Raw genomic sequence first — 51,860 nt, forward strand, 5'->3', positions numbered from 1 at the left:
ACTTCTATTAGATTGTCCAATTGAATGGCGAGGTTGGCACTGAGTATGAATACTCATCGCAAAGGTGGGATGCTCCCCATCTAGTTCAGGGTAGTGGGATTGATGGTCATCCCACCCAGTCGTTAAACAATCAACGATAAAATCACTGGTCTCAGCAGATTGTCCCAAGTAAATCGACAACTGGTTGGTATCGGTATTAAGAATGCCAAAGGGGACTAAAACGGCTTGCCACGCTGTATCGTGGTCATCGGCAGCCTTCGGCTCCAAGGTTCGTGCTTTCCCATTTCGGGAGAGGTTGCCAATCTTGACTTTGGCTTTGCTATCAATGGAGAGTCGCAACGATTTGGGGTTGTCATCCGAGGTCTGATTCTCTCGGAACACATTCTCGAAAATCGCATCGGTTTGAGCAATCTTTTTCAAGGGTTTGGTCTTCTGTGTTTTTTTAGGCGATATCCCATGCGATTAAGAATCGCACCGATGGTTTGACGCGTGGGTAATTGCGGCTCGGCGTACCCCTTCTCGCTCATTAAGGCTGCTCGCACGGCTCTAGCACTGATGCGAGTAACAAGAACGTGGATTGAAACTTTGGGTCTGCCTGAGCCTGTCCATCCCCTAAGCTGCGGATATCTGCTTCTAAATCAGACAGCACCCTTTCACTTTTGTGTCGTCCTCGTGCCCGATAATTATCGACACAAATCATCCCGGTTCGTCTTTCATGCAAGCCTAGTTGAACCCCATCGCGATTCCATCCCAAAACCGTTTCTGCTTTTCGGGCTGACCCATCCAAGTAATCTTCGGCGACCTTTGCCATGAAGTCTCGTTTGCGGTGACTTGTCAGTTTCTGAGCGGCATCTTTGAGAGTGACTTTGACCGATTCGCTGAACATCATTCCTAAAGTTTCCTATTCTAGAGGTTGGATTAGGAGCAGGGTAATTCCCCATCTCCTACCTTCTAGAATGCCTGGGACTTTATTTCTCAGCAAGTCCCTAAAAGCGATCGCGTTTCAACTCAAGTCGCATTCAATGCGATGAATTCTAATCGCTGGATGTTGCCGTTGTCGATAAAGGATTGTTCTCCTACGCCGACTAACTCTACGATGACTGCTCGATCGCCAACATTCCAGTCACCCTGACGCGCTTCAACTTCAACGATCACTGCTGTGTCTACTTCTCTGACTCGATAGGTTGTGGTTGCCCAAGCACCCGATCGAAACTCAAAACTCTCCCCGTCATCTTCATACAAGGTGAATTCTCCATCGCCTGACCAAACTTTTAGGCGCAGTTGCTTGATCGGGTGTTCATCTACAAATTGCATTACAGGCTGCATCGGAATGATTGACCCAGCTTTGATATAGAGCGGCATTCGTTCGAGTGGGGCGTGGGCGAGAATAGAAGTGTTGCCTTGGTAGCGATCGCCGCTCCACCAGTCATACCAAACGCCTTCGGGTAGATAAACTGCCCGATACTCTACTCCAGGACGGCAGATCGGAGCCGCCATAATCGACGCGCCCAACATTACCTGATCGTGTAGTGCATAGGTTTTAGGATCGTTGTGATAGTCATAAAGCAACGGACGTAATATTGCTGCGCCAGTCGTAGTAGATTGCCAAAATAGCGTGTAGAGATAGGGCAACAGTTGATAGCGCAATTCGATGTATTGTCGGCAAATTTGCTCAACGCGATCGCCAAACATCCACGGCTCATGAAGGTTTGATTTCAGTGCCGAATGAGCGCGCATAAAGGGATACAGCATTCCAATCTGCATCCATCGAGCGAACAACTCTGGTGTTGCGTTTCCAGCAAACCCGCCGATGTCTGCCCCCACAAAAGCGACCCCCGACAAACTCGTATTGCAGAGCATTGGCAGCGACATTTCTAAATGCTCCCAAAGGGATTGGTTGTCGCCCATCCACACCGCAGACCAGCGCTGAATTCCGGCAAAGCCCGATCGGGTCAACACAAACGATCGTTGGTTGGGGCGCAGTTGTTCTAAGCCCTGATAGGCCGATCGTGACATCGTTAATCCATACAGGTTATGCGTTTCGGCGTGTGTTCCCCCTTCTGCGATCGGGCCTTGAGGCGCATCTAACGGAAAGAAGATTTTCTTGCCTTCGTCACCAAACGGACGCTCGTCTAAAGTCGGCTCATTCATGTCGTTCCAGATGCCAGCAATGCCCGCATCGGTCAGCACTTTTTGATAGTTGCCCCACCACTCGCGCACTTCTGGACGCAAGAAATCGGGAAACACAGACTTATCTGCCCAAACATAGCCATAGACCAATTTGCCGTCAGCACCACGAACAAAATACTCGTTTCCTAACCCTTCGTGATAGACCGAATAGTCACCATCGGGTTCGTATTTAACGCCTGGATCGACGATCGTCACCGCTTTAAATCCTGCCTGCTTCAAATCGCCGATCAGTTTAGCAGGATCAGGAAATCGCTTCGGACTCCAAGTAAACACCCGATAGCCGTGCATATAGTCAATATCCAAGTGAATTACATCACAAGGAATTTGACGATCGCGAAACTCTTGGGCAATTTTCTGTACTACTTCTTCTGATTCATAACTCCAGCGACATTGGTGATAGCCCAACGCCCATTTTGGCGGCAGGGGCATCCGTCCAGTCAGTTGAGTGTAGGTGTCGAGAATGTCGGCAGGAGTTGTTCCATAAATAATGTAATAGTCCAGTTCAGGACTGTTGGTTTGCATCTGCCATACATCTGATTTTGTAGCTCCTAAATCAAACTGACTCCAATAAGTTGAGTTGAGAAAAATGCCATAAACCAAACCAGTCCGCAGCGTTATAAAAAACGGAATCGCTTGATACATTTCATCATTGATTGACGAATAATCTAATGCGTCAATCGTCCAATTAGTTTTAATTTCGTAGCGTTTGTCTAAAAGCCCCGATCGCTCTCCAAACCCATAAAAGTGATCGTCTGTGTGAATCGTTTTCCAAGCCGCAACTTGCCCGGTTCTCCAGCCCATTTCAGCATCGTGAGCAAATGGTTGACCCTGCAAGTCATAGCAGGTAATTTGGCAAGGATGTCGCTGAATTTTGACGCAGATTTGATCGGTTTGAATGACGATCGCGTCATCGGTTTGCTGCACCTCGAATTGAGGGATCTCCCACTGATCATCGTCACGGGTGACTGCCCACGATCGCCGGGGCAAAAACTCTCCCTGGGGCGCTAACCGAACTCGAATCAACTTAGGAGAGAGAATGCTGAGTCTAAGTTGAGCCTCTCCGCAGTCAAGGTGAAGGTGGCGATTCTCAAGATTGAAGCGTTGTAAATCTCCTAAAATTGACCAGGGCTGATCGGTAGTCGGCAGTTTTCCAAAGACTTGTGGCATGAAGAATAGTTCTAATGATTTAACAGCATTGCGAACGGACGGATGATTTGGGTAGGAGCAATCCCCCCGTGGTTGCCCTCCGTCAGGGGTAGGCACGGGGGCGCTACCCCTACAGCCATTTCATCTTCTCATTGTGCAACGCTAAATTAACCTTTTAACAGCGATTCTGCGCCATCAATCCAGACCTCTGTGCCCGTGATGTGACTCGATGCATCAGACGCTAAAAATGCTACCAGTAAACGCACCTTGAGCCGCTTTTGTGCAGGAATATGCTGTCGCGCCACTGTTGCTAAAAATTCGAGTGCCGTTAACCGAAGCTGTTACAATAATTGCTCCGCCCTGTTACTTAAGATAAGGCACCGCATACTTCACAGTTAAGAATGTGCCTTTAAGATTCGTGTTGATGGTTTTATCCCATTCTTCGGGTGTGAGTTCTTCGATCGGTGCCCAAACTCCATTAATTCCAGCATTGGCGAATACAATATCGATCGTGCCAAACTGTTGTGCAATTTTATCGATCGCTGACTGCACTTGCTCAGGTTGAGAGACATCGGCGATCGTCGCAATTCCCTCCTTGAGCGCTTGCTTCTTGAGTGACATCACCTGCATAGGCGATCGCAGTTCCGCCCGACTGACGAATGGCGTTTGCAACTTCTTCGATCGGATCGCTGGGCAATCCATTGACTATAACTTTCGCGCCTTCTTTAGCAAACTTGTGGGCGATCGCTTCGCCGATTCCGGTTCCGGCCCCAGTGACGATCACTACTTTATTTTCTAATCTTCGAGTCATTATTCTTTTGTAGATTAAGGTTTCTCTCAAACTGTCATCGAGCAAAGTAATAGATACCTCCATCTGAAGTTAGGTTATAGAGTCACCCCTTAGCGAGGCGAAGACCGTTGACTCTCTTGATAACTTTCAGAAGGTAAATTATGAGGTTTTTATGACATACACCACATCAAACACTGAAAACGAGTCAGTCAGCGCCTTTCAGAGCTTAGACACAGACCAGCAGCTAGCTTTGTTCTGGTTTATTTATACTGAAATGGGTGACTCAATTACTCCGGCTGCTCCGGGAGCCAGCACCGTTTCTCCGGATATTGCTGAGGGGCTTTTTAATCAAGTCAAAGACTTATCTCACGAGCAACAGTTAGAAGTGCAACGGGATCTGATTAATCGCAAAAACACGCAATATACGCGCATGTATGGGGCATTTGGCGACACCACCAAACTGCTATTTTGGTATCGTCTCGCTCAAGGCATGGAGAACAGCACGATCGTGCCGATGCCTGCGGGTTATGAGCTTTCTTCTGAAGCAAACGATTTGCTTAACCAGATCAAAGGGTTAGCTTTTGATCAACAAATTACGCTATTCCGCGATATTGTTTCCCCAATGGGAGTAGACCCCACAGCAGTTGAACACGACCCCGAAACAGGTTTGTAAACACTAATAGACCTCCTGCACGAATTCGGGAACGCCCCCTAAATCCCCCAATTCTGGGGGACTTTGAACTCCGGTTCCCCCAGAATTGGGGGTTAGGGGGCGAGATCGCAGGGTGGTTTACGTCGAGAATTTTATTCATGCAGGAGGTCTAATGAAGCGATCGTTCCTTGCAGGGAGCGATCGCTTTCCATTCTTTATTTTCAAAGCTATATGCTTGTGTTCGAGATCAAGTACGATGCAAGTAATTATAGCAGTAAGCCAACTGCGATGAAGTGTGAAGAAGATGAGCGATCCAGAGTTTGCGAGTTGGTTCACAAAGCTAAGAGAGGATATTGACGTGATGGCAAATATGCCAAAAGTTGAGGCGGAGAGGCTTGTGGTACTTCACAGCAAGCTGATCGATTTAATCGATTTCCTTGACCCTCATTGCGTTAGAGTGCCACCCATGTATCGCACTAGGATTGAACAGCCCTAACCACTATGCTCAACAATTGTGTTTGAATCAGCGAGGGTAAAAAATCTTTAGATAGAATACGACGTAGATCTATATCTTCAATTTGCTGTTTAATGCAATGCGAAAACTTCAACCTTGGGTGCTGCTGTCTTTGGTAATCTGCCTTCTTGTGGGAATTCTGGCTCAGAGTGGAAAGGCTGAATTTGCGGCTAACTCAGAGTTATGCGACCCGCCGATCGCCCCGTCCCCTATTTCGCAACCTGCTCAGTCTTCTGATGTTGCAGCGACGATCGAGCAAGTTGAGCAACGTTGGAAAAAGCAGTATGAAGACTACTTTCAAGGAAAACTGACCAGTGAGATTCTTCCGGCAGCACAGATTGCGCGATCGCTGGCACAAATTAATCAACAAACGAAGCATCATGCGGCCCTGATCTATGCAATTCCGCAGCCCGATCGCTTAGACGTAATTCTCGTTTTAGAGACTGGAAAGCTGATTCAGAAAAAAGTGCCCGCCGCTAATCAAGCGCGATTGCTGGAAACGATTCAGGCATTTCGGATGGGCATTCTGCGTCCCGATTCAGAACCCGATGAATATCTTCAGCCAGGACAACAGCTATATCAATGGCTGATTGGCTCCATTGCCCCAGAGTTAGGGAATACCGATCTCCTGATTTTTTGCTTAGGAAGCGGGCTGCGGAGCCTCCCGATCGCGGCGCTGCACGACGGAAAACAGTTTTTGATTGAGAAATATCAATTGGCAATCATTCCCGCTTTTAATTTGCTCGATCGCGCAGCTCGCAACTCTTCTCAAACTCAAGTGTTGGCAATGGGAGCCTCAACGTTTAACAATCAGCCTGCCTTGCCCGGTGTGCCGCTCGAACTCGCGGCCATCACTCAACCGCCCTGGAATGGCAAACAACTGCTCAATCAAGACTTTACGCTCAAAAATCTCCGTCAACAGAGAGCCAGCTTTCCCTATAGCATTGTGCATTTTGCGACTCACGCTGAGTTTGCCGCCGGAACGATCGATCGCTCTTATATTCAGTTTTGGAATCAACAGCTTCGCCTCGATCAGCTTCAAGAATTAGGATTGCAGCAGCCGCCCGTGCAACTCCTGGTTTTGAGTGCTTGTCGAACTGCCTTAGGCGATCGCAACGCCGAGCTAGGATTTGCAGGATTAGCGGTGCAAGCAGGCAGCAAAGCGGCGATCGCGTCCTTATGGTCAGTCAGCGATCTCAGCACTCCACTCTTGATGCAGGCATTTTATCGTCAGCTCAAAACTGCGACCATCAAGGCGGAAGCGCTCAGATTTGCCCAGCTTGAGATGCTGCATAATCGGCTGCACCCCAAAGATTTACCGACTCAAGCGATCGCATCTAGTACAAACTTATCTCACCCCTATCACTGGGCAGCCTTTACCCTAGTAGGAAATCCGTGGTGAGGTTTTGATCATGCACGCTCGTCACAGCATCACCGATCTGTTTTCGACATTTCTTCAGTTTGAATCGAATGTAGCGACTTGCTGGAGTGTGGATGCAAAACTTCAGCGCAGTATCAAGCAGCAGATTCAAAACCGACCAGAGGCGGAACCTGCCTTTTGGGAAAGATTTTGGCATCAATGCGCTCAGGCAGAAGCCGAAGAGCCACGATCGCTGGCGATCGGGCATCTCTCTGCTTATCTACAAGAAGCTTGCTATTGGAGCGTTCAAAAAGTCATTCAGTCTCAAAGAGCCAGTCAGATTGCAGATTTTTTTCAGATTGCGATCGCGTCCGTTCCCAAAATTCTCAAAGCTTGTGAAGTCAGTGGTCGAGCAACCCTAAAAACCTACGCGAGTACTGCTTTTGGAAATGTGGTTCGCGATTGGCTCAGACAACGGCGCGAAATTGATCTGTGCAACGAGTGGGGACTGTTGCTCAAACTTAGCCGCAAGCGATTAATCGAAGTGTTGCAGCAAGAAGGACTGAGCCGCATGAGAATTGATCAGCTTGTGTTGGCATGGCAATGCTTTGAGGCAAGTTATAAACCTGCGAAAACGCCTGGTTTGCGGCGATCGACTGCGCCTGACTCGGAAACCTGGCAAGTGATGGTCGATCGCTATAATCATGCCCGATCGCCAGAATGGACGATGACGACTGCGGTTGAGTTAGAGCGCTGGCTGTTGTACTGTGCGAGTCGAGTGCGAAATAGTCTGTATCCCTCAGTGGCCTCGCTGAATGCACCCAGGGGCGATCGCGAATCGAGTGAGTTGCAGGATAATTTGGTCAATGACAGCAATTCACTGTTAGAAACGCTGATTGTTGAAGAAGAAAATCAGCAGCGTCAGACCCAACACAGTGAGATTGCTCAAGTGTTGGTGGATGGCATTGCCTCGCTGGATGCCACAACGCAAAAACTATTAGCGCTTTATTATCAGCAGCAGTTGACCCAACAACAAATTGCCAAACAACTTGAGATACAGCAATATACCGTTTCTCGCAAATTGACGAAAACGCGAGAAACATTATTGCTGAAATTAGTGCGTTGGAGTCAGGACTTACATATTTCTGTTAGTTCCAACGTGATAAATGTCATGGGGGCTGAGTTGGATGAATGGCTTCAGCACTATTACGCTAACCACGACTCCAGCGATCGCCCGTCAAATCAAGCTTCGGAGCAATGACTATGACCTTTCTAGACTGTCTGACTGAACTGAGTTTAGAGATTCCACCGTCTGTCCATGATGCTGCATGGCAGCCGCTTCAAGGGCAAGCGAGTTGGAGCGCTTATCTCAATCAAGTGTGTTTGCAGACCGTGTTGCCCTGGATACAAACAGAATATATTCCTCATGCTCAAAGCGGGTTGTCGGGTTCGCAACTGGCTTCGGCTTGGCAACTGGTGAATGGCACCTCGATCGTCTGGAATAACTGTCGAGCGATTCTGATTCCCACTCGCTCGATCGACACTTCTGAGCTGCGAGTGCCCCAAGAATGGATGGATATTCCAAGTTGGGTTGGAGACTATTATTTTGCAGTTCAGATTAATCCAGATGACGCAACATTGCGGATCTGGGGATATACAACCCACGAACAAATTAAAACATTGGGGACGTATGATGCAGACGATCGTACTTACTCGCTAGATGCCGCCTATCTAATTCGAGATATCGGCGTGTTTTGGGTGGCACAGCAGGCAGAATTGAATGAAGTCACTCGCTCAACGGTTGCGCCGCTCAATCCGATTTCTGCAACTCAAGCGGAAGCGCTCTTGCAACAATTAGCGCATCCCTTAGTCATTGAGCCTCGCTCAGTGTTGCCGTTTGTCCAATGGGGCGCATTAGTCGAACAAGCTGATTGGCGCGATCGCTTGGTGAGACTTCAACGCCAATCGCAAACACCTATTGTTAATTTAAGCCGTTGGCTACAGCAGAGCTTTGAAACAAGTTGGCAGAGTTTAGAAAGTTTGTTCGACAACACTAGTACACTTGCCTATAGCTTTCGACAAGTGGCTGACTCTGCACTATCCGTTCAGCGAGTCAAAATGGTTGATCTTGATCGCCGATCGCTGTTACTGATTGTGCAAATAGACCCTGATTCCTCTGATCGCCTCACGATTCGTATTCAGCTTAGATCGGCTGATCCACAGTCCACGTTACCGAGTGGAGTTCGGCTGACGCTGCGATCGGGCACCGATGAGATTATCCAAACTATTACAGCAACCGATCAAGACAATCTCATTCAACTGAAGCGATTTAAATGCCCGATCGCAACTCGCTTTACGATCGAACTTGCGATCGCGACTGAAACCATCGTTGAACCTTTTGTTGTGTAGATTATGGAGTTTGTCATTGTTCTCAATTTTGGGCAGGGACACTGGGAAACTGGATTTCCTAGCGTGTTCGCGCAACTTTGGGAACCCAATCACCCAACCCCAATGCAGTTTGGCGGCAGTCTGCCTGCAATGCCTGACCTTGTGAATGCTCATCAACGTTGGCGATCGCAATATTCGTCACTGTATGCTCATTTGGGGTTGCGGCGGCTGCCTGATTTTGAAGTCGAGAATGACGATGATACTCATGTTTCGCTGGCGGAATTTAACGTCCTTTCCAAAACGCTTCAGCGTCGTCTCAATCAATGGCTGAACGCTCCCTCGTTTCAACCGATCGAGCGATCGCTGAGAACTCGACTCTCTCCCCACCATGCGATTCGATTGATTATTGTGGCTGAAAATCCACAAGTCCTACAGCTACCGTGGAATTTATGGGATTTTCTAACCGATTATACGATCGCTGAAATTGCGCTCAGTCTGCCAACTTTTGCTCGATCGATTGAAGTGCCGCAACTTCAATCAAAAACACATCGTCAAAAAGTAAAAATCCTTAGCATTTTAGGTAACGCCAAAGGAATTGAAATCGAACGCGATCGCCAACTGCTTCAGCAATTACCCAATGCCGAAATTCAATGGTTAATTGAACCAACGCTACAAACCGTTCAAGATCATCTTTGGCAATCAGAATGGAACATTCTATTTTTCGCAGGTCATAGCGATAGTCGTAAAAAAGGCTGCATTCAAATCAACCAAACTGAAACGATCACGATCGAACAGTTGAAATATGGATTGCGCCACGCGATCGCTCACGGGCTGAAATTGGCAATTTTTAATTCTTGTGATGGATTAGGACTCGCCTATGATCTAGCAGATTTGCAGCTAACGCAAACAATTGTAATGCGAGAACCTGTTCCCGATCGGGTAGCGCAAGACTTTCTCAAACACTTTTTAGCAGGCTTTGCCCAAGGCAAATCGCTCTATGTTGCCGTTCGAGAAGCGCGCGAAAAACTGCAATCGTTAGAAGGCGATTTTCCGTGTGCAACGTGGCTCCCTGTGATTTGTCAAAACCCGGCAGAAGTGCCTTCACGCTGGTCAGATTGGTCTGCACCTCGATCGTCGCGTCCCCATTTCACGCGATCGCAAACCATCACGATCGCGCAGTCTAGTTTAATCATCACCCTCGCGATCGTAACTCTGCGCTGGTTGGGTTGGATGCAGCCGCTAGAGCTACAAACTTTCGATCGCTTGATGCAATATCGCCCACCAGAGCCGCCCGATGCCCGATTGTTAGTTGTGCGAATTGATGAAGAAGATATTGAAAAACAGAATGCCGGATCTTTATCAGATGCAACGCTCGATCGATTGCTAGACGTTCTGTCGCGTCATCATCCCCGCGTGATCGGACTCGACCTCTACCGCGACTTCCCCACGCAAAATCCATCTCTCAAACAACGATTAGAGCAACTGACTCAACGCGATCAATTGATTGCTATTTGCAAGCGTCCTGATCCGATGTCCCGTGACTTAATCGGCGTTGCGCCACCGCCCAATATTCGCGCTAGCGAGATTGGCTTCAGTGATTTTGTGCAAGACGAAGATAGTGTGATTCGCCGTCACTTGTTGTTTGTTAGCCCCAAGACAATTTCCACCTGTACTACACCCTATGCGCTGAGTGTTCAGCTTGCCTTTCGATATCTCGCGGCGGAACCCAGCCCTATTTTGCCGACGTTTACCCCTGAGCGCCATCTCAAACTAGCAAACACCGTTTTTTTAGGATTGAGCGATCGCACCAGTGGATATCAGTCCCTTGATGCGCGAGGAAGTCAAATATTGTTGAACTATCGATCGCTGCCGCCTCAAGATATTGCCCAACAAGTCACTGTGCGTCAGGTGCTCAACGGGCAAATGAACCTTGAAGCCATCCGCGATCGCGTCGTCTTAATTGGCATGACTGCACCCAGTAGCGGCGATTTTTTTGCAACACCTTACGGAAAGAGCTTTCCGCAGCGAGTGCCCGGTGTGTTTGTTCATGCTCAGATGGTAAGTCAGATGCTCAGTGCTGTGTTAGATCACCGTCCTCTACTGTGGGTGTGGTCGCCCTGGGTTGAGGTGCTGTGGATTGGCAGTGGCTCGATTCTAGGAGGACTAATTGCCTGGAAGTTTCGCCACGCCAAGGGATTTATAATCGCGATTATACTCAATAGTGTTGTAGTCATAGGTGGATGCTATTGTCTGCTGATCTGGGGCGGCTGGGTTCCGCTTGTGCCGATGTTGGGGGCTGTCTGGTTAACCGCAGGTGGGGTTGCTTACCGCTTCATGATTCATGAAAGAAAATTAAGATAGCGCCTTTTTTGTATGGGTATGGCACTGCCGTGCCCTCTTGCAGATCTCTCATATTCACAAATCAAATAGGTATAATCATGTCATTCATCAAAGCATCCGTCGCAGCATTCACTCTCTCAATCGTGAGCTTGCTTGGAATCGTTCATTTGAGCGAAGCAAAACCTCAAACTCCACAGCGGATTCGGTTCGATCCGCCCACGCCTCCTGATCCGGGTGAACCGAGCGATCGTGGTCAAGGGGGCGGGAGTAGGGGCCCTTGTGAAGAACGCTATCAAAGCTTCACAGCACTAGTTCCAGTGATTCGTCCAGATACTTTATGGGGCTTAACGGTTCGCGATCGTCCGACGGTTTGGTTTAGTCTTCCCGCCCAACTCAACACAGAAGCGCCAGCCCAATGGCGACTACAAGATGCTAAAGGCAAGCTGATTTATAAGACAATTCTCCGCATTCCTAAAACAACCTCGACATCCCAAATTATTAGTCTTTCGGTGCCAACAACCGCCCCGCCTTTAACCAAAGGAACCTATCGTTGGGAACTGGCGATCTTTTGTGATGAATCGATCGACACCCCAGTAGTTCGTCGAGGCACGATCGAACATATGACCGCTTCTCCCAAATTACAGCAAGAACTCGCGATCGCCAAAACCCCGCTAGAACGCGCGACAAACTATGCAAAATATGGAATTTGGTACGATGCACTCTCTGAATTAGGCACCCAGATTCGCGTTTCCAAAAACAACAATGCGATCGCCGCCTGGAATGAATTACTTCAACAACAAAACCTGACCGCTCCACCGACCATCACACCTTGCTGCACCACAAAGTGAACTCAACTCGCTGATCTACTCCTTCGATGCTCTAACTGAAACCCAATAAAAATTGATGCACTAGACTCCTCTTTGGATAGAAAATAAATTGGGGCTGATCTTGCAGTAACCTAATGTAAAAACAATTCACACCTGTCTTAAACCATGCGAGTTTTCGTTCTCCTGTTTAACGCCCGAACTGAAAATGAGGGAATTCACAGCATTAGCATTGGCGATCGCAATGTGGTCTTAATGTTTGCCGAAGAAGACGATGCCATCCGCTACGCCTTACTGCTTGAGGCGCAAGACTTCCCCGAACCAGCGGTCGAAGCGATCGACCAAGATGAAGTCGAGGAATTTTGCAACGGGTCAGGCTATGAGTGCAAGCTGATTCCTCAAGGCTTTGTGCCTCAAGATGAGTTCGATCGCGTCTTGCTCTCTCCGCCCGAAAAAAATCTCGACTCCACTGACTGGAAGCCCGAAGGCGACACTGCGATCGAAGAAGTCGAGCCACCCGACCCCGAAATCGAGCGCATGCGTCGCAAGCTAGAAGGACTTCTCTAATTACTAACCTCCATGCAACCACTCGAAACGCGGGGTCACTTGCTGACTGAGCAGGTCAATTCCAACAGCTTGAATCTGGATCAATTGTCAGCGATCGAGCTAGTTGAATTATTTAACTGCGAAGATGCCAAAACAATCACCGCGATCGCCGATGCAAAATTATCGCTGGCAGAGGCGATCGATCGCACCGCGCTGTCTCTACGCCAAGGCGGACGGCTGTTTTATGTCGGGGCTGGCACTAGCGGACGTTTGGGTGTGCTAGATGCGGCAGAATGTCCGCCCACGTTTTGCACACCTCCTGACTTGGTGCAAGGCATCATTGCCGGGGGCGCATCAGCTTTGGTGCGAAGCTCTGAAGGCTTGGAAGACCGGGCAGACGATGGAGCCGCCGCGATCGCCCATCATCACATCACTCAGCTTGACGTAGTGGTTGGCATTGCCGCAGGTGGCACAACGCCTTATGTTCACGGGGCACTGAGAGCCGCCCGACAGCGAGGCGCAACCACGATTTTTATCGCTTGCGTTCCGATCGAGCAGGTGAGCGCTGATGTCGATGTCAACATTCGATTGCTAGTCGGTGCAGAAGTGGTGGCAGGTTCCACTCGCCTCAAAGCCGGAACTGTCACTAAGCTGGCACTCAACATTCTCTCAACTAGCGTCATGGTGAAGCTAGGCAAAGTCTACGGCAACCGCATGATCGATGTCGCTGTGACCAATCAAAAGCTGCACGATCGGGCCCTCGGCATTTTGCAAGACCTGACTGATTTGAGTCGCGAAGAAGCTGGATTTTTATTAGAGCGAAGTGGCCGATCGGTGAAACTTGCGCTCTTGATGCACTGGACAGGGTTAGAAAAAGCAGAGAGCGATCGACTTTTAGCAGACCATCAAGGAAACTTGCGGCAAGCCGTTTCGAGCCATGGAGCATGAGGGCACGACATGTCGTGCCCCTACCGTATGGACGTGCCATTGCTCTCGTTGCGATCTATCAGGATGATGTACCGTACGGGTATGGCACTGCCGTGCCCATTAACTTTGCGAGTAACCAACACTAGTCAAAGTGAGTTCGATAGAAGTAGTTCACTCCGATGATGAATTCGGGAAGCCCCCTAAGTCCCCAATTTGGGGGACTTAGGGGGCAGAAGCCGCTGAGAACGAAGCGAAAAAACTCGTCAAACTCACGTTATTTAATTCACGAGCCTAACGATAATCTGGGGTCTGAATGTCTTTGATTCGGGCTTCGGGGCGCAGGAATCGATCGATCTGTGACTCAAAAAATGCCCGATTTGCTTTCAAATGATTCGGATTCGGGTCATCTAAGGGATAGAGCAACGCACCGCGCAGCGCTTGAATTACGGCAGACGTGACGCAATACATCGATCGCTGAAAGCTAATGATTAACTGGATCAGCATATCGTCTTCACCTCGGCAATGCTCCCGGTAATAATCCACGAGATATTGAGGCAAAAAGTGCAACATATCTTGCGCCAATAGCGTCGGCGGAATGCCAGCCGTCCCAACCGGAAACTTGTCGGCATACAACACGCCGAAGTGAAAGTCTTTTTGATCGGCAGGAACCTGTCCCGCTTGAGCGTTATAAGACTTAGTGCCGCGAAATGGAGACGTGCGATAAAACACGGCTTCGACATAGGGCAGTGCCGCTTCATAGAGCCAGGTAAAGCCTTTCGATTTGGGAATGATTTCGTAGCATTCACCTCGAATATAGACGTGGTGATAAATGGGTCGTCCGGCGATCGCGAAGATCCCGTTCACCAAAAAATCCATTGCTTGAGGAACGCTGGTCATTTTTCCCTCATCATACAAATCGGACATCTCAAAAAACACCGGAGCCATGACTTCCCAAAACAACCCCAAGTTGGCGTAATAAGACGATTGACGACACTGCTCTAAAAACAACTCAGGGAAAGCTTTGTGTAGGGCCAGCATTGCCGGATTGCCCTTGAAATAAGCTTTGATCGCTCGATCGGCATTTGCCTTATATTCATCACTATCCAAAAACGGATCGAACTGGTTGACGGGCACATACATACCGCGATGCCAGAGCATTGAGCGCATACACTCTTCGGCAAATTCCATGTTGATGCGATCGTGCCAAAGGTGATGCGCCAATCGGGGAAGCTTCATCTTCAGTTCCCCTTTGTCCATAAATTCTCGCAGTTCGGGGTGGGCATCGGCTTGGCCACGCCAGATTCGCAGATCAGCATCGTCACCCGCATAATGGTTGTGCCGATCCATATACTCATCTGAGATGAAGTATTTGAAGAATGGGAACGGATTGAGAAAAACCTGTTCACCAATATAAAGCAAATCTCGCCAATAGAAATCCATCGGCACTGCATACGCTTTGTATAACCCGATGATTTGCATCAAGTTTTCGGGCGTGTCAGGCAGCATCGACCCCCCTGCTTCGAGGCGATGAATAATGTCAGCAAACTGATGTTGTGAAGGCGGCAGTTTGGTGCGGGTTGCGGTCACGTTCATAGGATTTTCTCACAGAGTAGAAGAGCGATCGAATGAGATTATTTGTGTACTGAATAGAGGAATGAGGTAGGGGCAATCCCCCCGTGGTTGCTCTCCGTCCGGGGTAGGCACGGGGAGATTGCCCCTACAGCCATTTCATCTCCTTATTCTGCAACACCAGAAGGAAATGCTTGACTGAGATGCCCGATCGGTTTCATTGCCAATTGCCGAGACTCATAAACTGAAGTCGCCGAAGCCATAGCGGTGGTCGTCGATTCGCTCCAGCGCACGAGCCAAGTGGGTTGCACACCGAGCCAGATAATCAGACCCGTGAGTGCCAGCGCCGGAAGTTGTTCTAACCAGGTGACTCTAGGATAGTAGGCAGTCTTCGTGTCAAGCTTGCCAAAACAAGTCCGGTTCAGCAAAATCACAAAATAAACGGCGGTTAATGCCGTACCCACCACACACAGCAGCGTCGGTAAAGGAAACGCAGAAAAGCTGCCTTGAAACACCAAAAACTCTGAAATAAAGCCCGCCATACCCGGAATTCCGGCACTTCCCATGCCTGCCAAGATCAGCAGTGCGCTAACCATCGGCAACCCACGAATCGGATTGAGCAACCCGTTGAGCACATCTAAATCGCGAGTGCCGACCTTTGACTCGATGATGCCCACGAGATAAAACAACAGTGCCAAAATTAGACCATGACTGACCATCTGAGAAACGGCACCGACTAGGGCTAAGGGCGTTAACGCGATCGTCCCCAAGAGAACATAACCCATGTGCCCGATCGAGCTATAAGCGACCATGCGCTTAATGTCTTTTTGAGCGATCGCGGCGAGTGCGCCATACATGACGCTAACTGCGGCGACGATCGACAATCCAGGCGCAACCAATGACCAAGTTTCGGGGAACAGCCCCAAGCAAAACCTGACTAAGCCGTAGGTGCCCAGCTTGGCTAAAACGCCGCCTAACAAAATTGCAGTCGGAGTCGAGGCTTCAACATAGGCATCGGGCAGCCAGGTGTGAAGCGGCACAAGCGGAATTTTGATGCCAAAGCCGACAATCATCAGCGTTAGCAAGATTAATTGAGTGCGTTGAGACAGCCCTTGAGTGGCGATCGCGTCATAGTCAAAGCTAGACGCATGGGTCAACCAATTCATCGCTAAAAACGCCGCTAAAATGAGAATCCCAGAAACCGCCGTGTAGAGCAGAAACTTAATCGCCGCATAATCGCGTTTCTCGCTGCCCCAAATTGAGATCAGCAAATAAAACGGAATTAACTCCACTTCATAGAATAGGAAGAACAACAGTAAGTTTTGCGCGAGTAATGCGCCTGCCATACCAGCACTGATCAGCAAAACTAACGAATAAAATAATCGCGGACGCTTGAGAGGTGTTGACTTGGGAGACTGTGGATCGCTGCTAAAAATCACCAAAAAAGTCAGCAGGTTACTCAATGCCACCAACGGCAGCGACAAGCCATCGACTCCTAGACTATAGTTCAGTCCTAAAGTCGGAATCCAGGGCAGATATTCTGACATCTGTAGCCCCGGCGTTGAGAGATTGAATTGTGTGAGTAGATAGATCGTCCAAAGCAACAGGGTGCCAGAAATAGCGATCGCGCCCACTCGCGCCCGACTAGCAGAAATATTACCGGGGAGAAATCCGACCAATGCTGCCCCGATCGCAGGCAACCAAATTAATGCACTCAGCATAGTGATTTATGATCCTTTAGCCTAAAAATTGCTGATGAGATAAGCTAGCAGTCATCACTAGCACCATGTGCGAGAGCGAAGACCAACATAAAAAGACACCCAAGACAGTCACCCCAATCAAAATCGTCAACGCATAAAACTGCGATTGTCCAGACGTGCTGTATTTGAGACTTTGACCACTAAACAGGGTAGCTAAACCAAACAGATTGACTACGCCATCAACTAAATATTTATCAATCCAAGAAGTCAGTTGAGAAATTATTGCAACGCCAAGCACAACGGTATTGCGATAAAGTTTAGGCGTGTAGAAGTCATAAGCAACCAAATCTTGCAGCGCTTTAATCGGAAACTGCACAGGCTTTTGAATATAGTTGCCTAAGTAGATCGCTGCGCTCAGACCGCACCCAAAAAGGCTTGACCAGGTTAACAATAGTGCCATGTCTTTATTAAGACTTGCCCAATCAGGCAGCAGCGACAGCGCTTGCAAAATCAGCGGCAGATGCAGCGTAAAGGCAGACAGAATAATCATCGGTAGTGCCATTGGCCAATGCACTTCGGGCGATCGCTCTGACATTTGTTTGGGTTTGCCACCAAACACGAGGCTAAACACGCGAGTCAGTCCAAACGCGGTGAGAGCATTCACGATTAGCAATACACCGACGAGCCAGGGATGCCCAGATTCTTGCAGACCATCGGCAAGTTTTAGCATTGACCAAAAACTCCCGAAGGGCGGCAGTGCAATCAGCCCTAACGTGGCAACCACTAGCGCCAAGCCTGATACCGGACGACGTGCCCACAACCCTCCTAGCTGCGTGACATCTTGCGTAATGCTATTCCAAACAACAGCACCGCTACTCATCATCATTAACGCCATTGACAACGCGTGCGTTAACACAATCAGCAATGCCGCTTCGGTCTGTTGAGCGCTGATCGCGATAAACACGATGCCCATGTAGGCAGTCACCAGATAAGAAAAGGCTCGTTTGATGTCAATTTGGGCGAGGGCGATCAGTGAGCCACCGATCGCAGAAATTGACCCAATCACCATCATCGTAGACAGCACTACAGGCGACAGAGACAGCACGGGTTCTAGCTTGACAAGCACCCATGCACCTGTGGCAACCACGACAGAATTCCGCAAAATTGAAGCGGGAACGGGTCCTTCCATCGCTTCATCGAGCCACAAGTGCAGGGGAAACTGAGCGCACTTACCCATCGGGCCAGCAATTAACGCCAATCCGATTAGGGTAATCACGCCTTGATCAACCTCTGCTGTTTTCGCCCATTCTGCCAATTCTGAAAAGTTCCAGGTTCCGGTAATCGGCAGCAGTGCAATCACGCCCATCAGCAAAAATAAGTCACCAATTCGCTTAGTGAGAAAGGCATCTCGCGCCCCCGTCACCACTAACGATTGGTTAAACCAAATGCCCACAATTAAGTAGGTGCCGAGGGTGAGAATTTCGAGAATGATGTAGCTAAAAAACAGTGAGTTGCAGAGAGCAAGAGCAGTCATCCCGGCTTCAAACACTGCCATTAGCGAATAGAGTCGTCCCCAGCCCCAATCCATCTCCATGTATCCGATCGCGAAGATTTGCGCCAGCAAATTCAACCCCGTGACGACGACAATTACGCCGACCGTCAGTGAAGAAATCTCGATCGGAATGGTTAAATCTAGCCCCGCTACTTGCAGCCAGGGAATCAAGATCTGTCGGGCAGGTTGGTTCCAGGTTGCGGTCAGCGCGATCGCCGCATGAACAAACGACAGAAAAGTCATAATGGCGTTGACATACCCCGCAGGGCGCGGCCCAGTGCGGCGAGTGATGCCAGGAAACCAAAGGGCAGAAAGGGCTGCGCCTAAAAGTGAGTAGCAGGGAATTAACCAGACGGACTGGAGGAGCAGGTGAGCCATCACGTTATCTCAGAGTATAAAGCTAGAGGAAGACTGGTTTGTAATCTACAACGATCGCCGATCGATTGCAAAGAATGCAATTTGGGCAGCACTAATGTTTTTTTAAGATTCGCAACTCATTACAATTTCTATCACATCCTCAAGTCAAATAGAGTCATCTTTATTAATAGAAACCGTTGGATTTTTTGATGGCTTGAATAGACTCCAACATATTGACATGGCAATTCCTGAACAGATGAAGTACATCTAACTTGCCGACTTAACGTATGCTAAAAAGTCAAAAGTGCTTGGGCATTCGCTATGAGTGGGTTCACAAAGCCAATTGAGCAAAACAAATCTGGGCTGTGGCTAGGGCTGTTCGGTCTATGGGTCGGGTCTCTCTGTCTGCGATTTTGGGGACTCGGACGATTTAATGCCTTGGTCTTTGACGAAGTGTATTATGTCAAGTTTGCTCACAATTATTTGACACATACCCCGTTTTTTGACGGGCATCCACCCCTCAGCAAATATTTAATCGCGATCGGAATCTGGATCGGCAATCAACTTCCCGTTGGCAAAGACACGGTTAACTCACTGGCGGGTTCGCCCCTCAGCACCTGGAGTTATCGCTGGTTAAATGCGCTGACTGGCTCGTTTATTCCACTAGTGGTGGCGGCGATCGCTTATCAGCTCAGTCATCGCCGCAGCTACGCATTAATTGCCGGACTGTTTGCAGCCGCCGACGGATTATTTTTAGTCGAGTCTCGCTATGCCTTGAACAACGTCTACTTAGTGATCTTTGGGCTGTTGGGACAGTGGTTTTTTCTCAAAGCACTTGACGCACCGGGCAGAAAATGGCTGCTGTGGATGGCGTTAGCAGGACTATTTTTTGGAGCCTCCGCGTCGATTAAGTGGAACGGCTTGTGGTTTTTGTTGGGGGCATATTTGCTGTGGGGCATTGCGCTGGCGATTCGGCTAGTGAGACAGATGCGACGATCGGCGACTCCACTCCCTGACCCATTTGCCAACACGCCGCTTTACCGTCTGGCGCGGCTCAATTCCTTTTATCTGCTGCTGAGTTTGGGAGCCGTTCCCGCTATTTTCTACCGCCTGATCTGGATTCCTCATCTCAATCTCAGTCGCGATTTTGGCTTTTGGGAGGTGCAAAACCAGATTTTGTCTTATCACGAACGGGTCGGCAGCGGTGCCAACATTCACCCCTATTGTTCGACGTGGGTGAGCTGGATTTGGATGCAGCGTCCGGTTGCTTATTTTTATCAAGTTACTAGCAGTTTGACGGCTCCGATTCCGACGCGTGGCACGGCTTCGGCCATCACATCGGGAAGCGTCATTTATGACGTTCACGCGATGGGCAATCCGGTTTTGTGGTGGTTTTCAACAGGGGCGATCGCCCTTCTGATCTGGATTCTGCTCGAAAATCTCAACGCATTGCTCAGTCCGATCGAAACGCTCACGCCCCGTCAGCAAATCGGTTTGTTGCCGATCCAAGAAGTCTGGATTGTGCTGTTTCTCGTCGTCAATTATGCCGCCAATCTTTTGCCCTGGGTGCGCGTGACTCGCTGCGTGTTTCTCTATCACTATATGGGGTCTGCGGTTTTTGCATCGCTGGCGCTGGCTTGGCTAGTTGATCGCTGGTTTCGCAGCAACACGCCTCGACTCAGGCGTTTGGCAAACTGGACGATCGTGCTGGTATTAGTCGGTTTTGTCTTTTGGATGCCCGTTTATTTAGGACTCCCTCTGATGGGGTGGCAATATAATTTACGGATGTGGCAGATTGCGATCGGCAATTTTTGGCTACTGCGATGGATCTAAATCCGTCCTGTTAGTGCGACACTTCTAGATCAGGTACTTCTCCATTTCTTAAATTTTTTAGACCGTTCAATCTCATTACGATATGAAACTTTTATCTTTTAGAGCTTCACACGAATTGCGATGGGTTGGGATAATTGGCAGTTTTGGGGTCAGCCTTTGTCTCAGCACAATGCCAGTTCAGGCGCAAGTCTCAGAGACTCAAGTCGGAAAAACGGTCGAGGCGTTGCGGCTGGCAGCCCCCAAAACTGCAACCAAAAATGACGGTCTCTATAGCGAATGGCAGGTCAAACCCGATACGCTGGCGCGCTGGTCAAAACAGTGTACGGGTCGTGAGCTTTCGCCAACTGAGTTTGAAGCCAATGCCACCGCCGCCAAATCAGTCGTCACCTGCGTGATTCGCGATGTCTTGCGAGACGAATATCGCGCCAGTGGCAACAACGAGTTTATGGCAGTGCGTCGAGTGGCCGCCTGGTGGATGACGGGCGATGCGACCAGCTACGGCAAACCTGCGATCGCCCCCTATGTCGAAGAAGTGGTCAGCTTTTATAAGTGGCGAACTCCGACTACTGCGACCAAGCCTGCTCCAGCGACGAATGGCAGCCAAAACTCGGTTTACGATCGCTATATGAAAGCAGGCTATGCCGCCGATCAGCAGAAAGATGCCGCGACTGCGCTGCTCTACTTCACACGAGCGCTGGATGAGCGCCCCAACGACTCCTTTGCGATCCAAGCCATGCAAAACGCCAAAGCCTCGGTCGAGCGCGCTCGTGGCACCGCTAAACCGTCTCCTAAACCCTCAACCGAACCGTCCCCTCCTAAACGTTAACCGATCGTGATCAAACCACTTTTTCACTACTTAATAGTTGGCACAATGCTGGCTTATGCCCCCATTGCGTCTGCCGTTGAATGGACTAAGATTGCCGAAAATTCTGTTAACGACAAGTTTTTTGTCGATGAAAGCTCGATCCAGCGCAATAGCTCGATCGTGTGGTATTGGGAATATCGCGAATTTCCCCAGGCAAACAATGCCTTTTTAGAAACGAAAGTCGATCAGCCGCTACACGGAGCGGTGATCCGATGGTCAGTAGACTGCACCAACAAGTCACAGCGCTTAAGAAAGGTCAACGCTTATACCAAAAATAGAAAGCTGATTCAAAAGTTTGAGTATGGAGATAACGGAACGTTATCGCAGCCAAAACCCGGAAGCAGTGCCTATGCAGTTGTTGATTATGTCTGCACACCCAAAGATCAGGCAAAGCCCGAACCTAAATAATCCCCGTTGGTAGAATCCACTCATTCAAGGCTTTGAGCGTCGCAGTTCAGACAGCAACGGAGCTAATTCTGCTGCTGTCAAATCACGCCAGTCGCCGGGTTGCAGCCCTTCCAGACGGAGGTGAGAAATCGCTACCCTGACCAGTCTCAGCGTCGGAAACCCGATCGCGGCGGTCATGCGTCTAATTTGGCGGTTGTGCCCTTCAGTCAGGGTGATCGCTAACCAGCAGGTTGGAATCGCTTTACGATCGCGAATCGGCGGATTACGGGGCGGCAAGTCAGGCTCCTGCTTGAGTAATAAAACGTCAGCAGGACGGGTGCGATAATCCTGAATCTGAATGCCTTGACGTAACGGCTCTAAGTCTGCCTCGTCAGGAATGCGCTCAACTTGAACCCAATAAGTGCGGGGATGCTGAAACTTGGGGTCACTTAACCGATGCTGAAGCGCGCCGTGATTGGTCAGCAGCATTAGCCCCTCGCTATCCTGATCTAGCCGACCGACGGGGTAGACCGATCGGACTGGCACATAATCTTTTAACGTCTGTCGCGGCGGCTGGCTGCTGTCAGTAAACTGACTGAGAACGTCAAAGGGTTTGTAGAACAGTAGATAGCGATGGGGCATAAATCACGGCAGCATTCCCTAATCAAACGTCAGTTCGACGAGTTTTTTCGCTTCGTCAAGAGCGGCTTCTGCCCCCTAAATCCCCCATTTTGGGGGACTTTGAACCGGAAATTTTAGCTTAAAGTCCCCCAATTTTGGGGGATTTAGGGGGCGCGATGGACTAGTAACGAAGTCGTCGAATTCACGTTAATCAATTCTGACGCGGAACCGAGCAAAGCCCACATTATTAGCCGGGGTGTTTGGAACTGTCCCTAAGTCAAAAATCGCTGACCCGTTCAAATTCCGCCGATCGGTGCAGGCGTTATTTGGGGGCAACGGGGCCAGCGGCGAAAAGAAAACGCCTCCGGGTGCGGGTTGGGCACTTCCCGATCGGATCGCCTGACTCTCTCTGACAAACGTCGTGTTAGTCGGCACTGCGTCACAAATGCTGGCACCAAACAAAGGCTGAGTGCCATCTGACAGATAGTAAATCGTGTATTCAATCTCATCGCCACTTTGCAGCGGGTTGGCGCGATCGCCACTGATAACGCCGACCGGAGAAAGCTGCGACCAGCCAGGAGCCGTGTCGTTTAAGTCATTTGGGTCGTCTACAAATCGATCAAACCGAGTCTGCACACCTCCGCGAGTCGTCGCCGTAATCCGCTTCACCAGTCGAAATTGAGTCGCCAAGTCGATCGGGGTTGGCGTGTTGTCATCGTCAGGAATGCCGTTGCCGTTGGCATCAGGGGTCACCCCACTGGTCGAAGTGTCTCTAAGCGGGTTGCCTCCAGGGTCTCGCGCCGTCCCGATCGCGGTGTTGAAATAAGTCCCTTGTTTGCCGCCCGGAGTCAGCAGAACGTTGAAGCTCACCGTTGCGGTTTCTCCTGCTCCAAGACGGTCAGTGCCCGCTAACAAATTCACGTCGCTACGTCCGTTGAAATTCGGGTTCACCTGCAATCGCGGACTGGTGACCGAGCCAGGAACGATCGTAAAAGCTACGGCTCCGGTAAAGGTCGATGACAGGTCGTCTGCCACCTGCACAGCGGTTAAATCGACCACACTACTATTTTGCACCGTGACCAAGTAAGGGATCGTGAAAGTGCCATCGTTGTTATCGACCGGAACCCCCACCTGTTTTGCAATTCCCAATCGAGGCTGTGGTGCCGGGATCAGCGATTGCACCACCAGATTTTGAACCTCGTGAACGTTATTTTGGTTGCCAGTCGAAGCCGCAAAACCAAACTTAAATGCGTCTGGAAACCCTGATGGCGCAGGCAAGGCCGCGACCACGGTTTGAAACCCAGAGCCAAAATCTACCTCGACTCGAATCGTCGGCGCTGCCCCCGGTGTTAGTGTGATGCGGGCAGTTCTGCGGGCGACAGTTCGAGTTGTTGCCGTGCTATTGTCGATTCCTGCTGCTAGGGTTCCTGAGTTAGAAATATAGCAATAGCCTGTCTGCCCACTGCCCGCCCCGCGCACCGTCACCGAATCTGGAATCAGTCGGCTACCAAACGGAGACGGCGTACAGGTCGGGTCGCTGCCGCTGCCTCGCCCTTCGGTGTCATTGGCAAAATTGCCAAACTCGTCGAACCCGATTCCTACATATCCCCCCAATAGACCCGGCTGATTGACTGGCTCAGTGGGCACGATCGTATTAATGCGTTGAGCGTAGCCCAGTGATCCCCCAAACGATCCTGCCCGCGTCGGGTTGGCATTGGCATTGATCAAAAAGAACGTCAGCCCATCGGCACCCGTGCCGTTGTAGGCGAAAAAATCAAACGAAATAGACAGTCCAAACTGCGATGGAATGGGCTGGTTATAAATGACAAACCCTCGCTGATTTGGGTCATTGGTGGTTAACCGCAGCGCTCCCGAACCATTCGGATCGAGGTTGCCTGATGAACAGTTTGGGATTGTAGACCCGCTTACTGGTGGAGTTGCCGTCAAGCAAGGAAGACCGCCCACCCCTAAGCCCGATCCCCCCGAAATAAAGGGCGAGATCGTGGCAGATTCTTTAAAGGTTTCTTGAAAGAGAACGGTTTGAGCACTGACAGAAGTAGGGCGGGTTGCCAGCAGGAGGCAAGTAAGACCACCTACTAGCTCACATAAACGTCGAGTTGATAAGCCGAGTCGGGAAGATTGCACGATTCAGGATCTCCTTTGAGCAACCAGAAGTGATCGTCGGCTGCCCAGATTGATAGAGCACGAGGAATTGAGTCGGGTTGAGCGTTGAGGTAATGCCACAAGTCGCAGTCAGCAAGTCCTAACTCGATCGTGGCATCACCCCATTTCGTTAATTGATTCGGACGCGGAAGCGCACAAAACCAAAGTTGTTGCCTGCGGTGTTAGGAACGTCTCCTAGTCCAAAAATCACCGATCCGTTGGGATTGGTTTGATTTTGGCAAGCGTTTCCAGCAGGCAGTGGAGCTAATGGCGAGAACGGAGTGCCTCCCGCAGTTGGGGCGGTGTTGTTCCGTTGAATCTGCGCGGTGTTAGCTAAGAAGCCAGTGCCCGTCGGAATTTGGTCACAGAGGTTAGTGCCAAATGCCACGGTTGGCCCATCGGATAGGAAGTAAACCGTGTAGGTAATTTCGTCTCCGGTGCGAATCTGGTTGCCTCCTGTGACTCTAATTTGCCCTCGAAGCGGAATTTGTGACCATCCGGGGGCATTATCGTTCAGCGTTGAGGGGTCATCCTGAATGGCGTTGAAGTCAAATCCAGGAATAGACGCACCATTGCGAGTCACATTGGTGATGCGTTTGACGAGCCGCAGCCCTTGACCGCCGATTCCGAAACCAAAGTTAGCAGTCAAGACCGATTGCCTTGGGGCCAGCGTCACCGGAAGGGTGACTGGCGTGGTGGCATTGGCACCTCCAGGCGGGGTGACTGTCACGGTGTAGTTTCCGGGCGGCACATTCTGGAAGCTGTAGTTGCCGTTGGCATCGGTGATGGTGGTGCCGACGACGGCTCCTGCGGCGTTTCTCAACGTGACTGTGACTCCCCCAATGCCAGGATCACCGGGGTCAGGGGTGCCATTACCATTCAGGTCATTAAAGACCAGAGTTCCGATCGTGCCTGGTGCAGTTCGCAGTCCGATCGGGACGTTGAAGACTTGCCCTGGCGTTAAGGCAGGAACAGGCTGTGGATTAGGTGTGGTGCCCGTAAACCCAGCCGGGGGTGTGGCAATAACCGTAAACGCAATGCCCGGTGGCACGTTGGTAAAGGTAAAGTTCCCTGCTGCGTTAGTGTTAGTGCTAGCAAACGGATTGCCCTGAGGGTCGAGCAGCGTGACTGGCACGTTAGGAAGCGGCGGCTCACCGGGGTCAGCCACGCCATTGCCATTGAGGTCATTAAAGACCAGGTTGCCGATCGTCGCAGGGGCTTGTCTGACTCCAAAGTCTACGGTGTCAATGTTGGCACCTGCCGGAAACACCACAGTCTGAGTCAGACTCGGTGCGCCTGGGGGAGCGGGTGCGCCTGTGGAAGTCGTCGTTGGCGTGAAGCCAGCCGGGAGAGTGCTAATCGTCACCGTGTAGCCCGCACCGACTGAAGCGGGTAGTCCCGTAAAGCTGTAGGTTCCCGTTGCACTGGTGGTCGTAGTCTGGGTAGCGATATTCGGGCCTGTCAAGGTGACGGTGACCCCAGCTAGACCCGGCTCAGTACCGTTTTGAATGCCGTTGCCGTCAAAGTCGTTAAAGACGCGATCGCCCAGCGTTCCCGTTTGAGCAAAGACCCCAAAGTCTGCGGTGTCAATGGTTTGACCAGAGCCAAGCGTGACCGAGAGGGGCGTAGGCGTGGTGACTCTAGAGCCAGCCGGGGCGGTAGCGGTGACGGTGTAGTTACCAGGCGTGACATTGGTGAACTGGTAGGTTCCGCCTGCGTTCGTGGTCGTAGTTGCGACAACTGCGCCTGCCTGGTTTCGGAGCGTCAGCGTGACTCCAGCAATTCCAGCGGTTTCGCCGGGGTCTTGAGTGCCGTTGTTGTTGGCATCATTGAAGACGAAATCTCCGATCGTGCCGGGAAGCTGTCTTAACCCAAAGTCAACCGTTGGCACGTTTTGACCAGGATTGAGGGTCGCGATCGTCTGCACCAATGGGGTCGTATTTGAGAACCCAGACGGCGGCGTGACCGTGACCGTGTAGTTGTTCCCCGGTGGTACATTGGTAAACTGGTAGTTACCATTGGCATCAGTTACCAGGGTTGCTAAGACGGTTCCTGCCGAATTTCTCAGGGTGAGAGTGGCTCCTGCGACTCCGGTTTCTCCGGGATCTTGAATGCCATTGCCATTGAGATCGTTGAAGACCGTATCGCCGATCGCACCTGGAGTCTGCCGAATCCCAAAATCTACTGTAGGAATGTTTTGCCCTGTGGTTAGCGTCACCGTTTGCGGGTTAGTATTGGTGCCACTAAAGCCCGCTGGCGGCGTTGCCGTGACGGTGTAGGTTCCTGGATTGAGGGCGGTGAACTGATAATTTCCGGCAGCGTTGGTTACGACGGTTTGGTTAACCGGATTGTTGTTGGTGTCTGTCCCTGAAAGGGTGAGGGTGACTCTTGTAACTCCGGTTTCTCCGGGATCTTGAATGCCATTGCCATTGAGATCGTTGAAGACCGTATCGCCGATCGTGCCCGTGCCCGTATTGGCGGTGATCGTGGTGGTTTTGGTGACAACCTGTGGGGTCGGTGCTGGAGAATTGGACTGTTGACGAACGCGGGTGTCTAGAAAAGAAGTCGCGTTAATTAGGGTGACATCCTGGGGAGGTGCGCCCGCGTTGGGGGTCACCCGCAGAATAAAGCTGCGCGTTTGCCCCGGTGTGAGAATCCCGGTGTCGGGTACATTGTTGCCATCACTTTCAGGCAACGGGTTTCCGGCTGAGTCGAGTAAGACCGCCGTGTAGTTGCCGTTGGTTCCGGTGACTACTAGATTGATAATATCGGAGGTAAAAAAGTTGTTGGTGACGGTAAACGGGTGATCGACCGCAGTGCCGATCGTGGTTGCAAGAGTCGTATCGGGCGTGATCGTGAAGTTTCCAGCTCTAGTGGGCTGACGATCGAACAAGGGAATTCGATTTCCCGGTGTGGTGCCGATGTTGGCTTCCAGCAGCGCTTGGTTATTTGAGCTGTAGTTACTGAGCGTTAATGTCCAGATTCCTGCATTGGCAAGACCTGCCACAGGGATGCTATCACCGCCATTGTTGAGGTCACCATTGTTGTTCCAAACCGCGTTGCCTGAAATAGTTCCACCAGGGACAGGGCCCGTCGGGCTAGTGTAGGAAAGCGTAACAGTGGGGTTGAGGTTGGGGCTGTCTAGGTCAAAGTCGCGAAGAAACAGATTAGTGGTGCCGGGAGGAATGAGTGCGAAAAACGGAACCGTGATATTTCCGCCTGTGTCCTGCTGAAACGTGCCTTTCACCTGACCGATCAGCAGGTTAGAAACCCCTGGAATCGAGATCAGGAAGCCATTATCGTCGTTATTGAGGAGGACGTTAGTGCCCCCGGAAATAGGAAGTGCCCCCGTCTCACTGGTGACCGTGTAAACCCCTGGCACCGTGATCGCCGGAAAGCTGATATCTGCGGGACCCGTAAGCGTCTGATTACTAAGCTCTGTCCCCGCTGAGTCAAGAAGCCGAAAGCGAGTTGGATCAATGTTAGGGCCGCCAGCGCCAATGGTTCCGCCGTTCACCTCATCGCGAGGCCCGCCACTACCTGCGTCAATAATCGAAATAGTGACACTGCCTCCAGCGCTGGTGATATCAGCCTGGGTAAGGTTGATAAAAAATTGGTGAGGCTGATAGCCCCCTACTTTACCCGCTTGGTTGGTGGTATACCAGTCGCCAACGTTGGCAGGGCGAGACGGCCCACTCGTTTGAAAGTTGAGTCCTGGGAAGGATGGGAGTACAGTTTGAGCTTTTACCGGGTTAGGAGGGCAAAGCAAGACAGCCAGGGTGCTGCTAGCCAATAAGCACCAAACTTTAGAGAAACGACTCACTAACTTATGGGAAACAAACGATCGCACTACCTCACACCTCCTGCGGGTTCTAGTTGCAGGTCTTCTTCCTGAACAATCACTTCAATGTTTCTGGCATCTTTGTAGATCAGTTCGACGCGACGATCGCGCGCAAAGTCTAAGCGGGTGTCTCCATCAGAAATGCGCTGCCGTTCTCCAAACGATCGCACCGTCATCCGGGCGGGGTCAATGCCTTTGCGGATCAGGTAGTTTCGCGTCGAGATTGTTCGTCGCTTACCCAAATCGAGGTTATAAGCATCACTCGCACGGGGGTCAGTGTGTCCTTGAAGTTCCACAATAATGTTGGGGTTTTCTAAGAGGACTTGAGCAATGCGATCGAGTACTTTGGCACTCGTGGGACTGATGAAATCTTTATCGAGTGCAAAGTGAACGTTTTTAGGAACTTTAAGCACGATCGGGGTCGTCTGCGGCACCACCGGAACAGGTGGCACTTGAGCAACAGGCGGATTAGTACAGCGTGGAACTGCGTTCGGTGTCGGTGTTAAAACGGGGGTGGTCGTATCTGCCGTTCTGACTAGAGCGTTGCGCGCAGGCTCTGATGTGCCATACCGGGGATCAGTAGCGATCGCTGTCACCCGTTCTCCTGACTTAAGAGCATCTGCCGTGAGGGTGAACTGTCCTTGACTATCGGCCGAAGTCGATCCGAGTGGTTCACTTAACGGGCCGTAAGCAAAATCTCCTTCAGTGACGCGATAGATCTCAACCTGTGAGCCGGGGTCAGCTTTTCCGGTCAGTTGGGCTTGAGTGCCAGAAAGAATAAAGTCTCTAGAAGTAAATTCGGGGGCGTTGATCGCCTCGTTGCCAGTGTCTTTGCGACGATTGGGCGAGTTGCGCTTGGGGTTAATGTTGTCGCCGCGCTGATAGTCGTGAACACTAACATTATCCTGAGTGACTAAATCAATGCTGAGTCCTTCAAGTGCTGAAAACCGATTGTCTTGAATCACATTGCGACTGCTGCGCGGGAAGGAAGCCACAACTACGCCAGGGCCGGCTTGATGCGCGATCGTGTTGCCAGTCACCTGATGGTCATTGCCCATTAAGTAAACCGCCGCTCGACGATAGCGCCGACCGTTATAGGTGATTTGGTTATCGCGAATCTGAGCCGCGCCTTGAGGCTTAAACAGGTAAACTCCTGCGCCATCGTTGCCGCAAATCAGATTTCCGGTCACTTGCGCTTGAGCGATGTTGCCCTCAAGCCGAATGCCGTCGGGCATTCCAGCGATGCCGTTGCCGACGATCGCGTTTTCGGTGACGACTAAGTTATCCGATCTCACCGAAGTAATCACCGCGCTGCCATCATGATTCGCAATCCAGTTACGCCGAATCGTGGTGCCTGTGCTGTTAAACACCGACACGCCAAACGCCGAAGTTGTCGGCGGAACACTTTGATCAGGGCGAATTCCTAGCCAGTTGTTCTCAATCAGAACGTTTTTAGGAGGAACGTCACGATCGTAAAAAGGCGCGTTGCTGGCAGGCATGGCTTGCTGACTGACATCGGGAGGTGGCAAGCGATGCGCGATAAAGATGTCTGCCGGAGGCGTTCTTGCTGTGTCGTCATGGTCGTCAGTAAAGCCGTAAATGCTTAAACCGCGAATCGTGACGTTATCGGAAACTACTGTTAAACCACGAGGAACAAATGCGCCTTGAGTGGCAGTGAGTTCGACGATCGGAGCAGCCAGCGGCAGTTCTGCGATCGCGGGAGTGTCTGCCGCATATCCAGTTTGCGTCGTGCCGTCGATCACCAGCGGGACGGCTAAATCAGGCAACTGCCGCGCAACTCGAATCACCGTTTGTCCAGTTGGAAGCTGAAAGGCGATTTCTGAAGTCTCCCCCGTTGCCGCCGAGACTTGAGCTTTTTCAGCCTCACTGAGCCGATCGACCGATAGCGTTCCGTTGACTAGCTCGATCGCTTCTCGCAATGTCAGCCCGCCATCGGCTTGAACGCTATCTTGATCACTATTGACAACCACTCGTAGCCGAGCCGAGGCTGCTTCTTGCGCCAGTAGTGGAGCCATTGGCAACCACCCAAAAACCGTTAACAGCAGCAGTGAGATTAGCCTTTGTTCGCCCTTCACCCTGTTTCCTTTTTGCTTTCTTCGATTGCTCATCATTGTCCTTCTCCCACAACCACGTTTGCCGTCGGCGTTTGTTGCAGCGTTGCTGCGGGTGCGATCCCAGGAATTTGTGACTGCGTGGGCGGTAGTGTTGCCGTAGGTTTAATCTGTGACTCTTGCTGTTGCGGCGGCGCAACTTTTTGCAAGCCAAAGCCATTAAAGAGTTCGTTCACCTTGAAGGAGAGGGCTGCATAAAAGCCACCTTGCGATCGGCTGCCATCAAAGTCGCGATCGTTGTTGATGTCTCCAAAGCTATATCCGGCTGCCACTCTGAGATTGGGCGTTAGGTAATAGCCCACTTCGAGCAAAAATCCGACCTCGTTAAAGCCTGTGATTGATTGTCCGATCCACCGCACTTCGCCGCCCAAATCCCAGTTGTAGCCGAGTCGATAAGTGGCCCGTAGCTGGCTTAAGGAAATGAAGTTCGTGCCGACTAAATCTCGCGCTGAGTAAGATTGAGTGCTTCGCAGGGCATATTTGCCGAAGAATTCCCAGCGAAAGTTAGGGGCATAAATCGCTTCGATCGAGCCTAAATGCACCTTTGAGCCAGTGCCGCTGCCAAACAACAGCGTGGTCGGGTTCACTCCAGGATTTTGCCGATATTCATAGCGGAACAGCATATTGAACTTATCGCTATTGGGATCGCGGTAAGCCAAGCCGACTTTGACATTTGACGTGTCGCCCAACCCGGTAAGCAACTGATTAGAGGCGTTGGCTTGCTGGAAGCGGACTAATGCCGTCAAAGCAGGAGAAACCTTTCCAGCGGCTCCGGCTGACCAGACGGTATTGTTACCTAAGTCTGAGTTGCGGCGCTCAAACCGCGCACTCGCCTTAAAGTCTGGGTTATCGGTGTATTCGACCCCAACGCTGTAGCTATCGCCCGAAGTCACACCCAGCGAGGCAGAACTTTGCCCGACTGCGTAAGGTTGAGCAAACTGCTGACCTGCGCCAGTGTAGGCAAAGATGTCGCCAAAAATCCGCTCGTAGCCGAGGTTAATTCGCAAACCGGGCGACAGCACAATTCGGTGATTGAGTCCGATCGCGCCTTGCCCCGTTACGCCTCCATTCACCCCCGACAGCACGGCATAGCGCCCAGTGATCGAGGTGTCGTCGCTCAACCGCTGATCGACGAGTGTCTCTAAACTAGTGATCGAGTTGTTAGAAAACTGACCGCCAGAGAGAAACTGCTGCGCCAGTCGCATCGTTACACCCGGATAGACTTTCCAATCCAGCCCTAACGTGGTGCGATCGGGGTAAAGCGAATCGTCGCTGCCTAAACTAAGTTCGTTTTGAGCGCGAAAGGTGAGGCGATCGTTAAACGGCACCGATAACCGCGAAACCAGTTGGTTGCTGTCACCGTCGAGATTGTTGGTAACGCGATCTTCACGACTGCGGTTAACCCAATCTAAACTAGCGGTAACGATGCCAAATTTCTGCTCGACCCCCGCGCTGATCGTGGTCAGGCTGTTGTCAACGCGACCTGCCCGCAGCGGTTCCTGTCCGCAGGGTGACACACCGGGAGTCGTACAGAAAACGTTGGTGCTGAGGTCAAACGCATCAACCAAGCCGATCGTGTTGACCGAAGCAATCCCGAAATTAACTTCGCGATCGATCTGTGCCCGAAACTGAGTGTTTTCTCCCACTTTTGCTGCGACGTTTGCCCCAAAGCGGGTTTGCCCCGGCGTAAAGCTAAACGTGGCGTTGTTTGAGAAATTCTCGTCGGTCGATCGATAATAGGCTCGTGTTAACAAACCCGGAGCTAGGGTTGCTTTGGCTTCGACTCGATAGGCAGAACCCGAAACCTTATCTGAAAAAGGATTGGCGTTGTTCGATCGGGCATATTCCGCCACAATCTGTCCATCTTTGCCAAACGAGTACAGTGCATCGACTCCAAATAGCTCAAAGTCTTGGCTGCCCTTGTCTTCTCTCAGATAGCTCAACCCTGCCCAGCTTTCTCGCTTGGCTTCGCGAGAGAAGTTATATTGCAGTCGCCCCGCGTAGAGGTCAGTGCCACCTGTGCCGATGCCTTCATATTCATAAGTGACGACGATGCGCCGCACTAGCACCCGCCCAAACAAATCAAACTCAGTCGCTTGAATCGGACGGCGGAAGATGATCGAGCCGCGATCGTAGTCAATCTCATAATCCTTAATGCGATAAAGCGGCACTCGCTCAACAACGCTACCCGGACGGTTGATTTCTTCCGTCTCGATAAACACGTTTTCACTACCGCCGATCAGCAACCGCCGTGACAAGAAGTAATAACCACTCGTGCCGTTTGCGGCGATCGTATCTCGCTGAAAGCCGTCCAGATTATTGCCATAAGCTAAGGTGGCTTGCAGATCGCCGAAGTTATAGTTGGCTTTAAACCCGTGCAGTTGACGAGTCGTCGCCGTAAAATATTGCGATGCGGTGGCAAACTCCTCGGTGCGATAGTCGCCCCACATGGCGTAGTTTTGTCCGCCTCCGGGTGCTGTCTGCTCAAGTTTGAAGTAGACGCTATCGATCGAAGGCGTTAAATAATCAACGGTCGAGCTATCGCCATAAGTTGGATAGTTTTGGTCGCAGAACTGAAGATCGCGAAATAGTCGCGTCGTGCCGTCGCAGGTTTCGTTGAGCGGACGTTGATTGTTAAAAGCCCCTGTAAACAGCCAGTCGCCTACTTTGCCTGTGGCAAAAATAGCGGTGCTGACATCAAATCGAGTCCCGTCTACTCCAGGCGGCAGAAAATCTCGATATCGGCTATAGAAGTCGGTTCCGCCTGCCCCAATGCGAACATTAATTACCCCTGACACCAGAGACGGACGCAGATTTGTGATGAACTCAACGTCGGTGTAAGCTTCCAGATTTTCAGAATCAGACTGTCCTGGCAAGGTGGTCGGAAACGCGAAAGGAGGCTCTGTCAACTTCAGATCTTTTTTCGGCTCGTCGATCGCCGCCCGAACTCGCACTTTCTTCGGCTCTAGCGTAGACTGCAACTCGACCGAAAACCGCCCCTGTCGAGCCATGACTTGGAACCCAGCCCGATCGGTGTCGGCATCTGCGCCAATAAACTTACCCGCACTGCTGGTCAACGTCACCGTTGCATCCACGTTTACCGGAGCGCCGCTTTCATCCACAATCTGTCCAGAAAGGGTGACGGTTGAGCGACCATCGGCGGGAACGCGAGACGTGGATGCGGGAATCAGTTCGACGCGAACGATCGGCGCTTTTGTCGAAGTCGGATTAGCGACAGGTGCAACCGATCCGCCAGGTGGAGTTGGAGTCGAAGCAGGGGCTTGCGGACTTGCCGGAGGCGCGATCGGTGCGACATCTCGCGGACTCGGCGTTTGCTCTCGTGGGGTCGGCTCTGGAACCTGTGCGGTTTGAGAATTTTTGGCTGATGGCTTAACAGGAGTCAGATTGAGGGTCGCCGCGAGGTCTAAAGAATTGGGTAGCAGAGGCGCGGTTTCTGTGGAGTTGCCGATTGTGCTAACGGCTGCCAGCGCTTCAGACGCAGGAGGTAACTCAACGGCTCGACTGACTGAGGCAAGCGTAATCGCTCCAAAGGTAGAGGTAATTAAACTCAGCCCAAATTTAACTGATGAGAGGTAGTGCATCACTTGCGTCGTCCCTCCCCAAAGGTTGGTGTCACTGCAAAATTCATTCTGACCAGACCGCCCGGAGCGACTTTGACGAGCCGTGATTGGCTATTGTTTTCAATGCGATAACGGTTTGGCGCTAAGGTATACCCCGGTAAACTTGTCAGGTCGAGGGTGCCATTGCGGTAGCCTGCGATTACAAATTGCAGCGAGTATAAGCCGTTTGCATCAGTGGTGATGCGATTACCGTCATCCATAAAGATCACGGCATTGGGAACGCCCGGTTCTCCTTTTTGCTGTTCGCCGTCAAAGTTCTTATCGACAAACACCCGACCCAAGATGGTGCCGCAATCCGATAAAATTCCGTTGCGAATTCTCAATAAGTGGCTGGCAGTGTTGCTCGTTAACGGCCCTAGCGGGCTAGTTCCTTGGGCAACGGCGAGGTTGCGTCCCGTACCGCGAATCGCGTCAGGGGAGAGAACGGCGGCGTAGACCAGCGTCAAGGTTTGCTGAGGTGCTAGGGTTCCGGGGAAGTTGAAGGTGATCACCGATCGGTTCACCGTAGGTCGAGCCAGGGTGCTGCTGACATCGCTAGTGGTGCCACCCGTTGTCAGTGAAGCCTTTTGAGATTTTGAGATGAATTGAAGTCCGAGGGGTAACGTATCACGAACCGTAATATTCGAGGCTGTTGCGGAACCTGTATTGCGAATGACCAGTCGATAGATCACGGTGTCGCCGGGTTCGGCGGCAGCTCGATCGCCTGTTTTCACGAGTTCTAAACCGGGGCGACCTGCCACCGTTGCAGTCACAGAAGTTGGGTTAGAAGTGACACCCTGAACAGGAGTAGTGGGATCAGCCGCAGGGCGAAAGTTGCCAGTCGCTGTATTAACCACATCAGTCGCGGTCTGACTATTGGCAGGCAAAATCCGACCCTTTAAGCCTCCTGTAAACAGAAGCACTAGTAGAAGACGCAGGAGTCCACTCCCCAACGGCTTTGTCGGGAAATTCATCAAAAACACCACCACACTAATTTTTACCGTCTCAGTAGATGTACGCTGATCAGTTCATCAGTTCACAAGTGAAACTGAATTTCTGATGCATAAAATTATTTACAAGTCAATATTCTTTCTCGCCTCAATTAATAGGTTGAACAGATGATACGGTAACTTCAAGGAATTTTTTAACTGTTTATAATAAATTTATATTTGTTTTCGTAAAAACGAACAAATTTCCTATTAACTAAAGAGAATTCCTCCTATCCCTAGAGGTTCGTGTAATAAAAATTAGGGTTCTAAGCGCTACTAGAAGCCGATGTAAGAAATACTACTAAAGATTTGACTGACTCTGGTGAGCCAATTTCGGTTTGTGCAAATCGTCGTGGAGAAGCAAGATTTGTCACCCAAATTTGCGAATCTACCATAAAATTGGCTAGTTTCTCTGCTCATATTCAGCCTGCTTCATCCTCAACGTTAGACCTGTGCTGGTTACGATTTTTAAGTAGCTACTTAAAGCTGGAGTGGATTTTGAGACAGCTACTTGATGAGGCGAGATCTCATTCAGTCTTCAATCTTCCCCTCCAGATACGATAACCTGGTCATGGAGGCGCTTTTCTGTTCCACCCTCCACCCGCCATGACGCAAAGCACCGAATTTCTCAGCCACCTCAACTCTTCGCAACGGCAAGCCGTCGAGCATTTTTGTGGGCCGCTTTTAGTGATTGCGGGGGCAGGCTCTGGCAAAACCCGCGCCCTCACTTATCGGATTGCTAACCTGGTGCTGACTCATCGCGTCGATCCAGAAAGCATTTTAGCGGTGACGTTTACCAATAAAGCCGCCAAAGAAATGAAAGAGCGGATCGAGAAGCTATTTGCCGATCGTCAAGCCCACAGCGAATTTGGCAAACCTTTATTAGAGTTGACAAATCAGCAGCAAACGAGCATCCGATCGAAGGTCTACAAAACCATCATCAAAGATCTGTGGATTGGCACGTTTCATGCCCTTTGCTGTCGTATTTTGCGCTTTGATATCGAGAAGTTTCAGGACGAAAAGGGACGCAAATGGACGAAGAACTTCTCGATTTTTGATGAGTCAGATGCTCAGAGTTTAGTCAAAGACATCATCATTAATAAACTGAATTTAGACGACAAAAAATTTGAGCCGCGATCGGTTCGTTATGCCATCAGTAACGCTAAAAACAAAGGTTGGTCGCCACGAGATTTAGAACAAGAGCAACCTAACTTTAGAGGCAGAGTGATTGCAAATGTCTATAGTATGTATCAAGATAAATTAGCTGAAAATAATGCAGTAGACTTCGATGATTTAATCTGGCTACCTGTGCAGCTATTTCGTCAAAATGAACAGATTCGAGCCTATTGGCACAAACGCTTTCGCCACATCTTAGTAGACGAATATCAAGACACCAATCGCACTCAATATGATCTGCTGCGACTGCTCGTAACCAACGGTGAATCAGCCGAGTTGTTTAACGAATGGGACTATCGATCGGTCTTCGTCGTCGGGGATGCCGATCAGTCGATCTACTCGTTTCGGATGGCAGATTTCAAGATTTTGATGGGCTTCCAGCAAGACTTTGGCGATAGTCTGCCCGATGACGACACCCGCACAATGGTGAAGCTCGAAGAGAACTATCGATCGACCGAAAACATTCTGCAACTTGCCAATCATTTGATCGACAACAACACCGAACGGATTGATAAAATTCTCAAGCCGACTCGTGGAGAAGGCGCTCCTGTTTATTGTCACCGTGCTGACGACGAGGTTGCCGAAGCCGAATTTGTGGTGCAACAGATTCGCACGTTAGAGCATCTGAATGCTGAACTTAACTGGGGCAAATTTGCGATTCTCTATCGCACAAATGCTCAGTCTCGTGCCTTTGAAGAATCGCTCGTGCGTTGGGGTGTGCCTTATAAAGTCGTGGGCGGATTGCGATTCTACGATCGTAAAGAAATCAAAGATGTCTTGGGTTATCTGAGAGCGATCGCCAACCCATCCGATACTTTAAGCTTGCTGCGGGTGATTAACGCTCCCCGTCGCGGAGTCGGCAAGACAACGATCGATGCGCTGCAAAAAGCCTCGGTTGAGTTAGATATTCCGCTTTGGGAGATTCTAATTGATGAAACTTCGGTTAAAAGTTTGGCGGGGCGCAGTTCAAAAGGGGTGATTAGCTTCGCCCAAATGATTCAGAAGTGGCGATCGCAGATGGATGCGGTTTCTGCCTCTGAGCTAGTGCAAGGCATTTTAGAAGAGTCGGGCTATTTAACAGACCTGAAAGCTCAAGGCACTGACGAAGCCGAAGAACGGTTTCAAAACGTGCAGGAACTCTACAACGCCGTTCTGCAATTTGAAGAAGAAAACGAAGACACGAGCCTGATTGCGTTTCTTGCGGGGGCATCTCTCGCCTCAGATCTCGATGACAAAGACGAAGAAGCCACCAAAGTTTCTTTAATGACGCTACACGCTTCTAAAGGGCTGGAATTTCCGGTTGTGTTTTTGGTGGGGTTGGAGCAAGGATTGTTTCCGAGCTTTCGATCGCTGGATGACCCGGCGGCGATCGAAGAAGAACGTCGGCTTTGCTATGTCGGCATCACCCGCGCTCAAGAGCGATTGTTTATCTCCTATGCTCGCGAACGTCGCTTGTATGGCAACCGTGAGATGGCTCAACCGTCGGCATTCCTAAAAGAGATGCCAAAAGATTTGATGGAGTCAAACATTACGGCGACTGTTCAAAGAACTAAATCGGCGGTTGCTAAACCAGAACGATCGCAGCCTCAAACTAGCAGCGTTGAAGCCGATTGGAGTGTGGGCGAACTGGTTGTGGATAAACGATTTGGGGTGGGCGAAGTGACTCACGTCTTCGATTCGGGAAATAAAACCTGTTTAGCGGTCAAATTTCCTGATATCGGGCGACGAATTATTGACCCTAGATTGACTCCTTTGCAGCGGGTGGATTGATAGAATTAAGGCATTGTTGGATAGCGGAATAATTTAACGTCAGTTCGACATAAGTGGTTTGCTTCGGTTGTGAATTCGGGAAGCCCCCTAAATCCCCCACGGGTGGGGGACTTTGAGCTAAGATTCCAGTTTCAAAGTCCCCCAAAATGGGGGATTTAGGGGGCGATCCCCAAGGAATCCGAACTTGAAGCAATCTGTGTGTACACAGTAGGGCGGGAATCCGGGGGCTGATTTGCGATTTTATTCGTGTTCTACGACAAACACATTAGCGTAAAGGTTTGCGACGATTTGCTGCCCTTGTTGGGTTAGATTCAAATAGCGCAAAGCGTCTTGGATATAAGGGTGAACTCCATCCCAGAAAAACTTTGGGTAGTTTTTTCGCAAGTCGCCCGGATGGTTATAGCCCAGTGCTCTGTTGACTCCAGTCTCTTCAAACTCATAAAACAAGGCGTTGATTTTCTTCAAATAGCGCGGGTCACTCAGTTGACCAATCAGATCTGCTGCTCGCACTAATCCTGGATAGTGAATGGTGTCTCGGTGATCTTCAGCATTGGGAACCGGAAAGCGCGTCAGTTCGATGTTGCGCTTGATAATGTCGGCATCGATCAGCTTGTGTCCCCCAAATCGCTCCTCAATAAACAGTTTGCCCCGATCGACGTGATAAGGAGTCAAACCCGCATCACTAGCACCAGGCGGCAGGTCGGTCATCGTGTCGTTAACGCCTGTCGCATAGAGTCCGCCGCGATCGTCGCGACACACCCCTTTGACATAGCCAATATCATGACAGTTGAGCGAAATGATGCAGTGCAGCCAGTCTTCGCACGAAACCCCGCCATCGCGAATGTGTCTGCCGCGCAAAATCTCTTGCCCGACTAACGTCACCAAAATCGTGTGTTCGACATCGTGATAGAGGGCATCGCTATTGGCGATATTCTCTAATGCCATGCTGCCGGCCCAGCCCAAAATGTCAGCATAGCTAGTTTTTAGGTTGCCATAAGTGCGGTGATAGCCTTCTTGAAGCTGCCCGACAAAAGCATCGATAAAAATTTCGGTGGCGTTGAACATTTCAGTAGGGAGCGGTGCTTCTCAGCAGATTAGGGATTGAAGAGAGGTTAGCACGTCCACGAATTGTTTAGGGTGGGCTGCGTCACTGAGTTGCCCGATCGATCGCTTCTACGTCTTGATCCGTCAAAGTTACCTGAGCCGCCGTCACTGAGTCTGCAATGCTCTCAGGTTTGGTTGCCCCCGGAATCGGCACAACGCAGGGAGACTTTGCTAATAGCCATGCTAACACTAGGGCATAGACTGAGATTTGCTTTTCGTCAGCGAGATTGGCGATCGCTCCCACTTTACTCAATTCTTTGACCCGCCGACTGCCCCCTAATGGACTCCACGGCAAAAACGTTAAGCCTTCGGATTGGCAATATTCCAGCACCCCGTCTGATTCTGGTTGCCGATGCCAGGGGTTGTATTGATTTTGCACCGAAACGATTTCGACAACTTCGCGGGCGCGTTTAATTTGCTCAACCGAAAAGTTAGACACACCCACTAATCGAATCAGCCCTTCGGCAACCGCTTCTTTCGCCGGAGTCAACGAATCTTCGATCGAATAGTTGGGATCAGGAGAGTGATATTGCCAAAGCGCGATCGGTTCCTGTCCACCCAGCGCTGCATGGCTCTCACGAATAGTTTTTCGCAAATGCTGAGGGTTGCCGTTCTGAGTCCAGGCACCGTTGGGGCGCATCAATCCGCCTTTGGTTGCGACCAAAACTCGACTGGTGTCGCCTGAATATTGCTGAATAGCTTTGTGAATCAACCGCTCGTTGTGATGTTTGTCTGACTCGTCTTGGCAATAAGCATCTGAGGTGTCGATCAAGTTAACGCCTAGATCAAGCGCTTTGTGAATGGTGGCGATCGCTTGCGATTCTGCGGGTCTGCCGCTCAGTGACAAAGGCATCCCGCCGAGAGCGATCGGAGAGAGCCTAATTGAGGTCTGCCCCAGAGGTCTCATCGCGGGTTGTTGACTGACTCTATCTTGAGTTTCCATGAAGTTGCCTCTCTAACGCCTGACGTTCATTTCATCGGAGCATTGCGATCGGCGCTTCACGCTAAGGTTAGATTTCATCACCCGTGCTATTTCTCGACTTTGGTTTGTTGAGTTCTTTGCACTTGGCTTCGGCAGCTTGATGCGCTTCTATATAGTCCTTTCCGCCCAACATCACGTCACCATAATATTCGTAAGGAGCCTTGCCATAGATCGGCAGCGAGTCGTCTTCGGGATAGTCTTCTTGAGCGTCTTCGATCGCCCTTTTAAGCTGCTTTAGGGTGAGTCGTTGAGCCGGAAAATAAAAAAGCTGATCGGCGCGGCGATTCAGATGGGGAAAGTTTGGATCGATCAGGTGATCGCTCACCTCTAACCAACCATGCTCGATCGGCTTAAACGGAGACCCCTCATAAACCAAAAACCCCTGCACATAAATCGCGTCTTCGGTGACGAGTGCTGCTCTGTGAGCATTGTCAAAACTGGCTTTTCCTTTGCTTTTAATCTGTTTGGCAACCGCTTGAGATTGCTCAACATCCAATGGCTTATCCATCCACCACAACCACTAACCACTCTTTCAAGAGTAGTTTACTAGGCGCGATTGTTGATTGAGAAAAACGACGAATTCTTGAATCGTTGCCAGGTGAGACACGTTAAAGCGGCTGCTGATATCGACCCCAAAGCGATCGTAAAAATCATCGCAGAGCGTTGACTCCCAGTCAAACCAGCACACGAGCGGCAAACTGAGATCTTCAGTCAGGCGATCGCTCGGCAACACATAAGCAAACTTTAAGCCAGAATAAGATTCCATTTGCTGATAGACAAATTCTGCAATCTCGCTAGACACCTCTAAAGGTTGCCAAAAGGTTTGATGCCACCGTTCTAAGCGGTGATAGGGGCGATCGCGCAGAGCCAGATTGACCCGACATCTAAGTCGCAGATCAGGACTTAGATCCCCATAAGTTTTCAAACTTTGAATAGAATTAGTTAGCCTTTGCCACATGCTAAAAACACGATTAAAAATAAGGGGTCTCCTCGCCCGCTTTCAGTATTCCCACTGTGAACTTGAACTCTCTATGAGCAGAAAAACTCTTGAAACGAACGATCAAGCGGTCAATTTTGGGATCAAATTGCTTGATGGCATTGCCAACTGAGCGGTTCCATAAGCTGCCTCGGTTTGCCTCGATCGACGAACCGGAACCTTAAGATGACGTTCTCTAATCACGCTCCAAGGTTGATTAACGGCTCCTCCGCCTGCGGTGTAAACTCGCTTTAACTCGTTTGCGCCAGAGGATTGTAACAAGCGATAGCCCTCCGCTTCAATCCGTGCAATGCTCTCTAATAACCCATGTAAAAACGCACCTCGATCGTCAGGGCGTGGCTCTAACCAAGGCAGCAAATGAGGATCATTCACGGGAAAGCGATCGCCCGGTCTAAGCAGTGGGTAATAATTGAGCGGACTCTCTTGATGCACCGGGATCTGTTGACTGAGATCTGCTAATTCCGCGTCGCTAAAAAAATGCCGCAGCACAGCTCCGCCAGTGTTAGAAGCGCCACCGACGAGCCACAAGTCTCCTAATCGATGACTATAAATGCCGTAGCGACTATCTTCGACGCGAGTTTGGCTGACTAACTTCAGCACCAGCGTAGACCCTAAAGAAGTCACCGCTTCACCGGGAGTTTTAACGCCACTGGCAAGGAATGCGGCAATGCTGTCTGTAGTGCCTGCACAAACGATACAGTTGCGCGGCAATCCCACTTGATCGGCGATCGTGGAATCAATCTCTGCGATCGGTGTTCCTGGCGCAACAACGCGAGGCAGCAGATCTCGAAATGGCAGCGCCTCAATCCAATCGGGATAGCAAAGCCGCTCAACGTCATAGCCTAACTTCAAACTGTTGTGATAGTCGCTGATGCCTAATTGCCCATGTAGCAAAAATGCCAGCCAGTCGGCTTGATGCAAAAAGTAACGAACCGATGAAAAATCGGGCTGTTGACTCGACCAAATCAGCTTGGCAAAGCTAGAAGTCGCGCTTAAAACAGTGTGGTTTGGGGGAACGATCGCCCTGACTTGATCCAACACCACGATCGCACGAGCATCGTTATAGAGAATGGGTTCTGCAACGGGTTGCCCATCTGAATTGCAAAGCAGCACTGTGGATGAGGTGCCGTCAATGGCGATCGCGCAAATCTGCGATCGTAAAGGTTGAGGAATCTGTTCGATTAGACTCATCAAAGCGGTTTGCCACTCTGCCACAGATGAACAATTTGTGAACGGATAATTGGCTTGAAAGTGGATAGTTCCGCTGCGATCGAGAACTAGCGATCGTGCCCCTGATGTCCCAAAATCTAAACCTAAGTAAAGACTCATAAGCAGTTGTGCCGCTTGCCCTTCGAGTTTTGCCAGTAGTTCACAAGATCATCTGTTCCTGTTTGCGATAAGTTCAGATTGTCTCAGCCGAGTACTTTTACTGTTTAATAGTCACGCAAATATAGAAATGTTAGTATTATCCCCAGAGAAATCTTTAAGCTTGGAGCCAATTAATGTCTCAGGGACTACCAAATCCAACAGGTTCGGAAGAGCCTCAGCGAACACCTGCTCCGGTAACTGATCCGCCATCCCAATCAGCATCAAATAATGCTGAAGCTGTTCTAAAAGGAGCAACAGGGTTTGCAGCAATTCTTCATGAGGATGAGCGATTAATTGGCGGAATTCTCATTTCTATCCCGGTTGTACTCACTGCCCTTATTCCCTTCATACCAGAGAAGCAGAGATTCACTTTAGCGTGTTTGACACTCGGCTCGGTTCTGGTTATGGGGTTACTTATCTTTCTCTTAATTAAATATAGACAAAGACAAGGTAGACAGAATGTTGTGGAGAATGAGGAACTGCGTAACACAAATACTGACTTGCAAAGCTCTAAGAGTGAGCTTGAGAAGCAGTTAAGAATGCGTAGGGACGAATTGCGTGATTCAACCAAAGAGCAAAGAGCTTTCTTATTTAGGTTAAAAAGTCAAGCGAACCAAATCGCGGAACAAGTTGAGGTACTACTTCAGAGTGATAAAATCACTAATAATGAAGTTAGAGAGACCAATCGGCAAATGATCTCTCTAACTCAACAGATTCAAGATGCATTAGATACTCTTCAAAGAGTACAAGGATCGCTTTCAGATGCAGAAGATTTAGATGCAATTGATCCATCTTTCGAGCGTGAACTCATGGAACGCTTTGAGCGGAAACAGTAACCTTAAGAGCGATAGCCATTTTCTTCGCTAGATACTCATAATATACTTTTGCCCCGTCTGGCAAATTGTACTTATTCCTAAAGTGCTGCCACTCTTGATCTTGGCACAAAAAACTGAACATTTTGAAATAATATTCTAAGGAACCTTTAGCAAGAGCATCAGGGGTATTGTGAGGAAATTCAACTCCCCATGTGTCAAGTAAACATCTATCTCCGTCGTCTAAAGCTGCTGAAGATCGGGAAAGGGAAAATAGAATCACATCTCCAGCAGCTAAAGAATGGACAAGCAGTTTGCGATACTCAGCCAAATCCTTCTGAGTATCGCCAGTGCGAAAAGGCTTATGAGCTGTGTAGAATTTATGCACTAGACGACGATATTCCTTCTGTGTATCTTCGATACCATTAGACAACGCCGAGCGTATTTCTTCTAGCTCAGTCTCACAGTCTTCCTTACTATATTGAGATGGGTCAAGGCTTCTCACGGCATCTCCAATGAATTTCTTTAGGCTATCAAGTATCTCTTTTAAGGTCATTGCAAAATTCTCACTCAGTATCTTCTTTTACAAAGACAGCCGAGTTAATCAGGATAATTAACCTGTGCAAAAAGTCAGCTTTTGTAGATGCCTAGAGGGCTTTACTGTGTATTACTTCGTTTATAGTACATAAGAACTGTAAAAAAGTAAACTTTAACGGTTTGGTTACAATACTTTGGCTCCAGCAGAAATTACCTAACTGAAGCGCTTCGGACTGAAAATCTCAGTTCTGCCCCTTCAGCAAGCAAGAGGGTTATTATTTTGACTAGCAAGTAATGTTTAGGTTGACTTATGAAAGTTCACACTTTTACAGCGATCGTCTATAAAGAAGACGATATGTATGTTGCTGAATGTCCAGAAGTTGGGACGGTTGACCAGGGGGAGACAATTGAGCAAGCACTTGCAGGTTTGAAAGAAGCAACACGGCTCTATCTAGAAGAATTTCCTCTGCCTGAAACATCTCCCAGATTTGTAACTAGTATTGAAGTCAGCTATGCCTAGAATGCCGCGCATCTCAAGCAGAGAAGCAATCCGGGCACTTGAGCATTTAGGGTTCGAGCCAGTTCGTCAAACGGGCAGCCATGTTGTGATGAAGAAGGAAACCGAAGCAGGCGAAATTGGTTGCGTTGTCCCTGTGCATCGAGAATTGAAGGTTGGTACGTTGGGCGGCATTCTCAAGCAAGCACAAGTCTCAGTCGAGGAGTTCATTGAGCGTCTGTGAGGTTCAATGGTACTACGCTTAATTCTGCCCACTGGCTAATACACGCTGATCAAATCTCACCTCGACTACCTCAGCCTTGACCCTCTTTAGCCGTTGATCGAGCCAGCTTCGCAAGATTATCGCGATAAAGTTGAACCGTCTCATTGGCATCTTCGCGAACGGCAAGCGATCGCTGAATTTCACCGAGATAGAGCGGCTCAGAAACACCGGGTTCTGGATGCACATTAGTTCGCAGTCGAATCGTGAGGCGAGGTTCTCCCTGAGTCATGCGACCTGGAGAATAAAGATCGATCGCCGCCTGACGCAGTGTTGCTTCGACTTGCGGTTCGGTCACAGTTGGCGGCACCACAATCACGACTTGAGAAGAAGCCGTATCGAAAATTCTGGAGTAGTGGAGTGCGCCAGGGATGTTGGGGCGGGTGTAGATTGACAAACTTAGGGCAAAAATGCCTGCCGTCAAAACTGCCATAAATCCAGTAATGCCGACTAAACGAAAGCGAATTCCCCACTTTAAGACAAACCCCAGCACCGCTAGAATTGCCACCACGATCGTCAGAATTCCTGACCATTGGGCATCGGTTAAAAGTTGTGCAGGTTCAAACATGGAGGCAAAATTTTTGAATGAGGTGAATAGACGCGATGCAATGCCTGAGTCTCGGCTACTCGTTGCTGACAAACCCAGCGGGCTGTGGCTCGTTTGCAGATTCGAGAGCGGCTTTTAGCGTGTGCCAAGTCAGCGTCGCACATTTAATGCGAACTGGGAACTGAGACACCCCTTTCATAACATTCAGCTTGCGCTGCTCAGTCGGAAACTCGTCATTGCCTTGCATCATGCTCTGAAAGCGCTGCACCATCTCTAAAGCTTCGTCCGTGCTTTTGCCACGCAATGCTTCTGCCATTAAGTCAGCCGATGCCATCGCGATCGCGCATCCTTCACCCTCAAATTTGACATCCTCAATGTGGTCGCCCGCTTCATTGAGTCTGACGGTGAGTTCGATCGTGTCTCCGCACGAAGGATTGTGTCCTCGTTGTAGCCGATGCACGGGGTTGGTCACGCCTCGGTGTTTTGGCTTTTTATAGCGTTCTAGAATGACCTGTTGATAAAGGTCACGCAGATTTGCCAGCGTCATAGTTTAGATTGGTTACGGCTATCTTCATCCTATCAGGGTCTCAAGCGATCGAGCAGTCGAGATCACCGTCTACGATCTCCCTTGCATCGTTGGTTTCAGAATCTCTTCAACCCATTCCCGATGCAAATTTGATACCCTATTTCAATAAGTCTTGGGGGATGAAGCGTGGATATTCAAATTGGCAGAGGCAAAACTGCCCGTCGAGCATATGGAATTGACGAGATTGCGCTGGCTCCCGGACAACGCACCCTCGATCCAAAGTTGGCAGATACGCGCTGGACGATCGGCGGCATTGAGCGCGAAATTCCCATCATTGCCAGTGCGATGGATGGGGTGGTGGATGTGAAGATGGCGGTTTTGTTATCGGAATTAGGGGCAATCGGTGTTCTCAACTTAGAAGGTGTGCAAACTCGCTACGAAAACCCTGACCCCATTTTGGATGAGATCGCCGCTGTGGGTAAAGATGAGTTTGTGACGCTGATGCAGCGACTCTATTTAGAGCCGATCAAACCGGAATTGATTGAGAAGCGAGTCAAAGAAATCAAGCAACAGGGCGGCATTGCGGCAGTTAGCGCGACTCCCGCAGGAGCTATTCAGTTTGGTCAAGTTGTAGCTAAAGCCGGAGCCGATCTATTTTTTGTGCAAGCTACTGTCGTCTCAACGGCTCACCTCGCACCCGAATCGATCGCGCCGCTAGACTTAGCTCAGTTTTGTCAAGAAATGCCGATTCCAGTAATTTTGGGTAACTGTGTCACTTATGAAGTCACCTTAAATTTGATGAAAGCGGGTGCGGCTGGCGTGCTGGTAGGCATTGGCCCTGGTGCAGCATGTACGTCTCGCGGGGTTTTAGGGGTCGGAGTGCCGCAGGCAACCGCGATCGCCGACTGTGCTGCCGCTCGTGATGATTATTATCGCGAAACTGGAAATTATGTGCCAATTATCGCCGATGGTGGCTTGATCACGGGTGGAGACATCTGCAAGTGCATCGCCTGTGGAGCGGATGGCGTGATGATTGGCTCTCCCTTTGCCAGAGCGCAAGAAGCTCCCGGACGCGGCTTCCACTGGGGCATGGCAACGCCTAGCCCTGTGTTGCCTAGAGGCACTCGCATTCGAGTCGGCACCACTGGCACCCTGCAACAAATTCTGCGCGGCCCAGCTCAACTCGATGATGGCACCCACAACTTTTTAGGATCTCTGCAAACCAGCATGGGCACCTTGGGCGCAAAAGACATCAAAGAGATGCAGCAGGTCGAAGTCGTGATTGCGCCATCGTTGCTGACTGAAGGCAAAGTTTACCAAAAAGCCCAACAGTTAGGCATGGGCAAATAGAGCCTGAGTGACCGATCGTCTGAACAAATTCTTAAGAGTTTTTTCAGTCTCACACACACCCTGGTAATTCCAAATCCGTCGTCTACAATAGAAAAAGCGGAGACGCAAGTTTCCGTTCACTCCTCACACCACACTCCGCCTGAACTTCGGTTTAGGCGGTTCCTTTTTAAGAGAGCAGGTTTCAGGCTTTAGCCGATCCCCGCTCAGAACTTAACAACAAATTCGCATTGTCGAAAACGCTCACGCCTCAAGAGAAGTGCCAATTGTATCTAATTATGTCTGCACTGCGATGAGAGCCTGTCGTTTTTGCTATGGTAGAATTTCCTCAAACGAGTATAGGCAAGGATTTTCAGGCATGTCAGCAGCCGCACAAGTTACAGATTCTACGTTTGATCAAGAAGTACTTGAGAGCGAAGTTCCGGTTTTAGTCGATTTTTGGGCACCCTGGTGTGGCCCTTGCCGCATGGTGGCACCCGTCGTCGATGAAATCGCAGCTCAGTTTGAGGGCAAAGTCAAGGTGGTTAAAGTCAACACCGACGACAACCCCAGTATTGCTAGCAAGTATGGGATTCGCAGCATTCCAACGCTAATGATCTTTAAGGGAGGACAACGCGTCGATATGGTGGTGGGTGCCGTGCCCAAAACCACTCTCTCTAACACCCTCGAAAAGCATCTCTAGGCTTCGTTCTTTTCGTTACGCCCTTCGGAATTTCGTCAAGCGAACTGCCACACCAACCGTTTATGAGTTCCTGATGGCTTCCTCTTTGAGTTGGGCACACTCGAAAGAGAGGAGTAAACGGTTTTGGTGATGCACTAGCAGTATGCTGATAACGCCTCGGCTCTGATGAGGGAGGCGTTTTTTACTGTCTGTATGAATTCTCTTTGGCTAAGATCTCGCTAGAATAGATAGCCCAGCCCAGTTTAGAGGAGTGTTATGACCCCCGATCGCACCGTTCAGGCAATAGATTCGCTTCAGATCACGGTCAATGACTTGTTGCAGCAGTTGCCTAACTTGCGCCACGGGGAATTAATTGCTCAGTCGCTGGCGCTGATTGTGCGAATGGCGGGAGACGACATTGATCGGCTAGATTGGAAAATTCTCAATGCATCTTTGCAAGACATGGGGCGGGCATTTAGCACGTTTTATCCTTACCGTCACGTTCGCAAAATTGCCATTTTTGGCTCTGCTCGAATTTCACCCAACACCGAAGAATATCAGATGGCGCGGGAGTTTGCGCGCTGCGTCACGGCTCAGGGCTACATGGTAATCACTGGGGCAGGTGGCGGCATCATGCAGGCTGGAAATGAGGGAGCCGGGGCAGATCAATCCTTTGGGCTAAATATTCAGCTTCCATTCGAGCAGGGCGCGAATTCGTTTATCGAGGGCGACCCTAAACTGGTGCCGTTTAAGTATTTTTTCACGCGCAAAGTTTTCTTTCTGAGAGAAAGTGATGCCTTAGCGCTGTTTCCGGGTGGGTTTGGCACGCAAGATGAAGCGTTTGAATGCTTGACGCTGACGCAGACGGGCAAGTCGGCTCCGGTGCCGCTCGTGTTGATTGACAAGCCAGGCGGCAGCTATTGGCACGACTGGGCAGATTATGTTGACAAGCAGTTGCTGAAGCGAGGACTGATCAGTCCCGACGATCCAAGTTTGTATACGATCACAGAAAATATCGATGTCGCGTGTGATGCGATTTCTAGCTTTTATCGGGTCTATCACTCTAGCCGCTATGTAGGTGAGCAGTTGGTGATTCGGCTTAAGTCTGACTTGACGGATGAAAGTGTGGCGCTGCTGAACGATAACTTTGCCGATATTTTGGTGAAAGGGACGATCGAGCGCAGTAAAGCACTGCCTCAAGAAGCTCAAGACGAAACCTCTAAGTTGCCACGGCTGCTGCTGTATTTTAATCAGAAAGATTTGGGTCGGCTCTATCGCTTTATCGCGACCATTAACCAGTTAGGAGCGCCAACTCTCCCGCAAGAAGTTTCGGCGCACCCAGAGCGAAAATAGCGGGATCAGGAGCGGCAATTTAACAATTGAGCATTTGGATAGATTCGCTGTAATTCAGACAAACGGACTGGATTTGAGCGTCCGTAAGTGGTCAAGTTACGAACCACAGATGGCGTAGGGGCAGGCGACAAGTTCTCCTGACTCAAGTCATTAAACAGAATCACCGTTTGCAGGCGTGAGGTTTGGTAGTGTCGCTCATAGGCTTGGGCGACTTGTTGCCATTGAGTCGGCGCACAATAGCTACGATCGATTAACACCACTGAGCCGGGAGAACTGTAGGCGATCGCCCACCCGGCAACGAGAAAGAGCATCCAGCCAGCGCCTAAAATTTGCAGCAAATAGCGGTTGAGGGCAGCCATAAAAGAACTGTTATAGGTTGGTTTGAAAGAGTTCTGTGAACAGCGTTTGCAGCTTTTGAGGATCGCTTGATTTGACCGTTGCTTCTCGCAGTTGCGCGATCGCTTGCAGCTCAGTTTGATTCACTTCACCGTAGGCAATCGGATAGAAACGCACTTCGCTATGGGCTAAGACCTCTTTCACTTGGTCAAACTTAAGTCCCTGATTGGTTTCGCCATCGGAGAGCAACATCAGATAAAATCGACCGTTAGGATCGGCTTTTTTGCGTTCTAGTAAATCAGATAAACCAGAAATTATGCCGTCATACATTGCGGTGCCCCCATCGGCTCTGAGTTGGTCTGCTGCTGCTAATAGACGCTGATGTTGCAGCGAGTCAAACGGGGCAAGCGGCACGATCGCAGTGGGACGATCGCTAAATGCCGTCAGTCCTACATAGTTGCCAGGGTTAATCGATTGAGCCGCAATTCGTAAACTGCTTTTCACAGCTTGCATACGGGCACCCTCCATTGAGCCACTGGTGTCGATTACCAGGGATAGATAAACAGTCCGTCCGCCATCTTTGCGCTGTTTCCAAAAAGACTGAGCTGCTTTGAGGACTTCACCAGAGGGAAGAGGTGGGGCGGTGTTCTTTAAAGAATTGGTGGGATCAAAGCCTTGCGCGATCGCCAGTTTTTGCATCTCAGCGGACTCCGCAAAGTCTGCAAATTGCTTTAAGGCTTCTTTCTGAATGGGGCTATTCCAGGCAAAGCCGATTAACGGACTGTCGTGAGGCACCCCAAACGGCACAAAGGCGACATCCTCAAATCCAGGTAGTTTTTTGAGCGTTTGATAACTCTGATATTCGAGCGGAAAGGCTTGCAGCTTTTGACGATCGCGGATGAAGATCTCTTTCAGATCCAGCGTGGTAGTGGTCGTCACTAAAACCTGTTTCTGAAAGGCATCAAACACCGAGTTGACTTGCGGAGACTGCAATTCGGCGACGGTGAGCGGCTTGCGGTCTTGGTGATGTCCAGCGCTGCGCCAAAAGAGGCTATAGAGCAAATTGAGCGATGCCGAACTGGTGTAAGGATTGGGATAGCCGACCGTGAGCTTGCCCGATACGATCGCATCTAAAAGTCGCTCAAAGGTGACTTCTCCGCCTTTGGCAAGAGTTTGATAAGCGGTTGACTCGACGACAAACCCGGCTGAGTTGGGCACTAAACGAGGCGTGACGATCGTGCTTGACAACCCTTGCTGTTGTAGAAGCTGTAGCCACAGATGATTAGAGGGTGAAAATCCGGTTGGGCGAACGGCTTGAGCGGCTAACAGTTGAGCTGCCGTGCCCGAAGGAACGTTGCGAATGCCGACTTGGATCGTCTGCCCAGAAGGAGTAGCCACTCGCTTGGCGTTAAAGGTTTCTGCAACGCTGACGAGCCAGCGTTCATCTTGTTTTTGTCCGTTTGATTTCTCAGCCGATCCTAAAATCTCGATATAGGTAATTTTAGAATCAGTTGAAGGCTGGGCACCGTAAACGGGAAAATCTTCGAGCTTGGGTAAGGGTTCTGCAACTTTTTGGACGGTATAGCGTTGGGCAACAGCATCTGAGATCAGTGATTTTTCGACGTTGATTTTGGGCAGAAGATCGGCGTGTAAAACACGATCGGCGCTTTCAACCGAGGTAACTGATGGGATGCCGCCACACGCCCAAAGTGACGACAAGCAGATTCCACAGATAAACCACCAGCCGAACCACGTCCGCAGGTTTTTGAAACGTTTCATGAGCGTTCCTTTTGAATATAGTTTTTACTGATGATGCCAAATCGGAGATTTTCAGCCAGGGTTTTGCGATCGCAACACTGTCCGATTTGTCTCGATCACTAATCGCAAACTCAACGGCAAATTGTCTTCTAAAAGAGTGCGATCGCAGCCAGATAGCAAAATCTGATCCTGCAATTGTTGGAGTTCGTTATGAGTTTGCTCTAAGCGATCGCAGGTTGCTTGCAACTGCTGTCTCGCCAAGGGACGATAGGCAGCAGACTGCACTTGATTAACGGTTTGCAGCGCGTCTACAACTTGCTGAGTTAATGCGAGAACGGTGTGTAATGCGTCGAGCAAATCTGGAATTAACGTCGATTCTCGACTTGCAATTTGAGTGGCAAATCGTTGAGTTGCCTCCGCCCAGTTATAAGTAGCTAGGCGCAATTAAATATAAAACGCTCCAGTGAGTACTCACCCGATTGACTCCGGGATTCCATCCCCCGC

General features: G+C 50.2%; 44 protein-coding genes. 18 read left to right on the forward strand and 26 right to left on the reverse strand.

The window, feature by feature from the left end; genetic code table 11:
• The 6 genes from C7B65_RS19725 to C7B65_RS28495 all read right to left on the reverse strand — a co-directional run.
• The coding region (locus C7B65_RS19725; protein ID WP_425320470.1) for an ISAzo13-like element transposase-related protein at positions 1–453 on the reverse strand (453 nt) is incomplete at its 3' end.
• Between the two features lie 73 nt (positions 454–526).
• Entirely contained in the window at positions 527–889 is a 363-nt protein-coding gene (locus C7B65_RS19730; protein WP_106254105.1) for a hypothetical protein, read from the reverse strand.
• A 119-nt stretch (positions 890–1,008) separates the two neighbouring features.
• Entirely contained in the window at positions 1,009–3,357 is a 2,349-nt protein-coding gene (locus C7B65_RS19735) for a glycoside hydrolase family 31 protein (protein WP_073074394.1), read from the reverse strand.
• 146 nt (positions 3,358–3,503) lie between these two features.
• A complete protein-coding gene (locus tag C7B65_RS28485; RefSeq protein ID WP_219898662.1) occupies positions 3,504–3,641 on the reverse strand; it encodes a hypothetical protein in 138 nt (45 codons plus the stop codon).
• A gap of 58 nt (positions 3,642–3,699) precedes the next feature.
• Entirely contained in the window at positions 3,700–3,957 is a 258-nt protein-coding gene (locus C7B65_RS28490) for an SDR family NAD(P)-dependent oxidoreductase (RefSeq protein ID WP_219898663.1), read from the reverse strand.
• Positions 3,893–4,147, reverse strand: coding sequence for an SDR family NAD(P)-dependent oxidoreductase (locus C7B65_RS28495; protein ID WP_219898664.1), 255 nt, complete (start codon positions 4,145–4,147; stop codon positions 3,893–3,895). The genes C7B65_RS28490 and C7B65_RS28495 overlap by 65 nt, the downstream gene beginning before the upstream one ends.
• A 151-nt stretch (positions 4,148–4,298) precedes the next feature.
• Between C7B65_RS28495 and C7B65_RS19745 the strand changes: the two genes are divergently transcribed.
• The 8 genes from C7B65_RS19745 (at position 4,299) to murQ (ending at position 13,698) form a co-directional block, all read left to right on the forward strand.
• The gene (locus tag C7B65_RS19745; RefSeq protein WP_073074393.1) at positions 4,299–4,799 is read left to right on the forward strand and encodes an orange carotenoid protein N-terminal domain-containing protein; all 501 of its coding nucleotides are present in this window, start codon (positions 4,299–4,301) and stop codon (positions 4,797–4,799) included.
• A 572-nt stretch (positions 4,800–5,371) separates the two neighbouring features.
• Positions 5,372–6,694 carry a CHAT domain-containing protein gene (locus tag C7B65_RS19755; RefSeq protein WP_073074391.1) on the forward strand — a complete coding sequence of 441 codons (1,323 nt, stop codon included), beginning with the start codon at positions 5,372–5,374 and terminating at the stop codon, positions 6,692–6,694.
• Positions 6,695–6,704: 10 nt separating this feature from the next.
• Positions 6,705–7,913 carry a sigma-70 family RNA polymerase sigma factor gene (locus C7B65_RS19760; protein WP_073074390.1) on the forward strand — a complete coding sequence of 403 codons (1,209 nt, stop codon included), beginning with the start codon at positions 6,705–6,707 and terminating at the stop codon, positions 7,911–7,913.
• Positions 7,914–7,915: 2 nt separating this feature from the next.
• On the forward strand, positions 7,916–9,061 hold the full coding sequence (locus C7B65_RS19765; RefSeq protein ID WP_181314452.1) for a DUF1822 family protein: 1,146 nt from the start codon (positions 7,916–7,918) through the stop codon (positions 9,059–9,061).
• Between the two features lie 3 nt (positions 9,062–9,064).
• Positions 9,065–11,401: a CHASE2 domain-containing protein gene (locus C7B65_RS19770; RefSeq protein ID WP_073074388.1), complete on the forward strand. Its 2,337-nt coding sequence runs from the start codon at positions 9,065–9,067 to the stop codon at positions 11,399–11,401.
• Positions 11,402–11,478: 77 nt separating this feature from the next.
• Entirely contained in the window at positions 11,479–12,228 is a 750-nt protein-coding gene (locus C7B65_RS19775) for a DUF928 domain-containing protein (protein WP_073074387.1), read from the forward strand.
• Positions 12,229–12,372: 144 nt separating this feature from the next.
• On the forward strand, positions 12,373–12,771 hold the full coding sequence (locus C7B65_RS19780) for a DUF3110 domain-containing protein (RefSeq protein ID WP_073074386.1): 399 nt from the start codon (positions 12,373–12,375) through the stop codon (positions 12,769–12,771).
• A 12-nt stretch (positions 12,772–12,783) separates the two neighbouring features.
• Complete coding sequence (murQ, locus tag C7B65_RS19785; RefSeq protein ID WP_073074385.1) at positions 12,784–13,698, forward strand: N-acetylmuramic acid 6-phosphate etherase; 915 nt, start codon at positions 12,784–12,786, stop codon at positions 13,696–13,698.
• A 270-nt stretch (positions 13,699–13,968) separates the two neighbouring features.
• On the opposite strand, the gene C7B65_RS19790 is transcribed toward murQ, so the two are convergent.
• The 3 genes from C7B65_RS19790 to C7B65_RS19800 all read right to left on the reverse strand — a co-directional run bounded on the left by C7B65_RS19790 (position 13,969) and on the right by C7B65_RS19800 (position 18,876).
• Positions 13,969–15,270 carry a CO2 hydration protein gene (locus C7B65_RS19790; RefSeq protein WP_073074384.1) on the reverse strand — a complete coding sequence of 434 codons (1,302 nt, stop codon included), beginning with the start codon at positions 15,268–15,270 and terminating at the stop codon, positions 13,969–13,971.
• A 143-nt stretch (positions 15,271–15,413) separates the two neighbouring features.
• Positions 15,414–16,967, reverse strand: a complete 1,554-nt coding sequence (locus tag C7B65_RS19795) for an NADH-quinone oxidoreductase subunit M (RefSeq protein WP_073074383.1) — start codon at positions 16,965–16,967, stop codon at positions 15,414–15,416.
• 16 nt (positions 16,968–16,983) lie between these two features.
• A complete protein-coding gene (locus C7B65_RS19800) occupies positions 16,984–18,876 on the reverse strand; it encodes an NAD(P)H-quinone oxidoreductase subunit F (RefSeq protein WP_073074382.1) in 1,893 nt (630 codons plus the stop codon).
• Between the two features lie 300 nt (positions 18,877–19,176).
• On the opposite strand from C7B65_RS19800, the gene C7B65_RS19805 reads away from it, so the two are divergent.
• The 3 genes from C7B65_RS19805 to C7B65_RS19815 all read left to right on the forward strand — a co-directional run bounded on the left by C7B65_RS19805 (position 19,177) and on the right by C7B65_RS19815 (position 21,961).
• Entirely contained in the window at positions 19,177–20,688 is a 1,512-nt protein-coding gene (locus C7B65_RS19805; RefSeq protein ID WP_073074381.1) for a dolichyl-phosphate-mannose--protein mannosyltransferase, read from the forward strand.
• Between the two features lie 82 nt (positions 20,689–20,770).
• Positions 20,771–21,514 (forward strand): hypothetical protein, encoded by a 744-nt coding sequence (locus C7B65_RS27990; RefSeq protein WP_181314453.1) that lies wholly within the window; start codon positions 20,771–20,773, stop codon positions 21,512–21,514.
• A 6-nt stretch (positions 21,515–21,520) separates the two neighbouring features.
• The gene (locus C7B65_RS19815; RefSeq protein WP_223257456.1) at positions 21,521–21,961 is read left to right on the forward strand and encodes a surface-adhesin E family protein; all 441 of its coding nucleotides are present in this window, start codon (positions 21,521–21,523) and stop codon (positions 21,959–21,961) included.
• A 24-nt stretch (positions 21,962–21,985) separates the two neighbouring features.
• Here C7B65_RS19815 and C7B65_RS19820 read toward each other — a convergent pair whose 3' ends face one another.
• The 6 genes from C7B65_RS19820 to C7B65_RS19845 all read right to left on the reverse strand — a co-directional run bounded on the left by C7B65_RS19820 (position 21,986) and on the right by C7B65_RS19845 (position 35,291).
• The gene (locus C7B65_RS19820; RefSeq protein ID WP_073074379.1) at positions 21,986–22,582 is read right to left on the reverse strand and encodes a pseudouridine synthase; all 597 of its coding nucleotides are present in this window, start codon (positions 22,580–22,582) and stop codon (positions 21,986–21,988) included.
• A 186-nt stretch (positions 22,583–22,768) separates the two neighbouring features.
• Positions 22,769–24,706: an L-type lectin family protein gene (locus C7B65_RS19825; RefSeq protein ID WP_073074378.1), complete on the reverse strand. Its 1,938-nt coding sequence runs from the start codon at positions 24,704–24,706 to the stop codon at positions 22,769–22,771.
• A gap of 148 nt (positions 24,707–24,854) precedes the next feature.
• On the reverse strand, positions 24,855–28,517 hold the full coding sequence (locus C7B65_RS19830) for an SdrD B-like domain-containing protein (protein WP_073074377.1): 3,663 nt from the start codon (positions 28,515–28,517) through the stop codon (positions 24,855–24,857).
• Between the two features lie 56 nt (positions 28,518–28,573).
• Positions 28,574–30,661 carry an OmpA family protein gene (locus tag C7B65_RS19835; RefSeq protein WP_223257455.1) on the reverse strand — a complete coding sequence of 696 codons (2,088 nt, stop codon included), beginning with the start codon at positions 30,659–30,661 and terminating at the stop codon, positions 28,574–28,576.
• A 32-nt stretch (positions 30,662–30,693) separates the two neighbouring features.
• On the reverse strand, positions 30,694–34,299 hold the full coding sequence (locus tag C7B65_RS19840; protein ID WP_073074375.1) for a hypothetical protein: 3,606 nt from the start codon (positions 34,297–34,299) through the stop codon (positions 30,694–30,696).
• Positions 34,299–35,291, reverse strand: coding sequence for a DUF7507 domain-containing protein (locus C7B65_RS19845; protein WP_073074396.1), 993 nt, complete (start codon positions 35,289–35,291; stop codon positions 34,299–34,301). The genes C7B65_RS19840 and C7B65_RS19845 overlap by 1 nt, the downstream gene beginning before the upstream one ends.
• 621 nt (positions 35,292–35,912) lie before the next feature.
• On the opposite strand from C7B65_RS19845, the gene pcrA reads away from it, so the two are divergent.
• Complete coding sequence (pcrA, locus tag C7B65_RS19850; RefSeq protein ID WP_073074374.1) at positions 35,913–38,252, forward strand: DNA helicase PcrA; 2,340 nt, start codon at positions 35,913–35,915, stop codon at positions 38,250–38,252.
• Positions 38,253–38,492: 240 nt separating this feature from the next.
• Here pcrA and C7B65_RS19855 read toward each other — a convergent pair whose 3' ends face one another.
• The 5 genes from C7B65_RS19855 to C7B65_RS19875 form a co-directional block, all read right to left on the reverse strand.
• Positions 38,493–39,317 carry an Npun_R2479 family HD domain-containing metalloprotein gene (locus C7B65_RS19855; RefSeq protein WP_073074373.1) on the reverse strand — a complete coding sequence of 275 codons (825 nt, stop codon included), beginning with the start codon at positions 39,315–39,317 and terminating at the stop codon, positions 38,493–38,495.
• 82 nt (positions 39,318–39,399) lie between these two features.
• Positions 39,400–40,299 (reverse strand): aldo/keto reductase, encoded by a 900-nt coding sequence (locus C7B65_RS19860; RefSeq protein WP_083583132.1) that lies wholly within the window; start codon positions 40,297–40,299, stop codon positions 39,400–39,402.
• A 67-nt stretch (positions 40,300–40,366) separates the two neighbouring features.
• Positions 40,367–40,846 (reverse strand): hypothetical protein, encoded by a 480-nt coding sequence (locus C7B65_RS19865; protein WP_073074372.1) that lies wholly within the window; start codon positions 40,844–40,846, stop codon positions 40,367–40,369.
• A gap of 24 nt (positions 40,847–40,870) precedes the next feature.
• A complete protein-coding gene (locus C7B65_RS19870; RefSeq protein ID WP_073074371.1) occupies positions 40,871–41,296 on the reverse strand; it encodes a hypothetical protein in 426 nt (141 codons plus the stop codon).
• 102 nt (positions 41,297–41,398) lie between these two features.
• Positions 41,399–42,664 carry an FGGY-family carbohydrate kinase gene (locus tag C7B65_RS19875; protein WP_073074370.1) on the reverse strand — a complete coding sequence of 422 codons (1,266 nt, stop codon included), beginning with the start codon at positions 42,662–42,664 and terminating at the stop codon, positions 41,399–41,401.
• A gap of 173 nt (positions 42,665–42,837) precedes the next feature.
• Between C7B65_RS19875 and C7B65_RS19880 the strand changes: the two genes are divergently transcribed.
• Positions 42,838–43,539: a hypothetical protein gene (locus C7B65_RS19880; protein WP_106254107.1), complete on the forward strand. Its 702-nt coding sequence runs from the start codon at positions 42,838–42,840 to the stop codon at positions 43,537–43,539.
• On the opposite strand, the gene C7B65_RS19885 is transcribed toward C7B65_RS19880, so the two are convergent.
• Positions 43,511–44,071 carry a hypothetical protein gene (locus C7B65_RS19885; protein ID WP_073074367.1) on the reverse strand — a complete coding sequence of 187 codons (561 nt, stop codon included), beginning with the start codon at positions 44,069–44,071 and terminating at the stop codon, positions 43,511–43,513. The genes C7B65_RS19880 and C7B65_RS19885 overlap by 29 nt on opposite strands.
• Positions 44,072–44,362: 291 nt before the next feature.
• Between C7B65_RS19885 and C7B65_RS19890 the strand changes: the two genes are divergently transcribed.
• A complete protein-coding gene (locus C7B65_RS19890; protein WP_073074366.1) occupies positions 44,363–44,572 on the forward strand; it encodes a type II toxin-antitoxin system HicB family antitoxin in 210 nt (69 codons plus the stop codon).
• A complete protein-coding gene (locus C7B65_RS19895) occupies positions 44,565–44,792 on the forward strand; it encodes a type II toxin-antitoxin system HicA family toxin (protein WP_073074365.1) in 228 nt (75 codons plus the stop codon). The genes C7B65_RS19890 and C7B65_RS19895 overlap by 8 nt, the downstream gene beginning before the upstream one ends.
• 70 nt (positions 44,793–44,862) lie before the next feature.
• On the opposite strand, the gene C7B65_RS19900 is transcribed toward C7B65_RS19895, so the two are convergent.
• Together C7B65_RS19900 and sufU are read right to left on the reverse strand one after the other, a co-directional pair.
• The gene (locus C7B65_RS19900; RefSeq protein WP_073074364.1) at positions 44,863–45,396 is read right to left on the reverse strand and encodes a Ycf51 family protein; all 534 of its coding nucleotides are present in this window, start codon (positions 45,394–45,396) and stop codon (positions 44,863–44,865) included.
• Between the two features lie 55 nt (positions 45,397–45,451).
• Positions 45,452–45,922 (reverse strand): Fe-S cluster assembly sulfur transfer protein SufU, encoded by a 471-nt coding sequence (gene sufU, locus C7B65_RS19905; protein WP_073074363.1) that lies wholly within the window; start codon positions 45,920–45,922, stop codon positions 45,452–45,454.
• 165 nt (positions 45,923–46,087) lie between these two features.
• On the opposite strand from sufU, the gene C7B65_RS19910 reads away from it, so the two are divergent.
• From C7B65_RS19910 to C7B65_RS19920, 3 genes are all read left to right on the forward strand, one after another.
• Positions 46,088–47,251: a GuaB3 family IMP dehydrogenase-related protein gene (locus tag C7B65_RS19910; protein ID WP_073074362.1), complete on the forward strand. Its 1,164-nt coding sequence runs from the start codon at positions 46,088–46,090 to the stop codon at positions 47,249–47,251.
• 289 nt (positions 47,252–47,540) lie between these two features.
• Positions 47,541–47,930, forward strand: coding sequence for a thioredoxin (gene trxA, locus C7B65_RS19915; protein WP_397428424.1), 390 nt, complete (start codon positions 47,541–47,543; stop codon positions 47,928–47,930).
• A 255-nt stretch (positions 47,931–48,185) separates the two neighbouring features.
• On the forward strand, positions 48,186–49,262 hold the full coding sequence (locus C7B65_RS19920) for an LOG family protein (protein WP_073074360.1): 1,077 nt from the start codon (positions 48,186–48,188) through the stop codon (positions 49,260–49,262).
• A gap of 5 nt (positions 49,263–49,267) precedes the next feature.
• On the opposite strand, the gene C7B65_RS19925 is transcribed toward C7B65_RS19920, so the two are convergent.
• From C7B65_RS19925 to C7B65_RS19935, 3 genes are read right to left on the reverse strand one after another with little or no spacing between them, the layout of a single operon-like run.
• On the reverse strand, positions 49,268–49,621 hold the full coding sequence (locus tag C7B65_RS19925; protein ID WP_073074359.1) for a hypothetical protein: 354 nt from the start codon (positions 49,619–49,621) through the stop codon (positions 49,268–49,270).
• Positions 49,622–49,631: 10 nt separating this feature from the next.
• Positions 49,632–51,377, reverse strand: coding sequence for a vWA domain-containing protein (locus tag C7B65_RS19930; RefSeq protein ID WP_073074358.1), 1,746 nt, complete (start codon positions 51,375–51,377; stop codon positions 49,632–49,634).
• Positions 51,378–51,428: 51 nt separating this feature from the next.
• A complete protein-coding gene (locus C7B65_RS19935) occupies positions 51,429–51,800 on the reverse strand; it encodes a hypothetical protein (protein WP_073074357.1) in 372 nt (123 codons plus the stop codon).
• Positions 51,801–51,860 lie beyond the last annotated feature (60 nt).

This window comes from Phormidesmis priestleyi ULC007 (assembly GCF_003003695.1).
GTDB lineage: Bacteria > Cyanobacteriota > Cyanobacteriia > Leptolyngbyales > Leptolyngbyaceae > Phormidesmis_A > Phormidesmis_A priestleyi_A.

What these genes read in the sequence shown, in the direction of transcription:
- C7B65_RS19870 (WP_073074371.1), bottom strand. Translation starts at nt 41,296, where the DNA reads ATGTGGCAAAGGCTAACTAATTCTATTCAAAGTTTGAAAACTTATGGG.
- C7B65_RS27990 (WP_181314453.1), top strand. Translation starts at nt 20,771, where the DNA reads ATGAAACTTTTATCTTTTAGAGCTTCACACGAATTGCGATGGGTTGGG.
- C7B65_RS19895 (WP_073074365.1), top strand. Translation starts at nt 44,565, where the DNA reads ATGCCTAGAATGCCGCGCATCTCAAGCAGAGAAGCAATCCGGGCACTT.
- trxA (WP_397428424.1), top strand. Translation starts at nt 47,541, where the DNA reads ATGAGAGCCTGTCGTTTTTGCTATGGTAGAATTTCCTCAAACGAGTAT.
- C7B65_RS19840 (WP_073074375.1), bottom strand. Translation starts at nt 34,299, where the DNA reads ATGCACTACCTCTCATCAGTTAAATTTGGGCTGAGTTTAATTACCTCT.
- C7B65_RS19765 (WP_181314452.1), top strand. Translation starts at nt 7,916, where the DNA reads ATGACCTTTCTAGACTGTCTGACTGAACTGAGTTTAGAGATTCCACCG.
- sufU (WP_073074363.1), bottom strand. Translation starts at nt 45,922, where the DNA reads ATGACGCTGGCAAATCTGCGTGACCTTTATCAACAGGTCATTCTAGAA.
- C7B65_RS19855 (WP_073074373.1), bottom strand. Translation starts at nt 39,317, where the DNA reads ATGTTCAACGCCACCGAAATTTTTATCGATGCTTTTGTCGGGCAGCTT.
- C7B65_RS19755 (WP_073074391.1), top strand. Translation starts at nt 5,372, where the DNA reads ATGCGAAAACTTCAACCTTGGGTGCTGCTGTCTTTGGTAATCTGCCTT.
- C7B65_RS19920 (WP_073074360.1), top strand. Translation starts at nt 48,186, where the DNA reads ATGACCCCCGATCGCACCGTTCAGGCAATAGATTCGCTTCAGATCACG.
- C7B65_RS19900 (WP_073074364.1), bottom strand. Translation starts at nt 45,396, where the DNA reads ATGTTTGAACCTGCACAACTTTTAACCGATGCCCAATGGTCAGGAATT.
- C7B65_RS19860 (WP_083583132.1), bottom strand. Translation starts at nt 40,299, where the DNA reads ATGGAAACTCAAGATAGAGTCAGTCAACAACCCGCGATGAGACCTCTG.
- C7B65_RS19930 (WP_073074358.1), bottom strand. Translation starts at nt 51,377, where the DNA reads ATGAAACGTTTCAAAAACCTGCGGACGTGGTTCGGCTGGTGGTTTATC.
- C7B65_RS19800 (WP_073074382.1), bottom strand. Translation starts at nt 18,876, where the DNA reads ATGGCTCACCTGCTCCTCCAGTCCGTCTGGTTAATTCCCTGCTACTCA.
- C7B65_RS19795 (WP_073074383.1), bottom strand. Translation starts at nt 16,967, where the DNA reads ATGCTGAGTGCATTAATTTGGTTGCCTGCGATCGGGGCAGCATTGGTC.
- C7B65_RS19865 (WP_073074372.1), bottom strand. Translation starts at nt 40,846, where the DNA reads ATGGATAAGCCATTGGATGTTGAGCAATCTCAAGCGGTTGCCAAACAG.
- C7B65_RS19875 (WP_073074370.1), bottom strand. Translation starts at nt 42,664, where the DNA reads ATGAGTCTTTACTTAGGTTTAGATTTTGGGACATCAGGGGCACGATCG.
- C7B65_RS19925 (WP_073074359.1), bottom strand. Translation starts at nt 49,621, where the DNA reads ATGGCTGCCCTCAACCGCTATTTGCTGCAAATTTTAGGCGCTGGCTGG.
- pcrA (WP_073074374.1), top strand. Translation starts at nt 35,913, where the DNA reads ATGACGCAAAGCACCGAATTTCTCAGCCACCTCAACTCTTCGCAACGG.
- C7B65_RS28495 (WP_219898664.1), bottom strand. Translation starts at nt 4,147, where the DNA reads ATGACTCGAAGATTAGAAAATAAAGTAGTGATCGTCACTGGGGCCGGA.
- C7B65_RS19780 (WP_073074386.1), top strand. Translation starts at nt 12,373, where the DNA reads ATGCGAGTTTTCGTTCTCCTGTTTAACGCCCGAACTGAAAATGAGGGA.
- C7B65_RS19845 (WP_073074396.1), bottom strand. Translation starts at nt 35,291, where the DNA reads ATGAATTTCCCGACAAAGCCGTTGGGGAGTGGACTCCTGCGTCTTCTA.
- C7B65_RS19770 (WP_073074388.1), top strand. Translation starts at nt 9,065, where the DNA reads ATGGAGTTTGTCATTGTTCTCAATTTTGGGCAGGGACACTGGGAAACT.
- C7B65_RS19775 (WP_073074387.1), top strand. Translation starts at nt 11,479, where the DNA reads ATGTCATTCATCAAAGCATCCGTCGCAGCATTCACTCTCTCAATCGTG.
- C7B65_RS19745 (WP_073074393.1), top strand. Translation starts at nt 4,299, where the DNA reads ATGACATACACCACATCAAACACTGAAAACGAGTCAGTCAGCGCCTTT.
- C7B65_RS19820 (WP_073074379.1), bottom strand. Translation starts at nt 22,582, where the DNA reads ATGCCCCATCGCTATCTACTGTTCTACAAACCCTTTGACGTTCTCAGT.
- C7B65_RS19735 (WP_073074394.1), bottom strand. Translation starts at nt 3,357, where the DNA reads ATGCCACAAGTCTTTGGAAAACTGCCGACTACCGATCAGCCCTGGTCA.
- C7B65_RS19890 (WP_073074366.1), top strand. Translation starts at nt 44,363, where the DNA reads ATGAAAGTTCACACTTTTACAGCGATCGTCTATAAAGAAGACGATATG.
- C7B65_RS19760 (WP_073074390.1), top strand. Translation starts at nt 6,705, where the DNA reads ATGCACGCTCGTCACAGCATCACCGATCTGTTTTCGACATTTCTTCAG.
- C7B65_RS19790 (WP_073074384.1), bottom strand. Translation starts at nt 15,270, where the DNA reads ATGAACGTGACCGCAACCCGCACCAAACTGCCGCCTTCACAACATCAG.
- C7B65_RS19885 (WP_073074367.1), bottom strand. Translation starts at nt 44,071, where the DNA reads ATGACCTTAAAAGAGATACTTGATAGCCTAAAGAAATTCATTGGAGAT.
- C7B65_RS28490 (WP_219898663.1), bottom strand. Translation starts at nt 3,957, where the DNA reads ATGTCACTCAAGAAGCAAGCGCTCAAGGAGGGAATTGCGACGATCGCC.
- C7B65_RS19730 (WP_106254105.1), bottom strand. Translation starts at nt 889, where the DNA reads ATGATGTTCAGCGAATCGGTCAAAGTCACTCTCAAAGATGCCGCTCAG.
- murQ (WP_073074385.1), top strand. Translation starts at nt 12,784, where the DNA reads ATGCAACCACTCGAAACGCGGGGTCACTTGCTGACTGAGCAGGTCAAT.
- C7B65_RS19880 (WP_106254107.1), top strand. Translation starts at nt 42,838, where the DNA reads ATGTCTCAGGGACTACCAAATCCAACAGGTTCGGAAGAGCCTCAGCGA.
- C7B65_RS19805 (WP_073074381.1), top strand. Translation starts at nt 19,177, where the DNA reads ATGAGTGGGTTCACAAAGCCAATTGAGCAAAACAAATCTGGGCTGTGG.